This is a genomic window from Mycobacterium sp. NGS49 (assembly GCF_059812565.1).
The window spans coordinates 113994-168698 of the sequence record NZ_JCALCX010000008.1 but is presented as its reverse complement, the minus strand read 5'-3'; the positions used below and the strand labels follow the sequence as shown (position 1 = coordinate 168698).

53 protein-coding genes, 1 tRNA gene and 3 pseudogenes (1 of these 57 cut by a window edge) are annotated in these 54705 nt (G+C 65.1%); 25 read left to right on the top strand and 32 right to left on the bottom strand.

All coding sequences use genetic code 11. The annotated features are described in order from the left end of the window. Positions 1–38: 38 nt before the first annotated feature. Positions 39–2588, bottom strand: coding sequence for a DEAD/DEAH box helicase (locus AC5Y7D_RS10725; protein WP_499923753.1), 2550 nt, complete (start codon positions 2586–2588; stop codon positions 39–41). Positions 2589–2701: 113 nt separating this feature from the next. Between AC5Y7D_RS10725 and AC5Y7D_RS10720 the strand changes: the two genes are divergently transcribed. Both AC5Y7D_RS10720 and AC5Y7D_RS10715 read left to right on the top strand, forming a co-directional pair. Continuing rightward, positions 2702–3706 (top strand): glycosyltransferase family 4 protein, encoded by a 1005-nt coding sequence (locus AC5Y7D_RS10720; RefSeq protein ID WP_499923751.1) that lies wholly within the window; start codon positions 2702–2704, stop codon positions 3704–3706. Continuing rightward, a complete protein-coding gene (locus AC5Y7D_RS10715) occupies positions 3703–5445 on the top strand; it encodes a glycoside hydrolase family 13 protein (protein WP_499923749.1) in 1743 nt (580 codons plus the stop codon). Before AC5Y7D_RS10720 ends, AC5Y7D_RS10715 begins: the two co-directional genes overlap by 4 nt. Positions 5446–5521: 76 nt before the next feature. On the opposite strand, the gene AC5Y7D_RS10710 is transcribed toward AC5Y7D_RS10715, so the two are convergent. Next, the gene (locus AC5Y7D_RS10710; RefSeq protein ID WP_499923746.1) at positions 5522–6007 is read right to left on the bottom strand and encodes a phenylacetate--CoA ligase family protein; all 486 of its coding nucleotides are present in this window, start codon (positions 6005–6007) and stop codon (positions 5522–5524) included. A 92-nt stretch (positions 6008–6099) separates the two neighbouring features. Between AC5Y7D_RS10710 and AC5Y7D_RS10705 the strand changes: the two genes are divergently transcribed. Further along, positions 6100–6327 carry a hypothetical protein gene (locus tag AC5Y7D_RS10705; protein WP_499923744.1) on the top strand — a complete coding sequence of 76 codons (228 nt, stop codon included), beginning with the start codon at positions 6100–6102 and terminating at the stop codon, positions 6325–6327. A gap of 155 nt (positions 6328–6482) precedes the next feature. Here AC5Y7D_RS10705 and AC5Y7D_RS10700 read toward each other — a convergent pair whose 3' ends face one another. Next, complete coding sequence (locus AC5Y7D_RS10700; RefSeq protein ID WP_499923741.1) at positions 6483–7097, bottom strand: TetR/AcrR family transcriptional regulator; 615 nt, start codon at positions 7095–7097, stop codon at positions 6483–6485. A 166-nt stretch (positions 7098–7263) separates the two neighbouring features. Here AC5Y7D_RS10700 and AC5Y7D_RS10695 point away from each other — a divergent pair, with 166 nt between their 5' ends. Further along, the gene (locus tag AC5Y7D_RS10695; protein WP_499923893.1) at positions 7264–8205 is read left to right on the top strand and encodes a tocopherol cyclase family protein; all 942 of its coding nucleotides are present in this window, start codon (positions 7264–7266) and stop codon (positions 8203–8205) included. Positions 8206–8269: 64 nt separating this feature from the next. Then, positions 8270–9193: a DUF808 domain-containing protein gene (locus AC5Y7D_RS10690; RefSeq protein ID WP_499923740.1), complete on the top strand. Its 924-nt coding sequence runs from the start codon at positions 8270–8272 to the stop codon at positions 9191–9193. On the opposite strand, the gene AC5Y7D_RS10685 is transcribed toward AC5Y7D_RS10690, so the two are convergent. Further along, positions 9190–9639 carry a GAF domain-containing protein gene (locus tag AC5Y7D_RS10685; protein WP_499923737.1) on the bottom strand — a complete coding sequence of 150 codons (450 nt, stop codon included), beginning with the start codon at positions 9637–9639 and terminating at the stop codon, positions 9190–9192. The genes AC5Y7D_RS10690 and AC5Y7D_RS10685 overlap by 4 nt on opposite strands. Before the next feature lie 54 nt (positions 9640–9693). On the opposite strand from AC5Y7D_RS10685, the gene AC5Y7D_RS10680 reads away from it, so the two are divergent. Beyond that, a complete protein-coding gene (locus AC5Y7D_RS10680; RefSeq protein ID WP_499923736.1) occupies positions 9694–9921 on the top strand; it encodes a hypothetical protein in 228 nt (75 codons plus the stop codon). Here AC5Y7D_RS10680 and AC5Y7D_RS10675 read toward each other — a convergent pair. The 4 genes from AC5Y7D_RS10675 to AC5Y7D_RS10660 form a co-directional block, all read right to left on the bottom strand. Beyond that, the gene (locus AC5Y7D_RS10675) at positions 9897–11351 is read right to left on the bottom strand and encodes a protein adenylyltransferase SelO (RefSeq protein ID WP_499923734.1); all 1455 of its coding nucleotides are present in this window, start codon (positions 11349–11351) and stop codon (positions 9897–9899) included. The genes AC5Y7D_RS10680 and AC5Y7D_RS10675 overlap by 25 nt on opposite strands. Positions 11352–11371: 20 nt before the next feature. Further along, complete coding sequence (locus AC5Y7D_RS10670; RefSeq protein ID WP_499923733.1) at positions 11372–11518, bottom strand: hypothetical protein; 147 nt, start codon at positions 11516–11518, stop codon at positions 11372–11374. A gap of 8 nt (positions 11519–11526) precedes the next feature. Then, positions 11527–12093: a hemerythrin domain-containing protein gene (locus tag AC5Y7D_RS10665; RefSeq protein ID WP_499923730.1), complete on the bottom strand. Its 567-nt coding sequence runs from the start codon at positions 12091–12093 to the stop codon at positions 11527–11529. Between the two features lie 85 nt (positions 12094–12178). After that, positions 12179–12943 (bottom strand): LLM class F420-dependent oxidoreductase, encoded by a 765-nt coding sequence (locus AC5Y7D_RS10660; RefSeq protein WP_499923728.1) that lies wholly within the window; start codon positions 12941–12943, stop codon positions 12179–12181. Positions 12944–13000: 57 nt separating this feature from the next. Between AC5Y7D_RS10660 and AC5Y7D_RS10655 the strand changes: the two genes are divergently transcribed. Further along, positions 13001–13936 carry a TIGR03619 family F420-dependent LLM class oxidoreductase gene (locus AC5Y7D_RS10655; RefSeq protein ID WP_499923725.1) on the top strand — a complete coding sequence of 312 codons (936 nt, stop codon included), beginning with the start codon at positions 13001–13003 and terminating at the stop codon, positions 13934–13936. On the opposite strand, the gene AC5Y7D_RS10650 is transcribed toward AC5Y7D_RS10655, so the two are convergent. Genes AC5Y7D_RS10650 through AC5Y7D_RS10640 form a run of 3 tightly spaced genes read right to left on the bottom strand, consistent with a single transcriptional unit; the run spans position 13937 to position 17219 of the window. Continuing rightward, entirely contained in the window at positions 13937–14533 is a 597-nt protein-coding gene (locus AC5Y7D_RS10650) for a DUF732 domain-containing protein (protein ID WP_499923723.1), read from the bottom strand. A 28-nt stretch (positions 14534–14561) separates the two neighbouring features. Beyond that, positions 14562–16295, bottom strand: coding sequence for a patatin-like phospholipase family protein (locus AC5Y7D_RS10645; RefSeq protein ID WP_499923719.1), 1734 nt, complete (start codon positions 16293–16295; stop codon positions 14562–14564). Between the two features lie 36 nt (positions 16296–16331). After that, the gene (locus tag AC5Y7D_RS10640) at positions 16332–17219 is read right to left on the bottom strand and encodes an Rv3090 family protease (RefSeq protein ID WP_499923717.1); all 888 of its coding nucleotides are present in this window, start codon (positions 17217–17219) and stop codon (positions 16332–16334) included. 47 nt (positions 17220–17266) lie between these two features. On the opposite strand from AC5Y7D_RS10640, the gene AC5Y7D_RS10635 reads away from it, so the two are divergent. Further along, on the top strand, positions 17267–17665 hold the full coding sequence (locus AC5Y7D_RS10635) for a DUF4267 domain-containing protein (protein ID WP_499923714.1): 399 nt from the start codon (positions 17267–17269) through the stop codon (positions 17663–17665). On the opposite strand, the gene AC5Y7D_RS10630 is transcribed toward AC5Y7D_RS10635, so the two are convergent. Continuing rightward, positions 17662–18081 carry a PPOX class F420-dependent oxidoreductase gene (locus tag AC5Y7D_RS10630; RefSeq protein ID WP_499923711.1) on the bottom strand — a complete coding sequence of 140 codons (420 nt, stop codon included), beginning with the start codon at positions 18079–18081 and terminating at the stop codon, positions 17662–17664. The two genes, AC5Y7D_RS10635 and AC5Y7D_RS10630, sit on opposite strands and share 4 nt — an antisense overlap. An 88-nt stretch (positions 18082–18169) precedes the next feature. Here AC5Y7D_RS10630 and AC5Y7D_RS10625 point away from each other — a divergent pair, with 88 nt between their 5' ends. Then, entirely contained in the window at positions 18170–18994 is an 825-nt protein-coding gene (locus AC5Y7D_RS10625) for an LLM class F420-dependent oxidoreductase (RefSeq protein WP_499923708.1), read from the top strand. A gap of 4 nt (positions 18995–18998) precedes the next feature. Here AC5Y7D_RS10625 and AC5Y7D_RS10620 read toward each other — a convergent pair whose 3' ends face one another. Beyond that, positions 18999–20240 carry a cytochrome P450 gene (locus AC5Y7D_RS10620; RefSeq protein WP_499923707.1) on the bottom strand — a complete coding sequence of 414 codons (1242 nt, stop codon included), beginning with the start codon at positions 20238–20240 and terminating at the stop codon, positions 18999–19001. Between the two features lie 89 nt (positions 20241–20329). On the opposite strand from AC5Y7D_RS10620, the gene AC5Y7D_RS10615 reads away from it, so the two are divergent. Further along, positions 20330–20887: a TetR/AcrR family transcriptional regulator gene (locus AC5Y7D_RS10615; RefSeq protein WP_499923892.1), complete on the top strand. Its 558-nt coding sequence runs from the start codon at positions 20330–20332 to the stop codon at positions 20885–20887. On the opposite strand, the gene AC5Y7D_RS10610 is transcribed toward AC5Y7D_RS10615, so the two are convergent. Continuing rightward, positions 20862–21362, bottom strand: coding sequence for a nitroreductase family deazaflavin-dependent oxidoreductase (locus AC5Y7D_RS10610; RefSeq protein WP_499923705.1), 501 nt, complete (start codon positions 21360–21362; stop codon positions 20862–20864). The two genes, AC5Y7D_RS10615 and AC5Y7D_RS10610, sit on opposite strands and share 26 nt — an antisense overlap. A gap of 23 nt (positions 21363–21385) precedes the next feature. After that, entirely contained in the window at positions 21386–21619 is a 234-nt protein-coding gene (locus AC5Y7D_RS10605; protein ID WP_499923704.1) for a hypothetical protein, read from the bottom strand. Between the two features lie 302 nt (positions 21620–21921). On the opposite strand from AC5Y7D_RS10605, the gene AC5Y7D_RS10600 reads away from it, so the two are divergent. Further along, complete coding sequence (locus AC5Y7D_RS10600) at positions 21922–22350, top strand: DUF5994 family protein (RefSeq protein ID WP_499923890.1); 429 nt, start codon at positions 21922–21924, stop codon at positions 22348–22350. Here the strand turns inward: AC5Y7D_RS10600 and AC5Y7D_RS10595 are convergent, their stop codons facing one another. Beyond that, positions 22351–23820 (bottom strand): flavin-containing monooxygenase, encoded by a 1470-nt coding sequence (locus AC5Y7D_RS10595; RefSeq protein WP_499923702.1) that lies wholly within the window; start codon positions 23818–23820, stop codon positions 22351–22353. It lies immediately after the preceding gene. Positions 23821–24070: 250 nt separating this feature from the next. Between AC5Y7D_RS10595 and AC5Y7D_RS10590 the strand changes: the two genes are divergently transcribed. Further along, complete coding sequence (locus AC5Y7D_RS10590; protein ID WP_499923888.1) at positions 24071–24850, top strand: class I SAM-dependent methyltransferase; 780 nt, start codon at positions 24071–24073, stop codon at positions 24848–24850. A 45-nt stretch (positions 24851–24895) separates the two neighbouring features. Next, positions 24896–25012, top strand: a pseudogene (locus tag AC5Y7D_RS10585) (transposase); the annotation flags it as partial. Between the two features lie 111 nt (positions 25013–25123). Here the strand turns inward: AC5Y7D_RS10585 and AC5Y7D_RS10580 are convergent. Continuing rightward, positions 25124–26926: a sulfatase-like hydrolase/transferase gene (locus AC5Y7D_RS10580; RefSeq protein ID WP_499923699.1), complete on the bottom strand. Its 1803-nt coding sequence runs from the start codon at positions 26924–26926 to the stop codon at positions 25124–25126. Beyond that, positions 26919–27386: an SRPBCC family protein gene (locus AC5Y7D_RS10575; RefSeq protein WP_499923696.1), complete on the bottom strand. Its 468-nt coding sequence runs from the start codon at positions 27384–27386 to the stop codon at positions 26919–26921. Before AC5Y7D_RS10575 ends, AC5Y7D_RS10580 begins: the two co-directional genes overlap by 8 nt. A gap of 115 nt (positions 27387–27501) precedes the next feature. On the opposite strand from AC5Y7D_RS10575, the gene AC5Y7D_RS10570 reads away from it, so the two are divergent. From AC5Y7D_RS10570 to AC5Y7D_RS10550, 5 genes are all read left to right on the top strand, one after another. Next, the gene (locus tag AC5Y7D_RS10570; protein WP_499923695.1) at positions 27502–27888 is read left to right on the top strand and encodes a DUF2750 domain-containing protein; all 387 of its coding nucleotides are present in this window, start codon (positions 27502–27504) and stop codon (positions 27886–27888) included. An 85-nt stretch (positions 27889–27973) separates the two neighbouring features. Continuing rightward, the gene (locus AC5Y7D_RS10565; protein ID WP_499923693.1) at positions 27974–28891 is read left to right on the top strand and encodes an HpcH/HpaI aldolase/citrate lyase family protein; all 918 of its coding nucleotides are present in this window, start codon (positions 27974–27976) and stop codon (positions 28889–28891) included. A gap of 25 nt (positions 28892–28916) precedes the next feature. Next, positions 28917–29270 carry a DUF488 domain-containing protein gene (locus AC5Y7D_RS10560; RefSeq protein ID WP_499923692.1) on the top strand — a complete coding sequence of 118 codons (354 nt, stop codon included), beginning with the start codon at positions 28917–28919 and terminating at the stop codon, positions 29268–29270. Positions 29271–29282: 12 nt separating this feature from the next. Beyond that, positions 29283–30152: a TIGR03619 family F420-dependent LLM class oxidoreductase gene (locus AC5Y7D_RS10555; protein WP_499923691.1), complete on the top strand. Its 870-nt coding sequence runs from the start codon at positions 29283–29285 to the stop codon at positions 30150–30152. Continuing rightward, the gene (locus tag AC5Y7D_RS10550) at positions 30149–30769 is read left to right on the top strand and encodes a GNAT family N-acetyltransferase (RefSeq protein ID WP_499923690.1); all 621 of its coding nucleotides are present in this window, start codon (positions 30149–30151) and stop codon (positions 30767–30769) included. Before AC5Y7D_RS10555 ends, AC5Y7D_RS10550 begins: the two co-directional genes overlap by 4 nt. Here the strand turns inward: AC5Y7D_RS10550 and AC5Y7D_RS10545 are convergent. Genes AC5Y7D_RS10545 through crcB (AC5Y7D_RS10535) form a run of 3 tightly spaced genes read right to left on the bottom strand, consistent with a single transcriptional unit; the run spans position 30766 to position 32620 of the window. Continuing rightward, on the bottom strand, positions 30766–31863 hold the full coding sequence (locus AC5Y7D_RS10545; RefSeq protein WP_499923689.1) for a DUF190 domain-containing protein: 1098 nt from the start codon (positions 31861–31863) through the stop codon (positions 30766–30768). The two genes, AC5Y7D_RS10550 and AC5Y7D_RS10545, sit on opposite strands and share 4 nt — an antisense overlap. Continuing rightward, on the bottom strand, positions 31860–32228 hold the full coding sequence (gene crcB, locus AC5Y7D_RS10540; protein ID WP_499923688.1) for a fluoride efflux transporter CrcB: 369 nt from the start codon (positions 32226–32228) through the stop codon (positions 31860–31862). The genes AC5Y7D_RS10545 and crcB (AC5Y7D_RS10540) overlap by 4 nt, the downstream gene beginning before the upstream one ends. Further along, the gene (gene crcB / locus AC5Y7D_RS10535; RefSeq protein WP_499923687.1) at positions 32225–32620 is read right to left on the bottom strand and encodes a fluoride efflux transporter CrcB; all 396 of its coding nucleotides are present in this window, start codon (positions 32618–32620) and stop codon (positions 32225–32227) included. The genes crcB (AC5Y7D_RS10540) and crcB (AC5Y7D_RS10535) overlap by 4 nt, the downstream gene beginning before the upstream one ends. 82 nt (positions 32621–32702) lie before the next feature. Between crcB (AC5Y7D_RS10535) and pgm the strand changes: the two genes are divergently transcribed. The 4 genes from pgm to AC5Y7D_RS10515 all read left to right on the top strand — a co-directional run bounded on the left by pgm (position 32703) and on the right by AC5Y7D_RS10515 (position 36057). Then, complete coding sequence (gene pgm / locus AC5Y7D_RS10530) at positions 32703–34331, top strand: phosphoglucomutase (alpha-D-glucose-1,6-bisphosphate-dependent) (protein ID WP_499923686.1); 1629 nt, start codon at positions 32703–32705, stop codon at positions 34329–34331. Positions 34332–34374: 43 nt separating this feature from the next. After that, positions 34375–34447 (top strand) — tRNA-Ala (locus AC5Y7D_RS10525). A gap of 77 nt (positions 34448–34524) precedes the next feature. Next, complete coding sequence (locus AC5Y7D_RS10520; RefSeq protein ID WP_033719368.1) at positions 34525–35616, top strand: tyrosine-type recombinase/integrase; 1092 nt, start codon at positions 34525–34527, stop codon at positions 35614–35616. 174 nt (positions 35617–35790) lie between these two features. Next, complete coding sequence (locus tag AC5Y7D_RS10515; RefSeq protein WP_033719434.1) at positions 35791–36057, top strand: helix-turn-helix domain-containing protein; 267 nt, start codon at positions 35791–35793, stop codon at positions 36055–36057. A gap of 181 nt (positions 36058–36238) precedes the next feature. Here AC5Y7D_RS10515 and AC5Y7D_RS10510 read toward each other — a convergent pair whose 3' ends face one another. Continuing rightward, positions 36239–38953: an nSTAND1 domain-containing NTPase gene (locus AC5Y7D_RS10510; RefSeq protein WP_131808357.1), complete on the bottom strand. Its 2715-nt coding sequence runs from the start codon at positions 38951–38953 to the stop codon at positions 36239–36241. A 253-nt stretch (positions 38954–39206) separates the two neighbouring features. Further along, complete coding sequence (gene mobF / locus AC5Y7D_RS10505; RefSeq protein WP_033718006.1) at positions 39207–45059, bottom strand: MobF family relaxase; 5853 nt, start codon at positions 45057–45059, stop codon at positions 39207–39209. A gap of 245 nt (positions 45060–45304) precedes the next feature. Between mobF and AC5Y7D_RS10500 the strand changes: the two genes are divergently transcribed. Then, entirely contained in the window at positions 45305–45811 is a 507-nt protein-coding gene (locus tag AC5Y7D_RS10500) for a hypothetical protein (RefSeq protein WP_050594517.1), read from the top strand. Here the strand turns inward: AC5Y7D_RS10500 and AC5Y7D_RS10495 are convergent. Continuing rightward, positions 45808–46119, bottom strand: a complete 312-nt coding sequence (locus tag AC5Y7D_RS10495; protein WP_336242252.1) for a hypothetical protein — start codon at positions 46117–46119, stop codon at positions 45808–45810. The two genes, AC5Y7D_RS10500 and AC5Y7D_RS10495, sit on opposite strands and share 4 nt — an antisense overlap. A 126-nt stretch (positions 46120–46245) precedes the next feature. Here AC5Y7D_RS10495 and AC5Y7D_RS10490 point away from each other — a divergent pair. Beyond that, positions 46246–47452, top strand: a pseudogene (locus tag AC5Y7D_RS10490) (IS30 family transposase). Between the two features lie 29 nt (positions 47453–47481). On the opposite strand, the gene AC5Y7D_RS10485 reads toward AC5Y7D_RS10490, so the two are convergent. Then, the gene (locus tag AC5Y7D_RS10485) at positions 47482–48303 is read right to left on the bottom strand and encodes an SRPBCC family protein (protein ID WP_071321481.1); all 822 of its coding nucleotides are present in this window, start codon (positions 48301–48303) and stop codon (positions 47482–47484) included. After that, entirely contained in the window at positions 48300–48677 is a 378-nt protein-coding gene (locus tag AC5Y7D_RS10480; protein WP_306255285.1) for an ArsR/SmtB family transcription factor, read from the bottom strand. Before AC5Y7D_RS10480 ends, AC5Y7D_RS10485 begins: the two co-directional genes overlap by 4 nt. Positions 48678–49000: 323 nt before the next feature. On the opposite strand from AC5Y7D_RS10480, the pseudogene AC5Y7D_RS10475 reads away from it, so the two are divergent. Beyond that, positions 49001–49759 (top strand): annotated as a pseudogene (locus AC5Y7D_RS10475) (dienelactone hydrolase family protein). Positions 49760–50727: 968 nt separating this feature from the next. Here AC5Y7D_RS10475 and AC5Y7D_RS10470 read toward each other — a convergent pair. The 6 genes from AC5Y7D_RS10470 to AC5Y7D_RS10445 form a co-directional block, all read right to left on the bottom strand. Further along, positions 50728–51153, bottom strand: coding sequence for a PIN domain nuclease (locus AC5Y7D_RS10470; protein ID WP_033718005.1), 426 nt, complete (start codon positions 51151–51153; stop codon positions 50728–50730). Continuing rightward, positions 51150–51371: a type II toxin-antitoxin system VapB family antitoxin gene (vapB, locus tag AC5Y7D_RS10465; protein WP_033718008.1), complete on the bottom strand. Its 222-nt coding sequence runs from the start codon at positions 51369–51371 to the stop codon at positions 51150–51152. The genes AC5Y7D_RS10470 and vapB overlap by 4 nt, the downstream gene beginning before the upstream one ends. Positions 51372–52108: 737 nt before the next feature. Beyond that, a complete protein-coding gene (locus AC5Y7D_RS10460) occupies positions 52109–52552 on the bottom strand; it encodes a nitroreductase/quinone reductase family protein (protein WP_071321479.1) in 444 nt (147 codons plus the stop codon). A 103-nt stretch (positions 52553–52655) separates the two neighbouring features. Further along, positions 52656–53405: an isochorismatase family protein gene (locus AC5Y7D_RS10455; protein WP_217809554.1), complete on the bottom strand. Its 750-nt coding sequence runs from the start codon at positions 53403–53405 to the stop codon at positions 52656–52658. 13 nt (positions 53406–53418) lie between these two features. Next, positions 53419–54195 carry an SDR family NAD(P)-dependent oxidoreductase gene (locus tag AC5Y7D_RS10450; protein ID WP_033718003.1) on the bottom strand — a complete coding sequence of 259 codons (777 nt, stop codon included), beginning with the start codon at positions 54193–54195 and terminating at the stop codon, positions 53419–53421. Between the two features lie 296 nt (positions 54196–54491). Next, positions 54492–54705 carry the final stretch of a MarR family winged helix-turn-helix transcriptional regulator gene (locus tag AC5Y7D_RS10445; protein WP_071321478.1) on the bottom strand. Its footprint extends 305 nt past the window's final position, so the window shows 214 of its 519 coding nt (coding positions 306–519); the start codon falls outside the window, past its right edge; it ends in the stop codon at positions 54492–54494.

Here is a 54705-nt window from a genome sequence, read left to right as displayed (position 1 = left end):
TTTGTTCGAGGCCGGCGGGATCGCCATAGCCTCTTGGGTCAATCCTGGCGGCCGGCGTCGACCAGGCGGATGACCGCGACACCCTCCTCGTCGGAGGCTTCGAGGTCCACCTCTACGTCAAAGCCCCAGTCGTGGTCGCCGGCCGGGTCGTCGAGGATCTGTCGCACCCGCCACACGTCGGGTTGCCGGTCGACGATCAACAACGCCGGGCCGCGCGCGTCGGCGCCGGTGCCGACATCGTCGTGTTCGTCGAAGTACGCGTCGATGACCTCGGTCCAGCGCTCGGCCGTCCACCCGGAGCCGGCGTCGAGTGCTGCGAGGTCAGCTGAGCGGCGCCGGGCGAACAGCTCCACCCGCCGGAACAGCGCGTTGCGAACCATCGCGGTGAATGCCCGTTCGTTGCCGGTCAGCGGTCGCGGCCGAGCCGATACCGGTACGTGTGCATCCAGCGGCTGGTCCGGGCTGGTGAGCTGCTCCCACTCGTCGAGCAGGCTCGAATCAACCTGGCGCACCAGCTCGCCGAGCCATTCGACGATGTCGGTCACCTCCTCGGTGCGCGCGGCAGCGGGGACTCCGGACCGCAGCGCTTTGAAGGCGTCGGAGAGGTAGCGCAGCACCGCCCCCTCGGAACGGTTCAGCCCGTAGACGCTGACGAACTCGCGGAAGGTGAACGCCCGCTCCCACATCTCGCGCACCACGGACTTCGGCGACAGTCGGGCATCGGCGGCCCAGGGGTTGCTCTGTAGGTAGACCTCGAAGGTGACGCCGAGCAGCTCTTCGAGCGGCCTGGGATAGCTGACGTCGTCGAGCAGCTCGATGCGCTGGTCGTACTCGATGCCCTCGGCTTTCATCGCAGCGACAGCTTCGCCTCTGGCCTTGTTCAGTTGCGCGGCAAGGATCTGACGAGGGTCCTCCAAAGTTGCCTCGATGACCGAAACAACTTCCAGTGCATAGGTTTCGGATGCTGGGTCGAGTACATCGACTGCGGCGAGCGCGAATGTCGACAGCGGCTGGTAAAGGGCGAAGTCGGGTGGCAGATCCAACGTCAGCCGGTAGCGGCGGCCGTCGGCTTGGTCGCGACCCGTGCCCACCCTTTCCAAGACACCGGCCTGCAGCAGCGAGCGGGCGATGCCGACCGCCTCGCGGATGTGTTGGAGTTGGCGCTTGCGTGGCTCATGGGTCTCGGTGAGCAGGCGGCGCATCGCGACGAACGGGTCGCCGGGACGGTCGACGACGTCGAGGATCATCGCCGTCGACACCCGCATGTTGGCCGTCAACGGCTCCGGGGTGGCCTCGACCAGACGAGTCATGGTGGATTCGCTCCACGGCACCATGCCCTCGGGTACCTTGCGGCGCACCAGCTTCCGGCGTTTCTTCTTGTCATCGGCGACTTTGGCGAATTGCTTGAGGTTCTCCACCTCATGGTCGGGTGCCTGTACGACGACGGTGCCTGCGGTGTCGTAGCCGGCGCGGCCGGCCCGCCCGGCGATCTGGTGAAATTCACGGGCGTTGAGCAGTCGGGTGCCAGTGCCGTCGTACTTCGACAGGGCGGTGAAGACGACGGTGCGGATTGGCACATTGATGCCGACGCCGAGCGTGTCGGTTCCGCAGATCACCTTCAGCAGGCCGGCCTGGGCCAACTGTTCCACCAGGCGGCGGTACTTGGGCAGCATTCCGGCGTGGTGCACACCGATGCCATGCCGGACGAGTCGCGACAGTGTTGCTCCGAACGCCGACGAAAAGCGAAACTGGCCAATGGTTTCGGCGATTGCTACCTTTCGCTTCTTGGTGCTGACGTTGACGCTCATCAGCGCCTGTGCCCGCTCCAGCGCTGAAGCCTGGGTGAAGTGGACGACGTAGATCGGCGCCTGCTTCGTGTCGAGCAACTCGCCGATCGTCTCGTGCATCGGCGTTGTCGAGTAGTAGTAATGCAGCGGGACAGGACGCTCGGCGTTGGCGACCAGCGCCGTCGGCCGCCCGGTGCGAAGAGCGAGGTCCTCGCGAATAGTCGTGACGTCGCCGAGCGTTGCCGACATCAGCAGGAACTGGGCGTTCGACAGCTCCAGCAGCGGCACCTGCCAGGCCCAGCCGCGGTCCGGGTCGCCGTAGAAGTGGAATTCGTCCATGACGACCAAGCCGATATCTGCCTGGGCGCCCTCACGCAGCGCAATGTTGGCCAAAACCTCGGCGGTGCAGGCGATGATCGGTGCCCCGGCATTGACCGAGGCGTCACCGGTGAGCATGCCGACGTTGGCTGCGCCGAATACCCCGCAGAGGGCGAAGAACTTCTCGCTCACCAGTGCCTTGATCGGCGCGGTGTAGTAGCTGCGTCGGCCCGCTGCCAGCGCGGCGTATAGCGCGCCGGTGGCGACCAGCGACTTGCCCGACCCGGTCGGCGTCGCGAGGATGACGTTCGCGCCGCTGACCAGTTCGATCAGCGACTCCTCCTGCGCTGGGTACAGCTCGGTCCCGCTCGCCGCCGCCCAGGCGGCGAAGGAGGCGAACAGCTTGTCGGGGTTGGCACCCGTCGCGCGCAGAATGGACAGGTCGTCCGGATCGGGCAGCAGGGCAGGAATAGCGGCGGTCATCTCAAGGACCAGCCTGACAGGCATTCGCCAACTCGCGTAGTTCGCGGCCCGAGTAGCGTGAACACATCGAAATCCCCACGCCCGGCAAGTTCGCCGGTCCGATCCGAATCGCCGTGCTGGCGCCCATTGCGTGGCGGACACCACCTCGCCACTACGGGCCCTGGGAGCAGTTCGCCTCGTTGCTCACCGAGGGGCTGGTGGCGGCCGGCCATCAGGTCACGCTGTTCGCAACGGCCGACTCGATCACCACGGCCAGCTTGCACGCAACTGCGCCGTGCGGCTGGTCTGAGGATGCGACCATCGACCCGAAGGTCGCCGAGTGCCTGCACATCGCGTCGGTGTTCGAGCGCGCCGGCGAGTTCGACATCATCCACAACGGGTTCGACTTCCTGCCGCTCACCTACAGCGACCTGGTTAGGACGCCGGTGGTCACCACGATCCACGGTTTCTCATCGACAAGGATCATTCCCGTCTACGAGCGCTACGACAGCGCAGGCGCATATGTGTCGATAAGCGACACCGATCGCCACCCGAATCTGCACTACGCCGCCACCATCCACCACGGCATCGATTTCGACGGGTTCGCGATCCATCCGAGTCCTGGCGAGCACCTGCTGTTCTTCGGACGGATCCACCCCGACAAGGGCACCGCCCACGCGATCGAGGTGGCCCGCCGATGCGGTCGCCGTCTCGACATCGCCGGGATCATCCAGGATGAGGAGTACTTCCGCGACGAGGTCGCGCCGCACGTCGACGGCGAGCGGGTGCGGTACCTCGGCGCGGTCGACGCCGCTGGGCGCGCCGAGGTACTCGGAGGTGCACATGCCCTGCTTCACCTGATCGACTTCGACGAGCCGTTCGGGTACAGCGTCGTCGAGGCGATGGCGTGTGGCACGCCGGTCATCGCCAACTCGAGAGGATCGATGGGCGAATTGATCGAGCACGGGGTCACCGGCTATCTGGTCAACGGCACCGATTCGGCGGTGGCCTCGGTCGCTGCGGCCGGCCTGTTGGACCGGCGCAAGATCGCCGAGCGCGCCGCCGAACGGTTCACGGTCGCAACCATGATCGACAAATACGTCCAGGTGTACCGCGCCGTCATCGGTGATCAGACGTGAATACCGGCGGCCAACGCGACACTGCCTGGTGGAAGTCTGCGGTCGTCTACCAGATCTATCCGCGCAGCTTCGCCGACTCGAACGGCGACGGATTCGGCGATCTGGGTGGCATCATCGGGCGCCTCGACTATCTGCGAGAGCTCGGGGTCGACGCGATCTGGTTGTCACCGATCTACCGTTCGCCACAGGCCGACAACGGCTACGACATCAGTGACTATCGCGACATCGATCCGTTGTTCGGCAGCCTGGCTGAGTTCGACACGCTCCTGGCGAAGGTGCACGAACTCGGGATGAAGCTGGTGATGGACCTGGTGGTCAACCACACTTCGGATGAGCACCCGTGGTTCGTCGAGTCACGTTCGTCGCGCGACAACCCGAAGCGAGATTGGTACATCTGGCGCGACGCCTGTGAGGGCGCCGAGCCGAACAATTGGGGCTCGTTCTTCTCCGGCTCGGCGTGGGAGTGGGAACAGGCCACCCGCCAGTACTACCTGCACCTGTTCGACCGCAAGCAACCCGACCTGAACTGGGACAATACGCAGGTACGAAAAGCTGTGCAGGACATCATGATTTGGTGGCTCGCGCGCGGTGTCGACGGATTCCGGATGGATGTCGTCAATTTCATCTCCAAGGCCGAGGGGCTGCCCGACGCAGTCGCGGCCCCCGGCCAGCCGTTTGTCATCGCCTTCGAAGGCTTCGCCGACGGGCCGCACGTGCATGACTACCTCGCCGAGCTGACCCGCGAAGTCTTCGCCGGCCGTGACGGCGAGTTCATGACGGTCGGCGAGATGCCGGCGGTGACACCCGAACAGGCCCGCCTCTACACCGATCCGGCCCGGGGTGAAGTGAACATGGTCTTCCAGTTCGAGCACATGTCCGTCGATCAGAGCCCGACGAACAAGTTCGACCACCTCGGTCTCGACCTGCTGGCACTGAAGAAATCGCTCCATCGGTGGCAGGCCGCGTTGGCCGAAACTGGTTGGAACAGCCTGTACTGGAACAACCACGACCAGCCGCGCGTCGTATCCCGGTTCGGCGACGACGACCCCGAATACTGGGCCGCGTCGGCGAAGGCGCTCGCAACGATCCTGCACGGCATGCGCGGCACCCCTTACGTTTATCAGGGCGAAGAACTCGGAATGACGAACTACCCATTCCGGATTCCGCAGGACCACAAGGACATTGAGGCCGTCAACTACTACCACAACGTCCTCGCACTCGGCACCGACGAAGGCGCGGCGCTGGACGGTCTGGCCAAGATCAGCCGCGACAACGCCCGCACACCAATGCAATGGGACGCGGGACCGAACGCGGGATTCACCACCGGTGAACCATGGCTGCCGGTCAACCCCAACCACACCTGGCTGAACGCCGCAGCCCAGACCAAGGCAGAAGATAGTGTCTTCGCGCATTACCAAGCTCTCATCCGCCTCCGCCACGAATTGCCCGTCCTAGTGGACGGCGACTTCACGCCGCTGATGGCCGACGACCCGCAGATCTGGGCATACACCAGAACCACCCCGGACACGAAACTCCTCGTCATCGCCAACTGCGGACGTGAGCCCCGGACCTTAAAGATAGGGAAAGCGGTTGGTCCCGAATGGATTTCGGCCGGTCTTCTACTCGGCAACCTGCCCGATGCCCTGGGCACGTCCACGCGCTCCGCACCAGGGTTCCTCGATCTGGCCGGCTGGGATGCGCGCATCTACTCTGCCGGTCCACGCGAACCGACGCCGTGATCACCAGGTGACGGACTGGCCGATCCGCCCAGACGCGAGGTCGAGTGTGAACGGATTGCGGACTGATGCCCCGACTTTATGCGGTCGGGACGGGAATGAAGCGGCGCTGCTTGCTGCTGACCGGATGCCGCTCGAGGCGATCGACAGAGCGGATCGTGACGACGGGCCGGCTCAGGCCCGCATCGCTCGGTGCGCGGTGCAGCCTGCCGGACAGTGCGCCGAGGTCGAGATCATCGGTGCTAACCACGAAAACATCGATGCCGCACGCAGTTTGATATACCTGGTAGTCGATCAGCTCCGGTGTCCCCACCATGACCGAGCGGATCGAGATCGGGTGAATAGTCGCCTCCGGGTAGTGCAGCGAGTCGTCACTGCGACCCCGCACGCGAGCTCGCAGATACCCGTGTTCGACGGCATCTGGCTGGCGAACGAACGAGTCGGTGAGCTCATAGCGGATCAGGGGCTGGACGACGTTGTACAGATTGGTCACGAGCACCTTGTCGGACGGGACACCGGGTAGGACCGGTCTGTTGTCGGCGTCCACGAGTTCGACGATGCACATGTCGGTGTTGAACGCGAAAACGTCGTCGTCGGGACCCGTCTTCCCGAATAGCCCCTCGGTGGAGCCGAAGCCGTCAAAGACGCTAACTCCGAATGCTTTTCGCACGGCAGAACGCATTTCTGGCAGCAGGGTCTCATGGGCCGGTCGCGGGTCGCAGCTATCGCCGACTCGACGTCGCGGCGATGCAGGCGGTGGTCGGTGTACACGTCGTCGAGCGATTCCATCATCTCGGCTTTGGTCATCACGGGCAGCCGGGAGAGGTCGCGCGGGTCGAGATCCGTGAGGTCAATGTGGGCGAGGCGGCTGCGGTGGAACGGTGACTGCTCGATCGCAAGGGACAACAAGGCATGCAGACCCAGACGCTGGGTCTGGTGTATCCGCTGCGCGTTCTGGGTCCGTCGGCCGAACTGTTCGAACATGCCCGCATTCAGCCCGTCGACGACATCGTCGCGGAAGTGGCGCCATGCCGAGGTCGTCATGACTGCCGGCGGTCCTGCTCGGGCAATCCCAGGGCTCGGACCAGCAGCGCCGCGATGTCCTCCTCTGGCAGCGCATCGGGGTTGGCGGCGCGTTCCAGAGCGACGCCGGCGGCTCCCGCCTGGAAGAACTCCGCGAGCGAACGGAACGGCACGGTCGGCTGCAGACCGGCTGGTTCGTAGAGACGCTCGAGTGCTGCGGCGATGCCGTCGATGGTGCGGGCATGCGACTCGGCGTATCGCCGATTGAGTTCGGCGTCGCGCATGGCGAGGGCACGGAATTCCACCAGTACATGAGCCCATCCCGGCTCCGCAGCGGCGTCCTCTTGGGCGGCGCGCATCAACCGCCGGAATCCGTCGGAGCCGGTGAACTCTTTCGCGATTCGTTCGTTCTCGGCTGCGCGCTCGGTGATCCGGCGCTCGAGCAGCGCGAAGAACATATCCGCCTTGCTGCCGAACTGCGAGTAAACGACACCACGCGAAAAGCCGGCTTCGTCGGCAATCGCCTCCAGGGTGGCGCCGGCATAGCCGCGGGCAACGAACACCCGGTGCGCCGCGGACAACACCGCCGCGCGGTTGCGGTCAACCTGCTCTGCGCGGCTCAAACGGGGCACACCGCAATTAGATGACGGTAGTATCTAAATGTCGATGTTATTTGAATGCCCGAATCGGTTCGGTGCGCCGATCGAAGGATGTTTCACAGGTCCGGGCGCGCGTTCATACCGCACGCCAGTGGGGTACCAAGGGTGTGTGAATGGTCTGGTTTCAAGGCTCGTGTCGATCTATCGACGGACGGGCGCAGACGTGCCGTTCGGGGATCCGGTCCCGTCGCACGGCACCGAAATGGAAGGCTGGTTCTGGCGCCTCTCCGATCGCGACGAGGGACGGGTGGTGGTCGCCCTGTGCAGCGCCAACCGGCAGTCCGATGGCGACTGGTCGACAGCGGCGATCGCGCTGCACCCCGGCGCGGTCGTGCGCTCGGCGGCGGTCGACGGTGTCTCGGCGAGTCAGGCGCGGTTCAGTGTGCAAGCGGATTCGGGCGGGAATCTGATCGATGCCAGCTCCGAACGGCTCAAGATGATTCTCGGCGACACCGCAATCGACCTGAAGTTTCACGATGCATACCAGTGGCCCAAGCCATTTGGTGGCGGTGGAGTGTTCTCCTCGGTGCCGTTCCTCAACCAGTACTGGCATCCGTACCGCTTGGGGGGCAAAGCGTCCGGCAGTGTGACCCACCAGGACCAGCGTTGGGAATTCACCGGCGCGAGGTTGTACTGCGAACGCAATTGGGGAGCCGGTTTTCCGCTGCGGTGGTGGTGGGGTCAGGCTCATGACTTCGGCGAAGCCGACGTGTCGGTGGCGTTCTCCGGGGGGCTGCTGGAGCTGGGGCCGGTCAAACGCGATGTCACCGGAGTCGTTGTGCGACTGGGCGATCGGGTATTGCGCATCACTCCGCCGGCACTGGTGTCGTCCAGCTGCGACGTGCAGCGGTGGCACATCGATGCCCGCACCCTGCGTTACCGCGTCGAACTCGACGGGCGTGGCACGCCGGAGGGGCCGCACGTGCTCCCCGTGCCGCTGCCGGCCGAGCGCCGCAATATCGACACCGACTACGAATACCTGGCCGGCACACTGCACTGCCGGGTGCGTGAATGGGGCCGCGTGATCTTCGAGGGCACTTCGACATTGGCCGGCCTCGAGGTGGGGAGCCGGCCTTCCTGATGAGCGCAGTGATGAGCCGATCGACGCCCACCCGGGTACGCTGCAACGCCATGGGGCAGACGCAATGAGCGCGGGTCTGTTCGGACTTCTGGACGACGTGGCGCTGTTTGCGCGACTGACCGCCGCTTCACTCGATGACGTCGGCGGCGCCGCCGGACGTGCGACCGCGAAGGCCGCCGGCGTGGTCATCGACGACACGGCAGTAACGCCTCAGTACGTCGATGAAATCTCCGCCGAGCGTGAATTGCCGATCATCAAGCGCATAGCGCTGGGATCGTTGCGCAACAAGCTCCTGTTCATCCTGCCCGGTGCGATGCTGCTCAGCCAGTTCGCGCCGTGGCTGCTCAGCCCGGTCCTGATGCTCGGGGCCACATATCTGTGTTACGAAGGCGCCGACAAGGTATGGAGCAGTCTGCGCGGTCACGACCACGGTAACGAGCAGCTGGAAAGCGAAAGTCACATGGTGGCTGCTGCGATCCGGACCGACTTCATCCTGTCCGCCGAGATCATGGTGATCGCGCTCAACGAGGTGGCCGCCGAGGCATTCGTGCCGAGGCTGGTGATCCTCGCCATCGTCGCTGTGATCATCACCGTCGCCGTGTACGGCGTGGTCGGCGGCATCGTCAAGATGGACGACATCGGCCTGCATCTGGCCAAGACCTCCTCCCGGGTGGGCAGGAAGGTGGGGCGGGCGCTGGTCGCGGGGATGCCGAAACTCCTGTCGGTGCTGTCCGTCGTCGGGACGGTGGCGATGCTCTGGGTGGGCGGCCACATCCTGCTGATGGGCGCCGATCACCTGGGCTGGCACACGCCATACGGTTTGGTGCATCACGCCGAGCAGTGGGTTCACCACGCGCCGCTGGGCGGCGTGCTTGGCTGGTTGGTCAACACTGCGATATCCGCTGTGATCGGAACGCTGGTCGGCGCCGTCGTGTTGATTTTCGTGCTGGCGCTCCAGCGGGTTCGGCGTCGCCGTTCCAACACCTAACGCTCGGGTCGTCGCGCATTCCAGATCTGTTGTGTCTCTTGGCGCACCGACGCGTGATGGATCTGCTGGAAGTTGCGTCCGCCGCGCCGGAACGTCGCGACCACCGCGGCGGGCACCTCGGGCTCCAGCAGCGGCTCAGTCAGCCAGCTGCAGCGCCGCACATGCACCAGGTCGACTGCCGGCGCGTCAGGGGAATCGTCCCGGAAGTAGGGCCCGTCGATCCGGCCGAGCCAGAACAATCCGTCCTGGTCGCGGGTCCACACCAATGAGCCGTCGGCCGCGGCGGCGAAGCGGTCCACCCGCCGCGCCAGACGTTCCTGTTCGGCCAGGTTGCCTACCACCTGTCCGAAGCCGCACAGAGCCAACCGACGGGCGCGGTCGAAGGTGGCTCGCGAGTCGATGGCGTTGCCGCGGGATCGCATCGGGGCGCGGTAGACGTCGGCCATGCCGCTCATTCTGCGCGATATGCTGTGAAAGCCGTAACGACGGGAGGATGACGGGTGTCCACCTTCAAGCGCTATCTGGCAATCCAGGCGATGGTGTTCGTCTGCGGCATCGTCGGTCCGATCTTCTTGGTCATATTCTTTTCCGCGCCAACACAACCGCACATGAAGTGGGCGTACTGGTGGGGATTGTTCATCACCTACATCGACATCATGATCGCGATCGGGATCACCGCATCCACCCGGGAGATCCAGCGGGCTCAGGTGCCGCAGAAGGTCCGGTAGACGCCGAAATCCGTAGGTGCGGGAGACGCGTACCGCTGCAGGCCGGGCCGCTCGGTGTAGGGAGCGGTGATCGCCTCGAGCAGTCGACTGAGCGGGTCGAGATCGCCGTCCGTGGCCGCGGTCAACGCCTCCTCGACGAGATGGTTACGCGGAATGTAGATCGGATTGACCCGGTCCATCGCCTCGGCGTCCGGTCCCAGCGCCCGCCAGCGCTGCGCCCAGTCGTCGAACCGGGCGGGATCGACGAACTGACCTCGGGCCGGTTCGCCATCGCCCCGCGCGGCAGCGGCCAGATGACGGAAGAACGAGGTGAAGTCGACGTGGCTCTCCTGCAGCATGGGAAGCAGTTCATCGAGCAACGGCATCACTGCGTCCACATCGGTCGCCAGCCCCAGCTTGGCCTGCATCCCCGAAAGCCACGCCGAGTGGTATGCGTGGAATCCGTCGAATGCGTTCTCCACCAATGCTATTGACTCGTCGACGTCGTCGCCGATCAACGGCAGCAGGGTCTCGGCGAACCGGGCGAGGTTCCAGGCGGCGATGGTCGGTTGATTGCCGTAGGCGTAGCGGCCCCAGGCGTCGATCGAACTGAACACGGTGTCGGGGTCGTAGGCCTCCATGAACGCGCACGGCCCGTAATCGATGCTTTCACCCGAGATGGTCATGTTGTCGGTGTTCATCACGCCATGGATGAACCCGACCGTCATCCAGCGCGCCACCAGCGACGCCTGCGCCGCGACCACCGCTTCGAACAGCGCGAGGTAGGGGTTCTCGGCCTGTGCCGCATCGGGATGGTGGCGGGCGATGGCATGGTCGGCCAGCCTGCGCAACAGGTCGAGATTGCCTGTGGCAGAGGCATATTGGAAGCTGCCGACGCGCAGGTGGCTGCTCGCGACGCGCACCAGCAGCGCTCCGGGCAGCATCGTCTCGCGTGCCACCGGGCGCCCGGTGGCCACCACCGCCAGCGATCGTGTGGTCGGGATCCCCAGCGCATACATGGCTTCGCTGATGATGTACTCGCGCAGCATCGGACCCACCACCGCCAGACCGTCGCCGCCGCGGGCAAACGGTGTGCGCCCCGAACCCTTCAGGTGGATGTCACGCAGCCGCCCGTCGGCGTCGATGAGTTCGCCGAGCAGCAGGGCCCGGCCGTCGCCCAACCGCGGCACATAGCCGCCGAACTGATGCCCGGCGTAGGCCTGGGCCACCGGTGCAGCGCCGCTGGGCACCAGGTTGCCCACCAGGAAACGCACTCCGTCGGGACTGTTGAGCCAGCCGGTGTCCAGACCGAGCTCGGCGGCCAGCGGCTCGTTGAGCACCAGCAGCCGCGCCTCGGGCGGAACTTCTGCCTGCCACCGCACCGCCATCTCCGGCAACTCGGTCGCGAAGCGGTCCTGCAGGGTGATGGTGATGTCCGGGGTAACGCTCACTTCACACACAGTACGGAGAATCAACCGTCTTCGTTGCCCGCCAGACCTTCCGGCGGAGGGGTCGAATACGCCGGGTACGCCGGCGGCGAGACCACGCTGTCGTCGCCGTTCTCCTGTTCCGGTGCAGCGGCTTGGTCCTGCTCATCCGGTGATTGGGGGTTGCCCATCGCGTCCCCTAGCTGACGGCTTGCCTGATCAGGTCGCGGGCGCGGTCCAGCATCGAGGCGAACGGCCCGACGGCGAAATTCAATTTGGCCGACTCCACACCGGCGTGCGGCCGAGTCGGCGCGATGGCCTCGGCCATCTTCACCGCGGTGCCCATCCGCTTGAGGTCGTTGTCGTCGACTTGCCTCTGCAACTTGGGGAACTCTTCGAGTTCCTCGTGCTCGGCGTGTGCGAGCACCGCGTCGCGCAACTTCGTCAGCTCGTCGATGAACTCCTGCGACGTGATGTCGAGGCTTTCGATGTTCGACAGCAGCTCCTTCGCGTCGTGCTCTTCCTGCAGAAGGGAATCGACGATCGCATCTCCTTCGTCGGATTCGCGACGCAGGCGCGGATGCACGATCATCTCCTCGGCCGTTTCGTGCACGGCCAGCAGCTGGCGCAACTCGATGAACGGCTGCTCGCGCGCTTGCGGGTCCGAAGCCAGCAGGACCTGGTCGAACATGTCCTCGATCAGGTCGTGCTGGGCTTTGAGGAACGCGATGACTTCGTCGGGTGTTTCGACGATCATTTCGGACATAACGAATAACCTCCAATGAGGGGGCTCGGAAGTGCGGGCAGTGGGCTGTGCGCCGCTCTTCGGCGCATACCCGGGCAACTGGCTGCTAAAACGCCGACCGCGTCGCGACCAGGCGCTTCACTTGTTCCAGGGGATAGGGCGCGCGCAGGCCGAGGATCAGGTGCTCGGCCCCGGCGTCGACCAGCGATTTCATCAGCCCGGGCTCCGCGCGTTCGATCCACACGGTGCGTTCGATCTCGCCGGGGTCGCGCCCGACTTCGGCGCACCACCGGTCGATAACCCGGTTCTTGGCCCGGATGGTGTCGGCGTCGCCGTAGCCGTTCCACATGTCGGCGTGCTTGGCCACCAGGCGAAGCGTGCGCCGCTCCCCGTTGCCGCCGATCAGGATCGGCAACGGGCCGATCGGCCCCGGCTGCAACAAGGCCAGCCGCCGGCGGATGCGGGGGAGCGCCTCAGCGAGCAGGTCGAGTCGTTGCGCGGGGGTGCGCACCGGGTAGCCGTACTCGATCTCGTCTTTGTCCATCCACCCCGAGCCGATACCCAGCACCGCGCGACCGCCCGAAAGGTGATCGACGGTGCGCGCCATGTCGGCCAACAGATCGGGGTTGCGGTAGCCACAGCCGGTGACCAGCATTCCGATCTGGGACACCTTCGAGGTGGTGACCGCCATCGCGCCCAGAATCTGCCAGCCCTCGAAATGAGCTTCGTCGGCGGATCCATACAGCGGCGGGAAGAAGTGGTCCCAGGTCCACAGGCTGTCCACGCCGAGTTCGTCGACGGCCTGCCACGCCGCGCGCAGATCGGCCATCGTCGTGTTCTGCGGATGAATCTGAACGCCGATTTTCACCATCGACGTCAAGCATGCCCCCAGAGCACGCGATACTCGGTACGTGACGAAAACTGGCCTATGACGGATCGTCCGACGCTGTCGCTGTATCTGCGCAGCTACAGCGACGATCCCGACACCGATTGGTCGGCAACCCTGGGTGTCGCCCGCGCCATGGATGCCGCCGGCGTCGACCGTGTGGTGGTGTCCGACCATGTCGTGTTCGGTGAGAACCTCGACGCCTACGCCGACCCTGCGCTGGGCGGAACCGCGGGAGGCAGGCAACCAACCGGTCCGGACGGCCTGTGGTTGGAACCGCTCGTGATGCTGACCGCGGTGGCTGCCACGACGACCAACATCCGGCTCGGAACGTCGGTTCTGCTGGCGGCACTGCGCCGGCCGGCCGTGCTGGCCAAGCAATTGGCCTCGATGGACGTGCTGTCCGGCGGGCGGGTGGACCTCGGCGTGGGGATCGGCTGGCAACGCGAGGAGTATGAAGTCGTAGGTCTACCCTTCGAGCAGCGCGGCCGCCTGCTCGATCACACGCTGGAGGTGTGCCAGACCCTCTGGACACAGCAGCGGGCCGCCTACAGCTCGCCCGAACTGTCCTTCGGCCGTATCCATCAGATGCCGAAGCCGTTGCAGTCCAACGGCATTCCCATTTGGGTCAGCGGGACAGTGAACCGGGCCGTCGCGCGGCGGCTGAGCCGGTTCGGCCTGCGCTGGATCCCCTGGGGCCCGGCGATCACCGATTTGGGCGCAGCGATCCCGGCGATGAAAAGAGCGATCGCCGACGCCGGTGCGGATCCGGCTGGTCTGCAGGTACAAGGTTCGGCGGGTCTGTTGAGGGGCTCTGATCGCACGATCGATGTGCGGGCTTCCGTTGCGGTGGTTCCCGGCATCGTGGCCGACGGCGCCACCGACATCCGGTTCTCGGGGTCGCTGCCCTCAGACCCCGGGCAGGCACATGAGGTGTTGGCCGAGTTGGTCAGCGCCTTCCGGAAGGTCACCGACTGATCAGATCGCGGCGACCAGCTTGCTGTACTGCGGGCAGTAGGCACGGACTGAGATTGCCACGAAGTCCTCGGCGTGCACAGCGAAGTCCGGACTGCTGGACCGGAACTGCGCGATCACCTCTTGCACCGTCATGCCCTGCCCGATGTTCTGGCACACCGTCTTCCCGTTGAAAACGGCGGCTTCCGGGTTGGCGAACTGGATGCCTTTGTCGTTTAGTGCGGCGATGTACCGGCTGTCCTGGTCCGCCGTCGAGGAGACCGTGGTGGTGGCCGGCGCCGTGGTGGTCACCGGCGCGTTCGTGGTCCGCGCCGGCTCTGCGGCTTTCCCGGATGTGTTGTTTTCGTGCATCAGCCAACCCGCGACCACGATCACCACGGCGAGGGCCAGGCAGATCAGCAGGACGGTGGCGGCTCGGGTCCACGCGGTGGTCCAGGACTGGTCCACATCGACATCGTCGGGCGTAGGGTTCTCCCGGCTGCCCGGTGCGGCCGGGCTGTCCTGAATTTCCGCGAGTTCGTTACTGCTCGACCAGGCCAGGTTTCCCGAGCTTGCCGTATCGCCAGTGTTGTAGTCGGCGCCTCCGACCCGGTCGACCATGGGGTCATGGTAGTCCGCGTGAACCGCCTCAGGTGAGGTGGCGGTTGCGCCAGCGGGAGAGGCGACCGCTGGGCGCCTGGATGGCCCCCATCACCGAACTCATCGACGATGCCACCGACTTCGCGTGCTCCCGCGGCCTCGCGGCGGGAGCCGGGGGCGCGTCGCCTACCCACCAGGTCGGCTCCAGCAGCGCCGACGTCACCGGCATCGCCTTTTCCACACTGTCCCATCCCCAGCGGTACGCGCGGTCTATCGCGGTGGTCGAGGGGGCCAGGTTGATTGGCGAGAGGGTGGGCTCGAAGCGCACCAGGCGGTCGGCATAGGGCAGATTGCGCAACATCTGCAGCTGAATCGCCTGCAGGATGGGAGCCAACCAGAGATGCCGCGAATCCCATTGCGGGTGAAAGCAATCGAAGGCGAGATAGCAGGCGTTGCGAGTGCCGATCTTGCCGTCGCGGACCCGCTTCCACGCCAGTTCGACGGGCACGTTGCTGGCCGCGCCGCCGTCGACCAGTGCTGCGATCTCCCGCTCGGCGAACAGGTCCTCGAGCAGTGGCAGCATCCGGGCATCGCTGGTTTCGTGGTGCAGCACACCGGGAATCGCCGAGGAGAACGACGCGGCGTCCAGGACGTCGAAGTCGAGTGCCGGATCGTCTCCGCAGACCACGATCGGCTTGACCACCCGCAGGTCGATGAACGCCGACACCTGCCACATTCGCGCTGCCACCAGTGGTCCAATCCCGATGGGCCGGAACGGAAGTGAGCGGAACTGCAGCGCCGCCAGCTCGGGACGGCGGAACCGGGACGGCAGCGCCGCGTACGGTTGCCGGCGGACCCCGGCGACCACGACGTCGAACGGAATCGACAGGTCCGACATGCGCATCCGCTCACCGTCTTCGCGGCTGAGCAGGGCGTGCGCGAACTGGTCGAAGCGCAGCGCGAACAATCCGGCCATGCCGTGGCGGCGACGCATCCGCTCGGGACCGAGAATGGCCCGATACGAGACCGTCTTGGCCCAGGCGACGTACTCGTCGATCGGCACCGGCAACTCGCGGGCCACCAAGCTGCCGATGATCGACCCGAACGACGAGCCGATTATGTAGTCGGGCACGTGGCCGGCTTCCAGCAGTCGTGCCATACCGCCGATGTAGACGAACCCCGCGCCCCCGCCGCCGCCCAGCACGGTGACGAGTTTCTTGTAGCCCACCTCGGCGTCGAGTTCGGTGGCGGAGAAATCATTGCGGTGGCGATCGATGAGTACTTGGCGCTGGTCGTCCTGGTCCTCGCCCAAGCCGGCCAGCAGCTCGCGTGCCGCCGTCAAAGCCTTGATCGGGTCCGGTTCCTCGCGTAACGGCCCGTACAGCGCGTCGACCACCCGCGATCGCCACGGGCCGATCTCCGCCCCTACCGAGATGTCACCGCGGCCGCGGCTGCCCCCCGGACCTGCGACGCCCGGTTCGAAGTCGGCCAGTCGGGCGAAGTTCAAGATGTAACGCAGCTTGCGCAGCTCCTCGGTGCTCAGCACGTCCGGGTTGGCCAGGTGATTGCGCACCAGCCGGTTCTCCATTTTCTGCAGCACCAGGGCCGGATCCGTGGCCGGCAGGTCGACCGTGTCGAGCGCCGCATCGGTGGCCTTGGTCTCGTCGTCCTCGAGATCCGCCAGGTCCTGCATCAGGTCGAACGCGGGCACGTCCTGACCGAGACCCTGTCTGCTGCGGGAACCGAAACGACCGCGAAGTACATCGGCGAACGGGATCTCCATGAGCAATCACCCTCTCATGGAGCCCACCGGCCGTGACTACCGTCCGCCCACGGGCACCGTCGGCATCGCCGTGCTGCCCGGCCAGCAACCCAGCGGGCTGATGCCTTTGTTGATCGCGGCCGTGATGCAGTTCTGCACCACCACATTGGGGTCGTTGCTGATCGAGCGGGACAGGATCTCGTTTGCTTTGGCCTGGGCCTCGGCCGTGCGCTGGGACTCCACCGCAATCGAGGTTTGGGCGCGTTGCTGGTTGAGTTGGTTGATCTTGTCCTCGGTGCCCTGGTCGTACTGGATGGTCGGCACGTTGACGTCGAAGATGTCGACCTGGCTGCCCACGTCATGGCGCATCAGGTCGGCGGCGCGCTTGGCGAGATTGGGTAGCGGGGAGACGTCGAGATTCTGCGGATCCAGCGGATTGAACGCAGCGAACACCTCGTTGAGCGCGACCGAGAGATTCCGCTCGATCAGATTGACCCGCACGTTGTCGAAGGTCTTGTACTGCTGAAAAAGTTCGGGGGCGGCGTGCTGTTGGAGCTGCCAGCGGATACTTACGTCCGCCCAGGCGGTGGACTGGTTGCCCAGCCGGACCATGATGCGCTCGTCGTTGTTGCCCTGCTTGACGTACTTGTCGATCTGCACCGCGCCATCCATCTGGTGGGTCATCTGCCAGGGCCACTTACCGTGGAATCCGTTGTTCAGACTTACCCCGGTGGGCCGGCCGAAGGTGGTGACGATCGCGATCTGCCGGGTCCCGACGATCGTGAAGCAGCCCAACAGGAAGATCGCGGCGGCGGCGGCCACGGCGCCGATCGCAACCGTTCGGCGGCGCCGCTTGGCCTTGTCGTCGCGGGTGAAGACCCAACCCAGGGCCGCCACGCCCGCGACGGCCAGGCAAAGAACGAACATCACGATCTGCCACGTCATCCCCGACTCCTTCTCACTAGGTGTAGGGGAAGACTAGGCTGCCGCCCATGTCGATCGATCGTGCCGCACTCGTCGCAGGCAGCATCCGGCTCGCTTCGGGCATCGCTTTCCTCGTCGACCCCGTCAAAGCGAACAAACTCTGGGGTGACCCGGACGATCAATCCGCTACCGTGCAACTCCTGCTGCGGTCGATGGGCTACCGCGACGCACTGATCGGCGGGTTGCTCGCGTCATCGGCCTTGCGGGGCAGAAACACTCGCGGCTGGTTCCTGGCGTCCGGCGGCGCGGACGCGGCCGATCTGCTGGGCGGGATGTCCGTACACGGCGAACTCAAGCGCTCACAGCAGATCATCGGCCTCGGCGGCGCGATTGCCGGTGTGGCCGTAGGGCTTTGGGGCGCGGCGCGCCCGGCGAAGCGGGCCCCTGAGCCACCCGCCGTGGACTAAGTCCAAGGCCCGATGCCGCCGACCTTATCGATGCGGATCCGGGTTAGGAATCCCGGCGGCGCATCGGAGGGCGGGAACACATTCGGGTCGGACAGCGTCTGCGCGAGTTCCCTCAACAGCTCCGGCGCGCCGCCTTCGACGATGCGCGCCGTGCCGTTGATGGCGAGGTAGGGCCGCATCGCCCCGCCCGGGTCGTCGGTCGAGACGACGGTGACGGCGACGCGGGGATCGTTGCGGACGTTGCGAACCTTCTTGTGTTCGGCCAAGTGTGCGGTGACGAGTTCGTCGCCGTCCGCAGTCGAGTGCAGCGCGACCCAGACCAGGCTCACCTGCGGGCTGCCGTCGGGATTGAGGGTGACCAGCGTGGCGTCGGCGCCCCGGCCAATCAGTTCGCGTGCTGCGTCATTGAGCTTCATGCGTTGTTCTACTGCCGCGTGCGGCGATTAATTCCCTGCGGCGGGTTTTCTTGGCAGAGTCGTGGCTGCAGCGACGATGGGAGCAGACATGCGTTTCGGAATCTTGACCTTTCTCACCGACGAGGGGATCGGTGCGACCGAAGTCGGACCGGCCCTCGAGCAACGTGGTTTCGACTCGCTCTTCGTTGCCGAGCACACACATATCCCGGTCAACCACAACAGCCCCTATCCCGGTGGTGGTCCGATTCCGCGCAAGTACCACCGCGCGCTCGACCCGTTCGTTGCGTTGACGGCCGTGGCCGCCACCACCCGGACCCTGCTGCTGGGCACCGGAATCGCGCTGCTCCCGGAACGGGACCCGATCATCACTGCCAAGGAAGTCGCCTCCCTGGATCTGGTCTCCCAGGGCCGGTTCGTCCTTGGCGTCGGCGTGGGCTGGCTGCGCGAGGAGGTTGCCAACCACGGAGTCGAGCCCGCGGTACGGGGCCGGGTGTCCGACGAACGGCTTCACGCGATGATCGAGATCTGGACGCAGGACCAACCCGAGTTCCACGGGAGATACGTCGATTTCGACCCGATATATTGCTGGCCCAAGCCGGTGACCAAGCCGCATCCGCCGCTGTACGTCGGCGGGGGACCGGCCATCTTCAAGCGCATCGCCGAGTTCGGTGCCGGGTGGATCGCGCTCAGTCCTTCGCCGGAACTGCTGGCGGGCCCCCTTGAGGAGTTGCGTGCGGTTGCCGGTTCCGACGTTGCGGTGACGGTCTGTCAGTGGGGGGATGCCACGGCCGAAACCCTTCAGGGTTACGCTCCGCTCGGTGTGGAGCGGGTCTTGCTCCAGCTGGAGACCATGCCACCCGACCAGACGCTACACAGTCTCGACGAACTTGCAGAACTGGCCCAAATGGACTGAGAGATCAGGGAATAACGATCCGTAGCCGCTCCCAGCCGCGCACCGTCGATGTCGGTGCGAGCTTGAGGCTGTCGTAGTCGATCTCCCACTCGGGCCAGCGGTTCAGCAATTCGTCGAGCGCGACCCTGCCTTCCAGGCGCGCCAGATTCGCGCCCAGGCAGTAGTGCACGCCCTTGCCGAAGGTGAGGTGGGAGATATTGTCGCGGTGCAGGTTGAAAGTGTCGGGATCCTGGTAGCGCAACGGATCCCGGTTCGCCGAACCGAAGAGCAGTAGGACGGCACTGCCGGCCGGCACCCTGGTGCCGTAGCTCTCGAAGTCGCGGATGGTGTAGCGCGCCACGTGCGGGCCCGTCGGCTCGAAGCGCAACGTCTCGTCCACCGCGCGCGTGAGCAGGGAGCAGTCCTGAGCGACTTCCCGGCGCTGGTCGGGATGCTCGGCGAGCACCTTGGCCAGCCAACCGATCAACCGGCCCGTCGTCTCGTTACCGGCGCCCGCAACGACCTGCGTGTAGTGCAGCACTTCCGTGCGGGTCAGCTTTCTCCGGACGCCGGTTTCGTCCTCGAACTCGACGTTGAGTAGCGCGGTCATCAGGTCGTCGGAGGGGTTCTTGGCGCGCCACTCCACGTAGTCGGCATAGATACGGCCGTCGGCGATCGAATCCGGGTCGGCCACCTTCATCGGTGTGCCGGGTTTGGTGCGCAGGTTGGCGTCGTTGGCATCGCGCACGCCGATCTGTTCGTCCTCGGGGATGCCCAGCAGCATGCCGATGACGCGCATCGGCATCATGGACGCGAGTTCGGCGATGATGTCGAAACCGTCGGAGCCCACCAGAGGGTCGAGACAGCGGACGCAGTAGGCCCGAATCTGGTCCTCGATAGCGGCCATCCGGCGCGGAGTGAACACCCGTGACATGACGCCACGCAGCATGGTGTGCATGGGCGGGTCCTCGAACATCATCACGCCCGGAGGCATAGGGAACTTGGACTGAATCAGTTCCAGGATGTCGCTTCGGCTGTTGGAGAACGTTTTCCAGTCCGACAGCGCCTTCTCGACGTCGGCGTGGCGGGAGATCGCCCAGAAGTTGTAGCGCTCGTTGTAGTACAGCGGCGCTTCGGCGCGCAGTCGGGCGAAGGTGGGGTAGGGGTCGGCGGTGATGTTGACGTCGTATGGGTCGTAGTAGACATCGGTTCCCGAAGTGATGGTCACGGCTGATTCTTTCGCTACTTGGCCCGGGACGGTCCGCATTGAGTAACCTGGTTACACCGTGTACAGTAACCACGTTACTGGGGCGGGGCAAGACTCTGGACAAGGTGAATGTGGTCAGCGCGGAAGTCATGGCCGGCGAATCCGATCCCATCCTCGATGTGGTGGTCGAGATTCTGGAGACCGACGGCTATGACGCCGTCCAGCTGCGCGAGGTTGCCAAGCGCGCACGCACGTCGTTGAGCACCATCTATAAACGGTTCCCCACCAGGGATGCACTGATTCTGGCCGCGCTGGAACGCTGGATGGACGACAACCGCTATGCCGATCTCGCCGCGCAGACACCCGAGCCCGGCGAATCCGTGTACGACGGCCTGATCCGGATCTTCCGCACCATTTTCCAGCCCTGGGAGCATCACCCGGATATGTTGCGCGCGTACTTCCGGGTGCGGTCGGCTCCGGGAGGCCGGCAGCTGGTCAGCCGCGGCCTGGACGCCGTCATCCCCGCCACGATGGCCGTGCTCGCAGACGCCGATCCCGTCCTGGTGGACGAAGTGCCGCCGATCGTGTCCAACCTGGCCTACGGCCTGGTCGCGAGATTCGCCGCCGGGGAGATTCCCGTCACCGACATCCTGGCGACGCTGGACCGCGCCCTGTTCCGGCTTACCGCCGGCGCGGGGAAAGAATGATCACCGGGATCTCCCGCTCCGTCCAACGCTGATACTTCTCGAAGTCCGCGTAGAGATCGACCAACCGGGGCCACAATGCGGCGCGCTCCTGCGTCGATGCGACACGGGCCGAAACATCAAGGTTGCGTTGGCCTTTCACATGTATCCGGGTGTCCGGGCAGGCGACCAGGTTGAAGTACCACTGCGGATTCTTGGGGTGGCCGCCCTGCGAGGCGACGATCAAGAAGTCATCACCGTCGCGCAGATAGAGCAGCGGAGTGGTGAAGAGCTTGCCGGACTTGCGGCCGCGATGTTCGAGAAGCAGTGTTGGCACCGGCTTGTCGAAGCCGGCGCCGATGCGCCACTTGTTGCCGATGCGTCCGTTGGTCAGCTTGAAGATCGCGACGTGCGCCTTGGCCGAGTACTTGATGATCCTGCCGGTCGTGGGGGAGGTCAGGCCTTGTGGTTTCTCGTCGGGTAGCGAGAACTTCGGCATCTACTCGCCAGCCGGCCGGTTCACTAGGCCTTGGTGTACCTGCGAACCAGCTGGCCTTCCCGGAACGTCTCCGAGTGCTGCTGGCCGTTCTTGTCGCGGCCGAAGAAGGTCCACCGGCTCGACGAGCCTGCCTGCGGGGTGCTGATCATCTTGACCAGATAGGGGAGATGATCGGGAGCCACCGTGCCAATGGTGTCACCTACCCGGATCTCCGACGGGTGTATCTCGGGTGCGTCGCACCAGTTCTGTGTGGCCATGCCTCCATCCTCCACTATGTCGCGGGTGATCGCCGGTGATCAGTATTACGGCCCTGCGGTTTGGCGGCTCTGCCGGTGGCGTAGCGTCACTGACGAGCCTTTTCGTTGTCAGCGATGGTCGTCGTTCCAGGCCGTGTCCATGGGCAATGTGATTCCTCCGTCGTCCCGCACCCGCGGGGCCACGATGCCGAGCACGAAGGAATAGCCCGGATGAACCTTTTAGTCCTGTCTCGTACGACCCAAGAGGCCGGCGCTGAACTGGGGATGCGCCCGCCCGCCGCCCCGGGCCGGTGAGCTATACGCTGGGGTCGCGCCGCCACTCGACCCCGATTCGTCTCACGTTGGCGAGTGAGTTGGGGCATGAGATCGACGGGGCATGGTGGCCGCGCACCGACCGCATCGGGGTGGAGTTGCCCGAGCTGACCGTGGCGCTGCGCGCCCGACTCGGTGAGATCACCAACATCGCGGTCAACTGGCCGCCGCTGCAGCGGCCACCGGATCTGAACTGGCAGGGCTGGCAGTACAAGCACCAGCACGTGATGACGGTGACGGGCGCCGACGCACTGGCGAACGTGCTGATAATCCCGTACTCCACCAACGGCACGCTGGCACTGATGATGCTGCGTCGGGCCGCCGACCTGCCCGTCGCCGCTGCCCACCGCGACACGGTGCCGTTTCAGACCGCAGGGTCGATTCTTTTCGCCGCGCGGCAGCAACGCGCGACGACGTGACTAACCGGCAGCGGCCGGTGCCAGGAGCGATAAGAGGTCGCGTTCGCGTTTGGTCAGCTCGCTGGATGTAATGGCGCCGAACGCGGCGGCATCGCGAGCGAATTGCTGCGGCGCGTCGGGGCGCGCATCGGGGCCCTCGAGCCGGAAGCCACTCGGCGCCAGCGGGCCGAACAACAGCGCACGGCGCAGCTGCGGCCAATGCTCCAGCCGCGGCTCCACGCCGGCTGCACGGGCAAAAGTCAGGGCAACACTATCCATCCGCGTCTTGTTGCCGCGTCCGGCGTCGAGCGACTTGGGCTGGTCGGGCTCAGCGGTGACCGCGCCACTCCAGGCGTAGGCAATCCATCGGGCCTGAAGTTCAAGCGGCACAAAGTATCCCCCCGACTGGTCCCACAGGCCCATGAAGGCCAGCCCGGGTAGGTCGGGATGGAAGGTGTAGCGGTCGGCATCGAGGTGCGTCGCGCCGACGTTGAGCAGCGCCCGGATTTCTGGCTCGAGGAACGGCAGGCTCAACTGGTATCCGGTGCCGAATATGATTGCGTCGAACTCTTCGGCTCGCCCGTCGGCGAACGCCACGCACGAGCCCGTGACAGATTTCATCCACGGCCGCAACCGGATTCGGCCGGCGCCGACCAACCGCAGATATCCGTCGTTCAAGGTCAAGCCCGCCGCGGCCACCGACGGGTAAGGTGCCGGTGCCCCATAATCCGCCGGATTGCCGCCGGCCTCGACCACCAATTCCCTTATTTGGCAGTCAAATTCTGCTGCCGGTAGCGATTCTGCGGCCAAGGCGTGGTACCGGGTGAACATCGGGTGGTCCGACGGCACGTCGCCGACGAACTTCGGCAGCACGTAGCGTTGCCGTCGCTGCGTGACAGTCACTCCCGCGGCACCGCTCTCGGCGAGTTCGGTGGCGACCTCGAGGGCGCTGATCGCGCCGCCCGCCACCAGCACACGCCTACCCTGGTACGGCTCGGGCCCGCGATAGTGATAGCTGGAAGTCGCGCCGAGCGCACCGGAAAATGACCGCAGGCCAGTGACATTCGGGGTGGCCGGCACATGGAACCTGCCGGGGGCGACGACGACGCGATCGAAAGCTTCGGCGGTGCCCGAGTGATTGAGGAGCCATCCCTTATCGGCTCGCCGGAGCAGGTCGACGCGGGTGCCGAACCGGATGCGTGACGTGATGTCGAATGCATCGGCATAGCGGTGCAGGTACGCCCGAATGTCGCGGTTCGACGGGTAGGGCGAATCGGTTTCGTGAGTGAGATCGCTGAACGCCGTCAGGACGCGACTGCTGTTGGTGTGCATGGTCGGCCACACGCCGCTATGGCCTTCCAGACCGGCCCATTGCCCGCCGAGCACCGGCGCCTGTTCGAAGAGGGTCGGCTCGAAGCCCTGCGCCAGCAGCCAGCGCGCCGCGACAAGCCCGCCCGGCCCGGCTCCAATCACAGCGACAGTTCCCGTCACACCGGGAACTGTGGCACACCGTCAGGGGCGCAGGGCACTTCGGCCATGGCTCGCTGCGCAAATCGGGAGGAGCTAACGGCGTTCGTGACGTATCACCACCGCGCTCTGGACGGCTGCCGGGTTCTCGGAGTGACGACAGTGTCACCCGGATTCGCTGAGCTCATGGAATGCTGTCCGCGTGGATGACCTTTGGCAAGGGCCGGTGAGCGCCGATTGGCGCAATCTGAATTTGGCGAATTGGGAGTCGCGCGTGCCGCTGCACACCGGGCCCAACGGATACGACCTCGGCAGCTTCGACGATCGCTGCTTCTTGTCTGCAGAAGTGCGATACGACCTGCCGAGACTCGGCCGGCTCGACGGGCTTGATGTCGCTCATCTGCAATGTCACATCGGCACCGACACGATCTCTTTGTCTCGGCTGGGGCCACGTTCTACTGTGGGTCTGGATTTCTCCCCGGCCGCGCTGCGAGAAGCCCGGGATTTGGCCAGGCGCGTCAAAGCCGATGTCGGATTCGTCGAGGCCGACGTCTATGACGCAGCACAAGTACTCGGCGTTGGTCGTTACGATCTGGTCTACACCGGCATTGGCGCGCTGTGCTGGATTCCCAGTATCCGCCGCTGGGCCGATGTTGTCGCAAGCCTGCTCCGGCCGGGCGGGCGGCTGTTCATGAGGGAAGGCCATCCGGTCCTGTGGTCGCTGTGCGATCCACGGCCCGACGGGCTATTGGTCGTTGAATACCCGTACTTTGAAACTGAGGGCATACTGTTCATCGAGCACGACTCTTATGCTGGGACCGGAACTGTCGCCGCACCCCAGATGATCCATTTCAACCATGGGCTCGGTGAAATCTTCACGGCTCTCACCGACGCCGGACTGGCGGTCACTGCCCTTGAAGAGCATCGCGAAGTCCCATGGAATCCGTTGGGGGATGCGATGATCCCTAGTCCGGACTTCGACGGCGAATTCATCCTCGCCGAAGGTGCCGACCGGATTCCGCTGACCTACACCGTTGAAGCAGTCAAACGTTAGACCACGTCGACGGCAGGTGCTTTTGTGCGCGTCCAGAGCATGCGCAAGAAACGCCTCGACAAAGAAATCTGCCGCCGCACCGGTATTGCCGGAATCTTCCCCGAACGCGACGCCCTGTCCCGCCTCGTCGGCGCTGTGCTGGCCGGACAACACGACGAATGGGCCCATTGTTCTTCCGACCAGGTGCTGGCGCAGGGTTCCGAGCTTGCCCGGTGTTGCCACGAGTTCCTGGGAAAGCTGCAGCCCGTCGGGTAGATGCAAACTGCTTGCGCTCTAACGGAACCGCCCCAACACCCGGCGCACCAGACCTTCGGACTCACCCGTCGGAGGCTGCCGGTTGACGTACGGCCACGGCTTATTGCGCTCCGGCACCGACGACGCCCGGGCCTGTTTGAGTTGCATGCGTAGATGCTGCCGCAACTCATGCAGATCCGGATCGGTCCAACGGTTTTCGGCCTCAACGGGGTCGGCGGTCAGGTCATAGAGTTCCCACTGGTCGTCGATGGGATCGGTGCGGTACGCCTCGCCGCCGATCCCGTTGGCCGCCAGGTGGCGCACTCCGGGCTCGGTCCAGGTGGCCGGGTCGTCGAAGGTACGCACCAATTTCCACAGATGCCCCGAGCCACCGTCTTCCTCCGCTACCCGCACGACCAGGCCCTCGAAATTGGAGGCCACATGCGCGGGAAGCTTGATGCGAAGGGGTGCAGGGGGATTGACGTCGCGGCCCAGTTGGCGTGCCAGCGCGGAGGCGCCGGTGTCGCCTTCGAGCACATTGTCGCGGGTCATCAGATAGACGGCTCGGCCTTCATCGGCCGGTTCACCGCCCACGACGGGCATCAGGTCGCGGCCGGGCAGCGGGTGCACCTCGGAGAACGACTTGGACAGTTCCGCCGCTGTCGCGTCGACGTCGATGCCCGCCGCGCTCAGCAGGGTCGGCACCAGGTCGACGTGCGACGTCGGTGCCGCGACAGTGCGGGCCTGTGTCGCGTTGGCGCCGATGCGGGCGATCACGAACGGAACCCGGGTGGCCTCGTCGTACAGGTTGAACCACTTCTGGTGCAGGCCGCCGTGGGCACCCAGCAGGTCACCGTGGTCGGACGTGCGCACCAGCACGGCATTGTCGGAGCCGCCCTCGGTGACAGCTCGACGTACTCGGTCGATCGGTGTGTCCACCTCGGCGTGTAGCCGGTAGTAGAGGTCCCGGTACCGCTGCCCGTTGCGCCTGTAGGAGCGACTCACCGCCGGCGTCGGACCGTATCCCGAGTAGTAGGCCTCGCGGAAGGCGATCTGCGCGGCGGGCTTGGTGGACAGGTCCTCGTCGGCGGTGGGGGCCGGCGGCACCTGCGGCGGGTCCAGCGGCGACGGCTGCAGCGGGCTGCGCCGCACCCAGGCCGGGAACAGCACGATGTCGTGCGGGTTCACGAAGCTGGCCACCAGCAAGAACGGACGCATCGCGGCCGCGTCACCGGCACGGCGCCGGGCATAGCGGTCACCCAGCCACGCGACGACCCGCTCGGCGATCAGTGGGTCACGGCGGTATCCGCTGTTGGCGTTCCCCGCGCCGTGCGGCTCGGGCCCCACCCAGCCGGAGAAGCCGTATGCGTCGAGCCGGTCGGCGTCGAGGTAACGCTGGACGGCCGCCGGATCGACATTGCCGTCGTCGTCGTTGGTGGCCAGGGATCCGCCGGTCGCGGGGTCTTCCAGGTCGGCGTGCGATATGTGCCACTTGCCGTCGTAATGCGTGTCGTAGCCGGCCGCGCGAAACCAGTTGCCCAGGGTGGGCACCTCGCCGGCGCGCAGCCAGCGCAACCGCGAATCGTCGAAGCGCTTGCCGATGCCGTCGGTCTGGGTGACGCCGTGCAGGTCGGGGTACTGGCCGGTGAAGATCGTCGGACGGCTCGGCACGCAGGCCAGCGAACCGGTGTAGTGGCGGGTGAAGTTCACCCCGTGCTCGTCGAACCAGCGGCGACCGGTCAGCGTTTGCCGGCGCCAGGCGAGCAGCTCGTCGGGCTCGTAGGGCGGCACCGCCCGCTCCTCGTCGGTCATCACGATGACGATGTCGGGGCGGTCAGACATGCGTGTTCTCCATTCGTTGTGCCAAGCCGGCGAGCAGCGCATCGGACTGCTTGGCCAGGACCCGTAGTGCCACCCATTCGGCCATCCGGGCGGGCCGGCCGGTGCCCACCTCGATCGTGCTGATCAGCGCCACCACCGTTTGGGCACCGACCGGTCGCAACGTCCAGCGGTTGGCGACCCTGCGCAACCTGGAGGGCAGGCCTTCGATGTCGTAGGCCAGTGTCGAGGGTGGGTCGAACTCGGTGATGCGCTCGACCAGTGTGTTGGGACCCACCTGTACTCGCCGCGTCATGCCCAAGGGCCCGCCGTCGGGACCGTCGTTGAGCACGCACGAGTGGTCGATGCCTTCAGCCCAGGAACGCAGGGCGCCGAAATCGGCGAGGACATCCCAAATCGCCTGCGGCTGCGCCGCTATGGTCCGGCTGCGGCTGATCTCTCCCACCCCGCCATCCAACACCATGACGTGACTTCTGTCGGGAGTCTGGCCGGCTTGCACCCCCGGACTACGCGGACATCCCGGGCGAACCTCCGCGTATTATTTGCGTAAGCGACTATTTCTGTAGGTATGGTACGACATGCCTTTGCACCTGAAAGCCGAACTGGACGCTCGGTATCAGCGCTTCGTGAACCGCGTCCGCGCCGAAGGGGAAGTCTGGGTGCTCGTCGACCCCGACATGCAGGGTGCGTGGGTGGAGTCCAACCAATACCAGGGCGCCGACGGCGGAGCCGTCGTCGTGCACCTCGTCTTCTCGTCCGCGGCCTATGCGCGTCAGCATGCCACCGGGCCTTGGGCGCAGCTGGCACCCATAGCGCTGGACCTGGACGTTTTCCTCGACGGCCCGCTGCGGCGGATGCATGAGGAGGACGAGCTGATCGGGCCCGACTTCAACTCCGACCTTGCCGGGGTCGAGGTGGAGCCGCTCGATTTGGCGCGGGCGCTGCTCGGCGAACCGGCGTTGTAGGTCACGCCGCTGCGGGTGTCGTGCTGTCGCTACGGTAATGGGCGACTAGTTCGGCACCGACCGGGAAAAGGTGGCAGACCACGCAATGTATGACCAAGCCAATTACGACGCGACGGATCCCGCCGATGTCGGCTCGCGCATCGATCCGGTGCTGGCCCGGAGTTGGCTCCTGGTCAACGGCACGCACGCCGACCGGTTCCAGGCCGCTGCACACTCCCGCGCCGACATCGTGGTGTTCGACATCGAGGACGCGGTAGCGCCCAAGGACAAGGTCACTGCCCGCGACAACGTGGTGCGCTGGCTCAACGGGGGCACCAACGACTGGGTCCGGGTCAACGGCTTCGGCACCCCGTGGTGGGCCGATGACCTCGCGCAGCTGGCCGACACCGCGGTGGGCGGGGTGATGCTGGCGATGGTCGAATCGGTGGACCATGTCACCGAAACTGTCAAGCGCCTGCCCAATGTGCCGATCGTGGCGCTGGTGGAGACCGCCCGCGGTCTGGAGCGCATCACCGAGATCGCCGCGGCCAAGGGCACCTTCCGGCTCGCATTCGGCATCGGCGACTTCCGGCGTGACACCGGCTTCGGCGAAGAACCGGCGACCCTGGCCTACGCGCGGTCGCGGTTCACCATCGCGGCGAAGGCGGCCGGCTTGCCCAGCGCGATCGACGGGCCCACCATCGGTTCCAACCCGCTGAAGCTGATCGAGGCCACGGCGGTGTCCGTGGAGTTCGGGATGACCGGCAAGATCTGCCTCTCACCGGACCAGTGCGCTGTGGTGAACGAGGGACTGTCTCCTTCGCAGGATGAAATAGGCTGGGCCAAAGAGTTTTTCGCCGAATTCGAGCGCGACGGCGGCGAGATCCGTAACGGGTCGGACCTGCCGCGCATTGCCCGGGCCACCAAGATCCTCGATCTGGCCCGGTCCTACGGCATCGTGGCGTCGGAGTTCGAGGACGAGCAGGTGCACTCGCCGGCTCCGTCGGACACCTACCACTACTGAGTCGAAAAGCTCAGTGGCGCAGCCTATGAGCGTTCGCACCCGAAGGATCTACGACGACGTCAGTGCCGAGGACGGTCAACGCGTGCTGGTCGATCGGATCTGGCCGCGCGGAGTCCGCAAGGATGACCCGCGGGTCGGCATCTGGTGCAAGGACGTCGCGCCGTCAAAGGAACTGCGGGAGTGCTACCACCGCCAGCCGGACCGGTTCGAGGAGTTCGCGGCGCGATACGAGGCCGAACTGGCCGGCAGCCCGGCGCTGGCCGAGCTTCGCGAGCGGGCCCGGCGGGGTGTGGTGACCGTGGTCACCGCGAGTCGTCACCCGGAGAATAGTCATGCGATTGTGTTGGCAAAGCTGCTCGGGAGTCGCAGACCCACGTGAGAACATCGTGGGATGCAGCTGGGATTGCACGCGCTGGGCGTCGGGTCCGGTGCTGACCGGACGGTGATCGACGCCGTCGCCGCGGCGGCCGACCGCCACGGTTTCGCAACCTTGTGGGCGGGCGAACACGTCGTGATGGTGGACCGATCCGAGTCCCGGTACCCCTACTCCGATGACGGTGTGATCGCTGTTCCCGCGCAAGCGGATTGGCTGGACCCGTTCATCGCGCTGAGCTTCGCCGCGGCGGCGTCCGCGCGGATCAGACTGGCGACCGGTGTGTTGCTGTTGCCCGAGCACAACCCAGTGATCGTGGCCAAACAGGCGGCCAGTTTGGACAGGCTCAGCGGCGGTCGGCTGACGCTGGGGGTCGGCGTCGGCTGGTCCCGGGAGGAGTTCGAGGCACTCGGCGTGCCCTTTGAACGGCGCGCGGCGCGGACGGCTGAATATGTTGCCGCGATACGCACGCTGTGGCGCGCGGACGTCGCATCCTTCGACGGACAGTTCGTCGGATTCGACTCGATTCGGGTCAATCCCAAACCTTTTGCCGGCCAGGGGATCCCGATTGTGGTCGGCGGCAACAGCGACGCGGCGCTGCGTCGGGTGGCCGCCTGGGGCGACGGTTGGTACGGCTTCAACCTGGACGGCGTCGCCGCGGTGCGCGAGCGGGTCGGCCGGCTCGAGAAGTTGTGTGCCGAAGCCGACCGCGACCGAGCCGGTTTGCGACTGGCGGTAGCCTTGGCCGAGCCCAGGATCGATGATGTGGGTGCGTTGGCCGAACTCGGCATCGACGAACTGGTGCTGGTGCACGCGCCGCCGGACAACGCCGAGGTGGTGCCCGGCTGGATTTCGGCATTGGCAGACGAATGGAAGTCCGCGCTATGAACCAAACACTGCTACCGCGGGAACTGACCGACCTCCCCGAGGAGATCCGGCGGGTGCCGGCACCTCCGACACCGGAGGTGCCGACGCCCTATGCCGTTCGTCTGGCCGATCCCGATTCCGACGCCGAACTGGTCGCCGAGTGGATGAGCCGGCCGCACCTGCAACGCACGTGGGGGCAGGCATGGCCGGCATCACGATGGCGGCAGTACCTGCTGGCCCAACTCGACGGCAGTTATTGCAGGCCCTTCATCGGCAGCATCGACGGGCACAACCATGGCTACGTTGAGCTCTACCGTGCCGCCAAGGATTTGATCTCCACCCAGTACGAGTGTGGTCCCTGTGATCTGGGCGTGCGGCCGGCGCTGGCCGACCTGGAAGTGCTGAACAAAGGTATGGTGCTGTTGCTGCTGCCGCATTTCGTGGCCAGCGTGTTCAATGCCGAACCGCAATGCCGCCGGATCATGTTCGATCCCGATCATCGCAACACGGCGTTGCGCGAGTTCTGCGAGAGCGGCGGCTGCGTCTTCCTGGGCGAACACGACAGTGTGAACCGGCGGCGAGCGCTCTACGTGTTGCCCCGCACCCTGGATGACTTGCCCCGGCTGCGGGATGTCTAGTAGTCGTAATCAGCCAACGGTGTCTCGGGGGTGCGTGGCGTGCCGTCCAGCGACATGGCCGCCGGGACCATCTCGCTGGTGACCAGTCCGTGGTGGGCGGTCAGCTCGTCGACGATGGCGAAGCTGCGGGCGATGGCTTGGGGAGTGTCGACCACGATGGTCATCAGCGGAACCTTGCGTGCGAGCTGAAAAAGCTTGTCCCCGTGGGGTTTATGATCGCCGTGAAATCCCCAGATGCCGCGCAGCACGGTCGCGCCCCTGGCCGCCTGGGACCGCATCAGTCGCTGCACGATCGCCCGGTGAATCGGCTGCGCCTCGTCGTGGTCGATGTCGGCGGTGTGCACCATGAGCTTCTGCCACAGCGTGCGTCCCTGGGTGTCGGTGGACGGTAGCTCCTGCGGGCGGGCGAACAACTCGCCGTCGCGCTTGCACAGCCGTACCCGCTCGACGGTCATCAGCGGGTTGGGCAACAAGTTTGCCAGTTCCGTGGCCGCGGCCGACACCTGCGGGGGCAGGCCGACGCCGATGATCATCTGCGGCACGTTGACATTGCGGCCGAAGAACCTGGCTCGCTGACGCTGGCCGTAAGCGGTGCCGTCGACGCCGAGAAGCACTGTTGCGCCGGCGAATCCGTGGCGATACAGCAGTTCGCAGACGGCGTAGTGGGCCGCCTTGCCCGCGACGCGCACCTGGCGGCCCACGTAGATGGTCAGCTTGGCGGCGTCTCCGGTGCGGCTGTCGATCTCGCTGAGCGAATCGGTACCGCTGTCCCGGGTGATCAGGCGCGCGCGTTCCAGCGTTACCAGCCCGTTGCCGGTCATCGCGGTGACGTCGTCGACCAGGGTGCGGATCTTCGACTCGACGTCGACGGCAGCTATCGTCACCGGCGGGTCTTCGGACAGGCTCAGCGAGACATCGCTGTGCAGGCCGCCGGTGGGCCCGAAACTTGCGACGCCTCGCATCATCACGCTGGTGGCCACGCCGTGGGCGCCGAAGAGGTCCAGCATCTCGTCGGCCAGGAATCGTCGCGGTTTGCCGACGACGCGCTGCCGCTCGCCGAAGTACGCTGTCAGCTTCAGGCTCTTTTCGCTCATATCAGCCCCGCGATCCGTTGACCCAGCACAACCGCGGCCAACCCGAGTAGCACGCTGACGGCGAGATTGGCGAACGCAGCCAGCAGCTGGCGTTCTTCGCCGAGGCGCTGGGTTTCCAGCATCCAGGTGGAGAAGGTGGTGTACGCACCGACGAACGCTGTCCCGATCAACAGCGACACGTCCTTGGGTAGCGCCAGGCTGGTGAGGAACCCGAGCAGCGCGGCGCCGGTGACATTGACGGTCAGGGTGCCGTAGGGGAATGGCCGGCCCACCCGCCGGCCAACCGTGCGATCGACCAGAAACCGGACCACCGAACCGGTGCCGCCGATGACCATGACGCCCAACCAGACCAGAACCGTCGTCATCGGATGCGGGCCCGACGTACCAGGGCCGTGGCCAGGTATACCGCGACGAGTCCGAGCGCGATGCTCACGACCGTGTAGGTAAGGGCCAGCAGCCAGTGACCGTGTTCGATCATCTTGACGGTCTCGACCTGCATGGTGGAGAAAGTGGTCAGGCCGCCGCACAATCCGGTGCCCAGGAGCGGGCGGCGATAACTCGAGAGCGGCAGCCTTTCCAGCAGTCGGGTGGTGAAATAGCCCACCAGAAATGCGCCGAGGATGTTGACCACGAATGTCGGCCACGGCCATCGTGCCGGATCGGGGACCGCCAGAGTGGCCAGCGCCGCCCGGGCCAGCGAGCCGAGCGCACCGCCGGCGAAGATGGCCGCCAACTCTCGATAGTCAGGCCGTGCCACGGGGCTGTTTCCTTCCGGTCTGCCAACTGTGCGCCTAAGCAGCCTAGGGTGCGGCTGGCCGCTACGGGCAGAATTAGGAGCCATGGCCCACCCGCGAGCCGGTCAGCCGGCCCAGCCCGAAGACCTCGTCGATCTGCCTCACCTGGTGACGGCTTATTACACGATCGAGCCCGATCCCGACAACGTTGCTCAGCAGGTGGTGTTCGGGACCTCGGGTCATCGGGGTTCGGCGTTGAACGGTGCGTTCAACGAGTCCCACATTCTGGCGACCACCCAGGCGATCGTCGAGTACCGTGCGGCGCAGGGGACCACCGGACCGTTGTTCATCGGCCGCGATACCCACGGCCTTTCCGAACCGGCCTGGGTGTCGGCCCTGGAGGTGCTGGCCGCGAACGACGTGCCCGTGATGGTGGACAGTCGGGACCGTTACACACCGACGCCTGCGATCAGCCATGCAATCCTGACCTACAACCGCGGGCGTACCGAGGGGCTGGCCGACGGGATCGTCGTGACTCCGTCGCACAATCCGCCGCCGGACGGCGGCTTCAAGTACAACCCGCCCAACGGTGGTCCGGCCGACAGTGCCGCAACCGGCGTGATTGCCAAGCGCGCCAACGAGATCCTGCGCGACGTGTCCGCTGTTCGGCGGGTGCCGCTGTCGCGTGCGCTGGGCGCGGTGCAGCGCCACGACTTTCTCGGCGCCTATGTCGACGACCTGGTCAATGTGATCGACCTCGACGCCATCCGCAGCGCCGGGGTGCGCATCGGCGCCGACCCGCTGGGCGGGGCCAGCGTCGACTATTGGGGCGAGATCGCTGCGCGGCATGGCCTGGATCTGACCGTGGTCAATCCGTTGGTGGACGCGACTTGGCGGTTCATGACATTGGATCACGACGGCAAGATCCGGATGGACTGCAGCTCACCCGATGCGATGGCGTCGCTGATTGCGAATAGGGATCGCTACCAGATCGCCACCGGCAACGACGCCGACTCCGACCGGCACGGCATCGTCACACCCGATGGGGGACTGCTGAATCCGAATCACTATCTGGCCGTGGCGATCGACTATCTCTACACCCACCGGCCGTCGTGGCCGGCCGGAATGGGCGTCGGCAAGACGGCGGTGAGTTCCTCGATCATCGACCGCGTGGTCGCGGGTATCGGCCGGGAACTGGTGGAGGTGCCCGTCGGATTCAAGTGGTTCGTCGACGGATTGATCGGCGGGACAATCGGTTTCGGGGGTGAGGAGTCGGCCGGGGCGTCGTTCTTGCGGCGCGACGGCTCGGTGTGGACCACCGATAAGGACGGGATCATTCTGGCATTGCTGGCCTCGGAGATGCTGGCGGTGACCGGTCTGACGCCGTCACAACGGTATGCGCAGCTGACCTCGTCGTATGGCGAGCCGTTCTACGCGCGGGTGGATGCGCCGGCCGACCGCGAGCAGAAGGCCCGGTTGGCGCGGTTGTCGGCCTCGGAGGTGACCGCCACGGAGCTGGCGGGGGAGCCGATCGTGGCGAAGCTGACCGCCGCCCCCGGCAACGGTGCGCCGCTGGGCGGGCTGAAGGTGACCACGGCCAACGCGTGGTTCGCCGCGCGTCCGTCGGGCACCGAGGACGTCTACAAGATCTACGCCGAGTCATTCCTGGGGGCTGCCCACCTGGCGGAGGTGCAGGCGACGGCGCGGGAGGTGGTCAACGGCGCGATCGGGTGACTTTGAACGCGTGTGGCCGGTGGTGTAGCTTCGATGAGCACGCGGGGCTATGGCGCAGCTGGTAGCGCACCACACTGGCAGTGTGGGGGTCAGGGGTTCGAGTCCCCTTAGCTCCACCGAGAAATAGCAGGTCAGAGAGTTTCGCTGATTTTCCCGTCAACATAGCGGTCAACATCAGGCGTATTCTGCCTGCATGGCGACACTTCGACTGCGCACCCGCAAGGACGGTAGCTCCTATACGTCGGTGCTGTTCCGAGCCAATGGCAAGCAGTCGTCGCTGTCGTTCGACGACCACGTCAGGGCAGTCCGGTTTCAGGAATTGGTCAATCAGGTGGGCCCGGCCAAGGCCCTCGAGGTCATGGCTGTCACCGAACGTCAGGGCTTGTCGCTGACGGTCGAAGAATGGATCGACCATCACATTGACCACCTGACCGGCGTCGAGCCTGGGACCTTGCGCCGCTATCGGTCGTATCTAGCCAACGACATCGCGCCCGTGTTGGGTGTCATTCCGCTGGCGGCGTTGTCCCGTGACGACATCGCGCTGTGGGTGAATGCGATGTCGGAGGAAGGCGCGTCCGGCAAGACAATTGCTAACAAGCAGCGGTTCTTATCCGGGGCGATGAATGCTGCCGTTGCGGGCGGGCACATCGCTATGAATCCATGTCGTGGACTGCGGCTGCCTCGATGGGAGCGGCGGGAGATGGTGTTCCTGACCGAATCCGAGTTCGCCGTCCTTCGGAATGCTGTGACCGAGTATTGGCGGCCTCTGGTCACTTTCCTCGTTGCGTCCGGGGTTCGGTGGAGCGAGGCAACGGCATTGCGACCTGACGACGTTGACCGGGTGCAAGGCACTGTGCGGATATCCCGGGCCTGGAAGGCCGACGACGAGGGCGTCAGACTTGGACCTCCGAAGTCGGCTAAATCCGTGCGCACAATCAACGTCGCCGACAATGCCCTCGCGACGCTGGACTACTCCGGCTCGTGGCTCTTCACTAATCGGGTCGGGGACTATGTGCGCGCACAGGGCTTCACGCGGCGGGTGTGGGCCCCGGCTGTCAAGCGTGCGGCGCTTGGCAAGACACCTCGGATTCACGACCTGCGGCACACCTGTGCCTCGTGGATGATCGCTGACAACGTGCCGCTGGCTGTCGTACAGCAACATCTGGGACACGAGTCGATCGAGACGACCGTAGGGACGTACGGACATTTGGACCGGCGGAGCGCGCAGGCAGCCGCCAGTGCCATAAGCGCTCGGTTGGAGATTGGGCGTGCGTCGACCACGTGACGTCGCCTGTGCGGAAAATTGGTTCGCGAGCGATGTCGCGTTAAGCGAATCCAGGGCTTAGCGTAGATGCATGGAACTGTCGGCATCGATTGCGCTCTTGGGCAATCGATGTCATTCGGTTCGTGCAAGGACAGCTTGTCTCGCAACAGGTTTCATAAAGACACGGGATCCATCTTGACTGGGCCGCTGACATATGATCTTGCCGAGGCCGCCGAGCGAATCGGCGGCGTGTCGGAGAAATGGTTGGCCGCTCAACTGCGGGCGGGCAAGCTACAGGGGCGAAAAGTCGGTAGGAAGTGGCGGATGACCCTCGGCGACATCGAATCGGCGGTGGAAATGTTTCGTGTTGTGCCGCAAGATGTTTCGGCAGAGCAGTATCAGCCAGGCGAGGTGAAGTCGTCAGGCCTGACCCAAACCAGTCGTCGTCGCTTCGCGTCGTAGAAGCCAGTCGACGCACCGGGGGCTGCGCATGTTTTGATTTCGACATCAGAAACCCCGCCTTGCGGGCTTTGAGGGGACTGTGTGACTCAGCCCGCGTCGGCGTTCTGACTAAGTCGTTAGTCGGACGAGATTCGCACACTGAAGCGACATTCCCGTGCAGCTGCGCCCTCTGGCACCATTATCATTGATTCCTAGCAGGAGTTTGCACGTCCAACCCCGCGTACTTTGCCCACGATCGAAAATGACCGCCAACACTTCGCGTCGTTCCGTCGGTCCACTTTGAATGAGCGGCGCTCGCAATTGCCTGTCCCACATCCCGCGGCGAGCAACGCGGATTAGCCTCGATCGCGGCGAGGCCCTCCCGGCCGCCGGGCACACCGGCTAGCAGCTGTTGTAGATGGCCGGGGTTTACTTGCCCATCTTGCACGACTTCGGCGACGGCAAGCCGACATTTGCGATCCACCGATACACTGACCGCCCCGAGGGCTACCAAGGTGCCAAGGGCTTCCCGGTCTTTCGCGTGGCTGGGCATCTCAATCTCAACTTCTACCGAGAGCCGTTTCAACAATTCAATCGCGCGCCGGGGAGCGATATAGGGAACTCCTGCCCTCACACGCAATGGCGTCCGTTGGCCGAGTAAGCGGAGAGTCGGAGTAGATAAGCCCTCATTGGTCGGGGAATACTCGGTTCCCTGACGAATTACAAGACCCGCATACTCAAACCAGAATAGAAATGCTCGTGCGTACGCTATCCAAGAACTAGAAGCAACATCGACGGCGGGGAACGCGTTTGGTAGCTCTCTCGCAAAGCTATCGAGAGTTACTACATCGTCATTACGCTCAGCTAACGTCCGCAGAGTTGAATATGCGCGGTGCCTTCTGAGTGAGTCGGCAACGAGTCTCCGCATTGCAGACTCTCGGTCGCTTGAAGCTAGTACTTGCTCGACGAGTTTGACTCGATTCGGTTCCTGCGCAGTCACGCCGAGCAGCCGAAGTTCGCGGGACAGGTTAAAGATTGCACGGTCGCTGGTGCCGAGCTCAGTCTCAAGTCGTTGAACACTGATGTCCCCGCCCGCCGCGACCACTAAGGGAAGCAGCCTAGCAACACTACGGGGTGTCTGCCGAAGAATGTACGAGTCCTGAACAGGTATCCGTCCGGTATTGAGAAAGTCGCGAAAGGTGTCCCAATAGGTGTCGAGGCGGTCACCAACTTGGACCAATAGCCGCCGATCGACCAATGACTGAACTGGATCCGGGCCGAATCGTTCAGTAACTTCGCGGGCCGAAATTGGAGCATATCTCGCCACGTGGCGAACAACCTCGTGTTCTGTCGGGTTGAGTTCCGCCAGGTCAGCCGAAAATAGACCAACAACGTTCAGCGATTCGGCCAGCAATTGTTCCTGTGTAGCACCCTCTCTTAGTTCTTTGAGTACATGGTCTGCAAGTTTTTTCAGTAGCCACGGTAGTCCCTGGCTGTACACGCGTAAGCGTGACCTCAAATCAGGCAATAGGCGCGTGAGCGCTTGATCAGCTAGACGCTTGAGCAGCACCGTCACTTCGCTGGGTCCAAATGTATCGATTACGACGACCGAACCTGCCGACCGGATATCATCACGTAATTTATAGGGGTGGTTTTCCGTCCAGCCCACCAAGTCGGTTTTCCAAGCAAACCCCACAATGAGAGGACCATCAATTTCCCGACAGCTAAGTGCCAGGTCCCTGAACGTACGGGTCAGTTCAGCATTGCTGAAAACGTTTTCGAATTGGTCGAAAAATATCAATAGTGGGCGATCGGTTTCTAGCCACTTAGCTTCGATCAGTGTAGCGACAGCACTGTCGAGACTGGCCCAGCTAGCGTTACTCGGCAATTCAAGTATCCCCGCAGCGTGCGCTTCGGTACCAGTCTTCCGCAGGACCTCTACCACGTACCTAGGTTGATCAGCCGTTCTTGTATCGAGAACGATCCCTACCCCGCTAACTCGCCTGACAAGGTCTTGCATTTTAAGGGCTAGACTTGACTTGCCCCAACCTGATTGCGCATTTAGGACGACGATGCTCCCAGTCTCGGCGGTCAAAAACCCGCGCAGACGATCCACCGCAATGCGCCGACCAACAAAATACTTCGGCGACGCTGGCAACTGATACTCAAAATCAGAGGTCGATCCTGCAACTTGCGCTAGAAGCACATTCTCTGTCTGAGGAGTGAGCGAACTCACCGGAGGTGGGCCGCCACCTCCCACATCAAGAACCGAAAGCCCGGTTGAATATTCGGACGCGCGCATCAACTCGATTACCGAATTGGGGACTTCGCCTTCACTGCTCCACATCCCAACATTTAACGGAGTGCGTTCGACGGGATCCAAGACTATCGCAGCTGCAAAAACACCAGACTCCGTAATTACTACAGTGAAATCGCTAGTATCCGCAGTCGATGGAGGCTGCTGGACTATTAACCCAGCTTGCTTCAAGGCAGCAGCGATTGCATTACCGCTTAAGTATTGAAAATTGTTGTCGTTGCGGGTGATTTCTTGCGCCTTCTCTTCACCCTCCGGCGTCAGCCGTGGTAAAGCGCACATCAATCCGAATGCCTGCGGATCTTCGAAACGTTCAATTATCAGCTTGCCGTAGAAGTTTGTCAGCTCGGCAGCCCTGACATTTCGACTGAATGCCTTACATTCAGCGATCGCGGTACCGCGAGTGAGCTTGTGTTTTGCCTTGACGTCAAGCTCGATTCCGTCGGAGGTGACGTTGAGGTTCTGGGTTTGAGGTTCCTCAAAGCCGAACTGATTGGCCAGCAGATTCGCAATGAAGCGCTCGAACAACTCGCCTTTAGCCTTGTTTGTAGAGGAGGGCGGCAAGACGAGCACCTGTGCATCCTGGACTGCCAGTGACTTCATGCGGCTACCGTACGTGCTTCGTTTCAGCGGGACCACCAACGATCGACTACCTCAGCTCAGCTACATGCCTCTCCGACGCTTACACTCACGGGTTGGTTCCACATCTGATCGGCAGCATTGCTTCAGGGCTTTGAACGGACAGAACGCCGGGCAGAGTGTTTCCACGCGAGACTTTAGACATGCATCGATGTCCGCCCCCGCACGGATTTGCAGACGCTCGACCAGGCTGTGCTCCAGCGTTCGAGTCCATCTTCTACAACTCCAGTCCGCGATCGCTACGGTCGATGTGGCGGCCTGGGGTGGTGAGGTTGTCGATGTGAGCGGCGGCTTGGGCGATGGCACGCAGGCGGCCGAGGATCTGGGTGCGCTGGCGTAGTAGTTCGATGGCCTGGTCGCGCAGGGTGCTGGTTGCGTTGGTGGTGGCGAGGTGGTGTTCGGCGCGTTCGAGTGCGGTGCGTTGTTGCGGGTTTGGGTCGGGTTCGGGTGTGCCGAGTTGGTGGGCGGTGGTGGAGTTGTGGTGGAGCGCGGCGAGCAGGGTGTGGGCGGGTTGGTAGTGGTGGTCGGCGGCGGTGGTGATGAGGATGAGTTTGGTGTTGGTCGTCGCGGCGGCGTTGGTGAGCCAGTGCAGGTTTTCGGTGCTGAGGTGGTCGGCGTCGTCGATGACGATCAGGCTGCCCAGAGGAAGTTTCAGGGGCGTCTTGCCCAGTGTGGTGCGGGCGCTGTCGATGTGGCCGCTGGCGTCGGCGTAGGGGTGTTGGGCGGCGTAGTCGCGGGCTGCCGGGCTGGCGGTCAGGGCGAGCACGCCTTGGTCGTGGTGGTGTGCGGTAGCCACCAGCGCGGCCAAGGCACCGTGCTTGTCGGCGCCGGGGTGCAGGTGCAGTGCTTGCACGGTGTGGATGTTGGCGGTAATCGCGGTAACGACGCGGCGGTGGGTGTCGTCAAGATCGGCCACTGCGGTCTCGGGTGGGTAGTAGAGGGCTCCGGGGCTGACGGTGCTGGCGGCCTGCAGGAAGGCGACCTCGGCGCGTAATGCGTTGATGTCGGTGGCGAGATCGTAGGTGTGGGTGGGGCTTTGGGCTAGGGCGCGGGCCGCAGCAGCTTCGGCGCGGCAGAGTTGGTCGTCGAGGGTGCGAGCGTGTCGGCGGGCGTCGTTGAGCGTGGCGGTGTCGGCGGTGATGGCCTCGCTGCGGCGGGTGTGGATGTGGTGTTCGGTGACGATTCCTGCGGGGCCGCCGGCGGCGTCGAGCAGGGCAGTGCGGGCGTCGTCGAGGCGGGTGCGTGCGGTGGCCAGGGCAGCGTTGATGCGCTCGGTGTTGTGGGTGACCTGGTCGTGGTGGGCGCGGTAGCGCGCGACGGCGCCGTCATCGCCGCGGTGAGTCGCCGCGGTGATCACCGCGTCGAGCTGGTCGAGCAGCTGGGCGTGCAGCGCGGCGGCATCTTCGGCCTGCACCCACCGAGTGTGGGCGTGGGTCAGCGCCTCGTGCAGGGGCCGCTGGTGGTGGTAACGGCGGCCCAAGTCGGCGAGGTGGGCGGCGGCGGCGTGTTCGGCGGGTCCACCGCCCCCGCCGAGGATGGCTTTTTCCAGTTCGCGGACACGGCGATAGGCGGCGTCGCGCCGCGCGCGCAATGCCGGGATGTCGGTGGTCTGGGCCTGCTGAGCAGCCAGAGGCCGGTGGTGGGGGAGGTCGTCGAAGTCCAGACCGGCGAGGTCCTCCTCGGCAAAGCTGTAGGGGTAGTCATACGGGTCGGGTGGCGGCTCTGCGAGGTCCTCGTTGTGGCTGTAGTCGCCGGTGGCGTTGTCGAGGTCGAGATGGTCTCCCACCGCGGGATTGTGGGGGGCCTGGGCGGGGTGCGGAATATCGCGGTCGAGGGTGGCGGCGTGGTGGGTGAGCAGTTCGACGCGGTAGGTCAGCAGGCGCGCGTATTGGTCGGGGCGCAGCGGGTGCTCGGCGTTGATGTCGTGCAGGTGTTCGGAAGCGGCGGCGAGCAGATCAGCCGGGGGCCAGTCCGAGGCTGCCACCGCGGCGACTAGCGATGGCCAGGCGTGGTCGGTGATGATCGCTTCGGCGACGACGGTGCCGAACAGGGCGTGCAGCGCCGCGGTCCAGGCCGGTCGCAGGGTGGTGTCGGCGCGATCTAGCGATGGTGGTGCCAGGGTGCCGGCCAGGCGCCACCACAGGGCTGCGGCGGGCATTTCGGCGGGCAGGGGGCCGTGTCTGGTGATGGCCTCGCGCAGGAGGGTGTCGATGTCGGCGCCGGCGTGGGCGGCGTCGCCCAGGTGGGTGGCTAGGCGCGGCCAGAAGGGGTCCGCAGTGATGTTTCGGTCATGGTTTTCGGCGAGCTGGCGCCAGCGTGCGGCGTCGGTGTTGGCCCGAGTGAGGGCGGCGTCGAAGCGGGCGTTGATGAGGTGTTGGAAGACCTTGGAGCGGTTGGGGTGTTGTTCGGGGCCGGTGATGCGGGTGTCGGCGGGATCGACGCCGTGGGCGGCGCGAAAGACGGCGATTTCGGCCATCAGCGCGGTGCGTTGACCGAGCAGTGGGCGTGCCCAGGCCGGTGCGGTGGCAGGCTCCCACGCGCGGGCGGTGGCGCGTACGGCGTCGGCGAGTTCGGTGACCAGTTCGGCTCGCGCGGCGAGGTAGGGACCCCATTGGGGGTGGGTGTGTAGGGCTAGGGGTGTGGGGTGCAGCCAGCGCAGCGGGGCGGGTTGCGCCGCAGACGATTCGCCGCAGATAGGCAGGCGCCAGTCCAACACGGCGGCGGGGTCGATCACGTCACCGAGTCCGGTGGCCGCGGCTTCGTGCAGGGCGGCGACGGGGTCGGCTCCGCTCAGGGCGAGCAGGGCCAGGTTGCGGCGCAGCACCGGCCACCCGGGGGCCTCGGTGACACGGGTCCCCAGCCTGGCGGCGGCGGCGTCGATGGCGGCCATGGCGGTGGTGCCGGCGTGGTGTTCGGCGCCCGCTGAGAGCGCATCGGCGTACATGGCGGCGGCGTGGTGCAGGCGGGTGAACGGGTCGGTGTCGAGGGCGTGGGCGGTGTAGGCGGAGGTTTGGGCGCCGTCGCGGCCCAGGATGGCGGTGAGGATGTCGACGGCGGTCGGCGGGTGGGTGGCTTTGGGGGCCAGGATGCGGTGCGGGTCGGATTCTGCGGTGGAGCCGTAGAAGTGGTTTTCGGTGCGTCCGCGGGTGGCGGCGACGTAGAACTGTTGGCGGGTCAGCCGGTCGGAAATGACGGTGTGGCAGGTGCCTTCGATGGCGCGCCCGCCCGCGGTCATGCCTTGAGCGGCGTCGATGGTGCAGGCGTATCCGAGGGTGGTGTGGGTGGTGACGTAGTGGGCGGGTAGCCGTACCGGGGTGGCGGTGCCGCGCAGCGGGACGACGGTCAGCGAGCCGTCGTTGTGCACGGCGCGAATGGTCCAGCGGTGGCCGTTTTTGACCCAGCCGCCGCGGCTGGTGGTGGGTATCCAGCGGGCGTTTTTGCGGGTGGCGATGGTGTCGCCGGCTGAGGCGGTCAGGCCGTCGGCCAACGTGACGGTCGCCGAGGCTGATGGCGGGCTGGCGGCGGCGCTGGTAGCGGTGAGTCGGTCCAGGCGGGCACGTTCGTTGAGTTGGGCGACCAGCTCGTTGGTGGGAGCCAGCAGGATAGAGTCGCGGCCGGCGGCTCGGTCGGCGGCCCACGCGTGGTAGGCCATGTCCGCGGCGTGTTGGTCGGCGCCGACGTGGACACGCCCGTGGTCGATGTAGAAGCCGATGCCGGCGGGGTCGCCGGCGCGGATTGCGAGGCTGGCGGCGGCTTCGGCTTGCCCTGTTTGGGCGTGGGTGAAGCGTACGACGGTGCTCAAGGTGACCGCGTTGTGCCGGCCGGCCAGATCGCGCAGCACACCGCCGGCCGAAATCGATGCCAGTTGTTGGTCGTCGCCGATCAGGCGCACGCTGGCCCCTCGGGCCAGTGCATGAGTAATGACGGTGTCCAGGTCGGCAGTCGAGGCCATGCCGGCCTCATCGACGATCAGCAGCGTCTGCGCATTGATGGTGTCGAACCACCGGAGGGCGGGGTCGTCGTGGGGGGCTTGGGGTTGGTTTGCGCGGGTGCCGGTGAGCTGCACCAGTTTAGCGATGGTGTCGGTGCATGAGCCGAGGTCTTCGGCCAGAATTTCGGCCGCTCCGGCGGTGGGGGCCAGTCCGATGACGGTGCCGCCACTGCCCCGCCAGGCCGCGGCCAGGGCGGCCATCGCGGTGGTTTTCCCGGTGCCCGCCGGTGCCAGCGCGAGCTGCACACGTGCCCCGGAGGTGGCCATTTCGCGCACGAGTGCGGCCTGCCCATCGTTAAGGGGAAGGCCGGTGTTGGCGTGGGCTTCTAGCAGGGCCAGACCGATGCTGTCGGCGTCGACGACGCGGCCGTCGGTGCGAGCTGCAGCGGCCAGGATGCGCCGCTCGGCGGCCATGATGGCCTCGCTGCTGTAGAGGGTCGAGTCGTGACGGGTGTAGACGCTGGCGCCGTCAGCGCGGCGCAGGGCAGCAGGTTCGTTTTTGTCGGTGTCGGCGCGGCTGGTCAGAATCAGACTGTGCTCGCCGAGGGCGTCAGCGACGATGCGGTCGACGAGCTCGGGTCCGCCGGGGTGATCGGCGTAGCGCAGCTGGCGTTGGGCTTCGGCGCGCACATGGTTGATGGTCCAGGTGGCCCGATGCCCAGAGACGGTGTCGATGACGCGAGCGGCCTGCTGGTGCACCCAGGTGTCGGTGACGTTGATCTGTGGTGGCGGTGAGTGATTGGTGATCGCGGCGACCATGTTGCTCAGCGCGCGCTGGCTGCCCAGGACCTCAACGGCTTGCACGCGCCAGGTGTGGCGCTGCTCGGCCAGCGAGCGGGGTTCATGTTTGGCTTGGCGGGTTTGCAGGGTTGCTTGCTGGGTCAGGGCGAGCATCTCTACGGTGGTGGGTTCGCGGCCGTGTTCGGTCTGGAATTGTTTGGCCAGCTCGCCCACACGGTGGTCGATGGCGGCGCTGCGTGAGGAGTACTTCTCGAGTAATTCGGCCGGGATGCCGTCGATTTCACGGATCGGTCGTTTACCACGTTTGGCCCCGCGGGCGGTGAACCGCACCCGTAGTTTTTCGACCAGCAACGCTTCGATGCGGGTGTTGTAGAACTCCGAGGCCGCGACCGCGGCGCGGTGCAGGGTGGCGCCGTCCAGGGCCCGCCAGCGGCCTATTCCGTCGGGGCCAATGACGTGGACTTTGTTACTGAGGGCGGCGTGGGTGTGCAGGTTGGGATCCCCGGCGCGGGAGTCGCGGTGATCGAAGGCGGCCACGATCAGTCCGGCGGTGTCGACCTGGGCGATGCCACCGGCTCCCATGCGGGAAAAGGCGGCGTGCTTTTCGAGGAATCCGACGGTTTCAGCGACCGCCTGGTGGTGGCAGTCTTCGACCGCGGTGGAGATTGGCGGTGCGCCGATGGCCCACAGCGCGGAGACCGATTTGACCGGGGTAAAGGTGAGGTCGTAGCCGGCGATCGCGGTCGATGCGGCGCGGGAGTTGGCGGCGATGAACCCGGAGAGTTCCCGGGCGTCTGCCGGTGGGCGAGCGTAGGTTTCGGCGAACAATTCCTGTCCTACGGCGGTGCGCAGCCGGGCCCGGATATTGGGTTCGATGCTGGCCGAGGCGTCGGCGCCGATGGTGTGGTTGTAGTCGCGGTAGGTCTGGCGCAACCGGGTCAGGAAGCGGTTTTCGGTGCCGTGAACACCGAAGGGCCGGCCCAGCCGCGCGGCCATCCTGGCTCCGGCCGCACCGGCGCCCAGGGTGGTCAGAAGGCGGGTGATCTGTGCGGCGTTGGGGTGCAGGCCCTCCCCGAACAGCGCCTTCATCTGCGCTTCGCTGACCTGCGAACCAGCCGGCACGCCCCAGTATTTGGCGACCAGCGGATCGCAGGCGTAGCGGGCCAGCGGAGTGCCCAGTGCTGCCAGTCCGCGCCCCATCCACCGGCCCGGGGATTCGCCTTTTTCGCTGTAGTACTGCGCCAGGGTGGGGCGGCCACGCTCGGTGGCGTCAGAGGCGGCGACTTGGCGGATCAAATAGAGATAGCCGTCGCCGGCGGTCAATTTGTGTAAGCCCATCACTGCGTCATCACCTGAACCTGAAATTAGGGGCGGCAAACTCCCCAGATAACGGCCGTGACCGAACCGTGACCCTGAGTGCAAGAGGTGTGATGTTCGGCGGGAGAGAGAAGTTAGGGCACCCTAAGTGCCGTTCGGGTGGGCGGTGACGGGTCGGGTGCGAAGCCCGGTGATGGGTGCGGTGCGGAAAGATTCTTGGCTTGCGTTGCGGCGCTGGGGGGTTGGTGGGGCTTAGCGTGTGATCCATGGCGAACACAGTGATCAGCAAGCAGGCCCGCCGCGCAGCGCGGCAGGCCGCCAGCGCCGCCCAGGACGACGTGGTGCGCCGCACTCGGGCCAACGTCGAGGATTTGGGAAGGTACTTCTCCGCCCGCGAGCGCCTCGAGGCCGTCGACGGGTGGCTTGCAGCGCGCCAGCAGGTGTTGCGCGAGGACGCCGAGCGCCGCCGCGACGCGCAGCGTGTGGTGTGCGGGCAGGCGCTGGCCGCGATGCGCGATCGGAGGGAAAGTCTGCGTGAGATCGCGCGGATGGCCAAGCTCTCCGAAAAGCAAGCCCGCGAACTGATTCGGGAAGCCGAGGCCGCCGCATCGAATGCCACGCTGCCGGCCGCGGACGACGCGGCGGTACCGACGGTCGCCGACCGGGTGGTCGGTGCTGACGAGGCCAGCGAGGGGCTGGCGGTGACGACCGGAGACGCGATCCAAAGCGGTGCCGCTGTAAAGCCGCTGGCGCCGTCATCGGCGTTGGCCTAAGGCGGCGGGGTCGGTGGGCGCGGCGATGTTTTGACGGCTCGCGTTCTGCTGTGAGGCAAGTTGACTCGCCGCTCATCGAGCAGGGCTAGAGAGTCGGCGGCGGTCTCCGGATAAACCTGACGGGTGTCTCCGTGTAGTGTGGCCGCACTCGCAGCGGCAGCCGCATCGATGCGGTCATCCTTGCGACGACCCCCCCGGGAGAGCCTCCCCACCCGGGCGGTGGCGGCCGTCAGAATGTCCATAACAACCTCACCGCGAGCCAGCAGCCACAACGCCAAATGGTGCTCGAGTCCGTCGGCGTGCTCGATTGCCCAGGTTCGCTCCGGCCACGCCCTCGCTCAGCCGATCAGTCTCTGGTATTCGGCCACCGATGCCTCAATACACACGATGGATTCCAGTGAACGTCGCGACACCGAGATTGTCCGGAGGTAGTGATGGGTAGAGGTCGGCGTCGCAGTTTCGTGGTGACGGAGAAGCAGCAGAAGTTCGCCCGGCTGATCGCGCAGGGCGTGGGAAATGCCGAGGCGTGCCGCCGAGTCCGAGTCGCGCGGAGTACGGGGATTTATCGGCGGCACGGGCGTACGGTCCGCAATACCGCTGGTGAGCGGGTGCATCATCCACCTGTGCATCAGCTCGCGCCGCCACGCGCCGCGCCATCCCCGGTACCTGTCTTTGGCGGAGAGAACGACGATCGCTGATCTGTGACGCGAGAAGAAGACGGTCAGCCAGATCGCTCGCGAGATCGGCCGTTCACAGTCGACGGTGAGCCGACAATTGCGTCGCAACGCCGATAGTTCCGGGCGATATCGGCCTGGTACTGCCGATCAACTCGCCGTCAGACGCCTGGGACGGCCACGTGCACGTCGCCTGGCTACCGACCTCGCATTACGCCAAGTGGTGGAGGAATTGCTTGGTAAGCGTTGGAGCCCAGAACAGGTCGCCCACGAGCTGTACGTGAGGTTTCCCGAGGCGCCGCGGCGACGATTGTGTTGCGAGTCGATCTATCAAGCGATCTACGATCCTGACCTGCCCTTGACGCGGCCGGCCAAGCGTCGGCGACGCTACCCGGCGGCGAAGGGTGCAGGGGCTGCTGCGGGTCGCCCGGTTGTCGGGGATGACGATGATTGCTGACCGCCCATCAGAGGTGGAAGACCGTGTCCAGGAGGGGCATTGGGAGGGTGACTGCATCATGGGTGCGGGGAATCCGGTCGGCGATCGCCACGCTGGTTGAGCGCCGCACCCGCTACCTGATCCTGATCGGCGCTTTTGACGGGCGGCCCACTGCCGTGGCGATGCTCGACCACATCGCATCCGCGTTGTTGTTCTTGCCCCCGCCGTTGCGCCGCACGCTGACCTGGGACCGGGGCAAGGAACTCGCGCATCACCCGGAGATCACCGAACGCACCGGCACACGAGTGTTCTTCTGCGACGCGCACTCTCCGTGGCAGCGCGGCAGTAACGAGAACATGAACGGCCTGCTCCGCGACTACTTCCCCGAAGGCGTTGACCTCAGTCATATTTCGGCGCGAGAGCTGCGCCAGCTAGCCGACGAGGTCAACGACCGCCCCCCGCAAGACTCTGGACTGGGCCAGACCAAAGGATCTGCTCACCCACATCGCGATGACCGATTTGCCCATCTGAGTACCGTCGTTCGCTCGGACGCCGACCGGTCACGTTAGCGCTGAGCCGGGGAAGCCGCGACACGGGTGGATCTCATAGGTGAACACCCCGGCGACCACGCCCGGGTCGGCGTCCATGATCCGTCGGGTCTTGTCCGGGTCGGTGGCGAACAGGGCGAACCCGGCGGGTCCTTCGGGTGAGGTGACCGGGACGATCACCGGGGCGATGCCGGCGTCCATCAGACCCATGTTGCGTCTGCCGTGCGCCCAGATGATGGGGTCGACTTGCGGCTGCACCAACCGATCGGTGGCGAGCAGGATGACCATGGTGTACGCCTTCGATTGGTTGAGTCTGCCGAGCATGGCGTCGTCGTCCACCCACGGCAGTGCCGGCGCGCCGCGCAGAGCGGCGGCAAGACCGTTCAGATTCCACCCCGACGACACGGCGTCGCGCATTCCTTCCCAGCCGTCGCCGTGGCGGTCGAGGTGGCGATGGGTGAGGACCACTCTGGTGCGCTCTGGGGTGACGCTGTCGAAGGTGATCTCGACCTCGCTGGCCTTGGCGGGATCCGTTTCGAGTTCCCACGAGGTGCTGATGTCCCACGAGAACACCACGCGACTCGGCGGGTCGTAGGCGAGGATGCGTGCCCACGCACACGTGGACCCGTCGGTGCCGTGGTCGACGATCTGTCCACCGACCCACGGCTGGAACTCCATCCGCGCCAACGGAGCCCGCAGGATGTGCTTGTCGGCGTCCCACCAGGTGCCGATTCCGATCGTGAAAACCTCGAACGCACGCGTCAGCGGGGCGTCTACCGTCGCCTCGACGCTAGTGGACGTTCGCGCGGTGTCGGTTGCGGGATTCGAAGTCATTCGTCCTCCTCGGGTGGTTTGGGGGCCGACCGGCGGTCACCGTCGGCGGGCTGGTCGGACGTGGATTCGGCGGCGAGGCGGAAGGCAATGAGCGACTGCTGCCAGAAGTCGTTGAACCAGTCCCGGACCGCAGCCAGGGCGTCGGGCTGCACGGCGTAGATCCGCCGCGTGCCCACGGAGCGGACGGCGACAAGACCGACGTCCTTCAACACCTTCAGGTGCTGTGAGACCGCCGGTCGGCTCACCGGAAGGGCGTCGGCGATCGCGCCCACCGCGGCCGGCCGCTCACACAAGAAGGCGACGATTGATCGCCGAGTCGGGTCGGCCATCGCCTCCACCATCGCGGCTCGGTTCAACATTCCGTTCGTCGTCACTTACGTAAGTGTGAACGAACGGAGTGTTGGTGTCAATCGAAGTCCGGCCTCCGCGGAGCGACGTGGGGTGGGCCAGGAGCCGACTCGCCGAGCAGGTCCCCGAACCCGAACGCTCCCGGACACGACGTTGGCGTCGTCCCCACGACAGGACATCCGAGTCAACTGGTACCGGCCTCCGTTGCCACGCTGGGCTGGTCCGTGCGACGACTCGAGGAGGTGGTACCCGTGAACGGTGTGACATGGGTGCTCCCTCGAGGGGTCGCGGTCGGGCGATAGGTCGTCCGGGAGCGCCGATCACAAAGGACTCCCCGAAAGGTACGACCATGCACGTCACTTCTACTGTGCGCCACGACGACAGTCTCCTCGTCCTCCTCGTCGAGCGTTCCTTCGTTCTCGGCGAGATTCCCGGGATTTCTCTGGACGCCGGAATCGGCTGGCTCGACGCCTGTTCCATTGATCCTGCTGGGCCAGCAAGGTGGGTTGGAGCAGATGTATCCGCGGCTTCTGCCGCGGGTACAAGCGTCTGCCCGCGACGGATTCGCCACCGCTGCTGTCGAGCTGCCCGGCAGCGGAACACGGCCCCCGATCGCGGGATTCGAACAGGCCCGCGCGGACCTCCGTGCGGTGGTGACGGGCGGTGCAACGCCGGACGCCGAGCTGATCGATCGGCTGATCCTGCCGCTGGTGGACCGAGCAGTTCCGGAATGGCGGTCGGCGCTCGACACGCTGCTTGAGCTTCCCGAGCTGCGTGAACCGGTGGGCATCTCGGGTGGCTTCATTTCGATCGCGGTGCGGATGGCGCGCGTGATCAGCGGATCGCCGCGGCCAACTTGTTCGCCGGCAGCTTCGTCCCGCAATCCATCATCGCGGAGGCCCGCGAGATCACGATCCCGCTGCATGTCCTGCTTCAGTGGGACGACGCGGCCAATCACCGGCAGGTGTCGCTCGACCTGTTCGACGCATTCGGATCGGCGGAAAAGACGCTGGTCGCCAACATGGGCGGACACACCGGTGTTCCGCCCTGGGCAGCCAAGGAAGCCGGACGATTCTTCATTAGACACCTCCGCCCGTACGTTGGATAAGCGGGGAGTACTTCAGCGCCGATAGCGTTCCATTGAGTGGTGGCCTTCGCGCCGTCCCACCGAGCGATCGGAAAACCCAGTCCCGCGCGGAAAAATCTGACCGCGAGTTACTCGCGGTAGCGGCCGGCGCTCCACGATCACTACCTCCAGCTCAACCCGAACCTGCACCGGCGACACGGTCGTCGAGCACGAGCAACAAAAGTCTCCGGCAGCCCCCCAACCCGACTAACGTCCCACCCATACCTTTGCGACGTTCACTGGATTCCGCCCACCGACCCGACATCGCAGTTGGTGGCTGGGTCCAAGGCAGTAGCGGTGTGACTGGACTTGTGCGGATCGATGCCAATGACGATCATGGTTGCGGGTTCCCTTCATTGATGTGATGTGGGGAATCCGCGGCGGACAATCCGACTTCAAGTACCTTTCACAACAGCTCATGGTCATGCCTCTCTTCAGTCACGCCGCGAACGCAGACCGAAGGGGTGACACCCCCACCAGGGTCAACCCGCACTTGCGGGTGAGAGGAATTTCGCGAGTCATTCCTCCGGCCTGCTACGACACGCTGTGGGCTGGCAATCTCATTCGCCGTCCCGTGACACCCATGCAAGTCGGAATTACGTGGCGGCGGGTGAGGAATTACGTAACGTACAACCCCTCAAATCTGGGGAAAACGTGACCGCTGACAATTAAATGGTGGCGGTTCTTTTTTTATCACCCACTTTCATGCTCGCTGGTTGACCGGCGGTGATCAGACGCGCGATGGCCGCTAGGTCTTGCCGGTACGCCTTCATGGTGTGCGCGGAGGGCTTGCGAATCTGGCGATCAAGCAGAAAGCCGTTGAACCAATCGGGGTTTCGCTCAGATTCCGCCGGTCCCACGGCGGATCGCGTTTCGTCGCTGAGGGGAACCCGCGTGGTATCACGACCTTCCTATTTTGGCCGTGATTCGGCGAAGCCGGTGGTCGCTACTTACGTACTGCTACTGGTGAAGGCAAGCCGCGTTACGGGTTGTCCGGTTATCGCGGCGATGGTGTCGAAGTCTTTGTCGACGTGCAGGACGGTCAATCGTGCCAGCTCGGCGGTGGCCGCGATGACGAGATCGGGGATCGACGGCCCCCGGTGTTGGCCGCGATCGGCCAGCAGCAGCTGGACTTGCAATGCACGGTCTTCAATTTTCGGCGTCAGGTACTCGACTGGCATTGCAGCCAAGGGGGATTCGCGGAACTCTCGTCGAGCGACGTCACCGGACTGAGCCGAATACCCGATTTCTAGACGGGTCAGATTGCTGATGTGGACTAGTCCGCGCTCGATTCGATTGCTCCAGATTTCCGGCTCGTGGCTGTGCGCGAGGCGCGCCAGGGCCGATTTGTCGATCAGCCATGACGCTTCCGTCATTGCCAGGCCTGGTTCATCAGGTCGTCCTCGGCCAGGCCCGCAAGGTTGCGCCCCATCCGATGGAGGTCTTCGTGGGTGACCGACACACGTGGCGCGCGAGCGTCTTGAGCAAGGCGACGGCGAATGTACTCAACGCGCGATAAGCCCAACTCGGCAGCTCGCGCATCGAGCCCAGCGAGCACATCGTCAGGAACATCGCGGATCAGCACGTCGCTCACCACACCATGATATCACCCGATATCGGCGAGCAGGGGCGCTGACACGCAACTCGAGCATTTGACGGTCAGAAGCGCTGCAGCCAATACCGAGTTTGCGGACATTCGTTTGATCGAACGATTCTTTAAGCATGTCGATGAATGGCTAGCCGGGGCCGGTGAAGGCGCACAAGTCATCATCGTAAATAACACCCCGCCGGAAAACGTGATCGACCATGTCGTCGTGCGGTACACGCGGGACCCGGAGACGCCTCCGCTCGGCGTCATCGATAGCGAAACTGGAGGGGGTCGTGGTGAAGAAGACTCGCTGTCGGACCCAGACGATGATGGGCAACAGGACGGGGACCCAGGACAAGTCGAATGGAATAGGGCGATCCGCCCAGCCCGACCTAGCCCGAAGCGGCGGGGACAGATCACATGGACCAGTGCACGTGGTCCGGTCACGGGAAGCATTTCGATGAGGCCTATCACGAGCCACGAATCTGCAACGGGGTCGGGCAGGCTCACATCAAGCCAACGACACAAGAAAAGGGCGCGCTGTCGCCTGCGAAAGACGAAAGCTCCCAGGAAAGACGATGTCACGTATGGCCAGACATGTGCGAGTCGCACCTAACCAGGACGGCGACACTTATCTTTGTCAAAGCGCCGAGGCAACCATTTAAGGCTTTCGACACTTTCAGTATGGCGGTCGTCGCGGATAGTGGCAGTCGGTCAACGGTGGGTGGGGATGCAAAGCGCGATCAATCGAGATTCACTTCGAAAACCGGGATGATCCGGTCCGTTGATGCTTCGTAGTGGGCGAAACCATGCGCGCGCTGTTTGATGATCCCGAATATGAGTTCGCGTTCGGCGCGGGCCAGCTCTGCTGTGGTTGCGGCGGCGGCTGGATTGCCGCCTATTTCCACCGTCACATGTGGGTCGGCGCGAATATTGGCGACCCAGGCCGGGTTTGCATCTCTGCCTGCTGCCGAGCCAACAATGTACATCTTGCCGTCGATGTCGAAGTATCCGACCGGGTTGACACGCTCGGCGCCGGTTTTGGCACCGGTGCTGGTGAGTAGTAGCAGCGCGAAACCTTCGAACTGGCCGCCGACCTTCCCTTTGTTGGCCCGGAATTCGGCGATGTTTTTCTCGTTGAACGATCTCTCCGATTCCATAGCGTCGTTGCTGTCGTTGTTGCTCATTGGCCCTCCTTGGATGGTCTCGTTGCGCCTCTAATCATGTGATTGGTAGTGGGTCACCAATGGGCGTCCCAGGCGTCCGGAGAGACCAGGCAATGGCCGGTAGTCATTGCTCATCGGTCCCTGCGACCTGCGTCTTGGTGAAGTTCTGGTTGCTGGCCAGCCATTCGTAGAACGGCAGGTGACCGCCAAAGACGTTTTTGAGTGTGCCTTCGGCCACTGGGCGTCGCCAATCCCATTGCAGCATCGCCGCGATGACGGCCCAGTTGACGACGATCGCACCTGCTTGCGCTAAGCGCATGCAAGACGTTAGTTCGCTCATCATGTCCCAGCAGCCCGAGGCGTCGTAGACCGCGTACACGTCGTAGCCGGCGGCGAGTGCGGAGACGACTGGGAAGTACAGGCATACGTCGGTGGTGACGCCTGCCATGATCAGCTTTTTGCGTCCGGTATTTTCTACCGCGGCTTTAAACTCGGGGTCTTCCCAGGCGTTGATCCAGCCGGGCCGGGCGATGTAGGGGGCATCAGGGAACAACTCGAACAGTTCGGGCAGCAAGGGTCCGTTGGGCCCTTCGGCGTAGCTGGCCGTCAGCACGGTCGGGAGGTTGTGCACTTTGCCGATGTTGGCTAGCGCCAAGACGTTGGATCGGAACTGGTCGAGGCGGATGTCTTGCACGCCCAGCATGGTGCCGGTCTGATGATCGATCAGCAGCAGGGCGCAGTTGTCGGGGGTGAGGAACTCCAGGTAGCGCGAGTCGGTCATTGTTTCGTTTCTCCGGTGGGTCGGACGCTTGGTGACCGAGATAGCGGCCCCCCCAGCGATCTGCTTGGTGTGCGTATGGCGCGCCGATGTCATTACGGTGAGTTGATCACATCCATCCTCCCGAGGCGTCGATGGTGGCACCGGTGAGGTAAGAGGCGTCCGGGGAGAGCAGGAAGGCGACGACGGCAGCGATTTCGCCGGGTTGAGCCCAGCGGCCCAGTGCCACGGTGGATTCGGTGAAGGTGCGGATGTCGACGTCGGACAGCGCGGGGTGCACGTAGCGTTGGGTGTGTTCTGCTGCCATGTCGGTGGCGGTGCCGCCCGGGGCGATGGCGTTGATCGCGATGCCGCGTTCGGCCAGTTCGGGTGCCAGGTTGAGGGCCATCGCAGAGACCGCGGCCTTACTGGCCGCGTACAGGGTGTGTTGATAGACGGCGACGCGAGCGCTGATCGAGGCGGTCAGCGTGATTCGTCCGCCGGTGCTCATCGCCGCAGCGGCGGCCTGGGTGGCGAATAGCTGTCCGGCGACGTTGATCCGAAAGACGCGGTCGAAATCAGCGGGAGTGATTGAGCCCAGGGCGCCGAAGTGTTCGACGCCGGCGTTACTGGCCAGCAGGTCCAGCCCGCCGAACTCCGCAACCACCTGCGCCACCAGGTTGTGGGTTTGGGCGGCGTCGCTGACGTCGGCTTGAAACGCGGCGACCGGGTGGCCCTCGGCGCGCAGTTCGGTGACGAGCGCGTCTGCCGAGGCGGCGTCGTGGACGTAGTTGACTGCGACCGCAGCTCCCTCTGCGGCCAGTCGCCGCACGATGGCTGCGCCGATGCCGCGTCCTCCGCCGGTCACCAGGGCTCGTTTGCCCTCTAGCCTTCGGGGCTCTGCCATGACTGGACCCTCTCGTCACGCGGATGGGCGTATATCTCCGCGCCCCTAGTCGATCGACGCCGCCACCAAAGCCGTGCACGGCAACGCGCAGCTATCCAAGCCGCAATCGGCTGCCAGGCGGTGAGCTGGGGTCGTCGGTGGGTGTTGATTGCCTCGCAGACCCAGTGTAGTCCGCAAGTAGTTTGTGCGCGAACCAGATCTACGATCAATCTGTTCGACAGTGTCGGGCTGCACGATGAGGTTGGGCACTAACCTGTGACTCGGCTGGCGCGCCGATGAAAGGCGCGGCTCCGCACTCATGGTCGCAGGTGCGACGCAAGCTGCGAGCGCGGACTTACTAGCTTCCCCGGACCTTGGGCGACCGTCCCGAGCTTGCGCCATACACGGCGAAGGTCGGCGAGGTCGTGCTCAGTGAGATGATTAAGAAACAGCTGATTAATCAACGTTGTGATGGTGTCGTTGGCCTTGAGCAACACCTTCCACCCGCTGCCGGTGATACTGGCATATGCG

Excerpts from the sequence above, each read along its gene's own strand:
- AC5Y7D_RS10605 (WP_499923704.1), bottom strand. The coding sequence starts at position 21,619 with ATGGCCACACAGAACTGGTGCGACGCACCCGAGATACACCCGTCGGAG.
- AC5Y7D_RS10510 (WP_131808357.1), bottom strand. The coding sequence starts at position 38,953 with ATGAAGTCACTGGCAGTCCAGGATGCACAGGTGCTCGTCTTGCCGCCC.
- AC5Y7D_RS10625 (WP_499923708.1), top strand. The coding sequence starts at position 18,170 with ATGCGTTTCGGAATCTTGACCTTTCTCACCGACGAGGGGATCGGTGCG.
- AC5Y7D_RS10710 (WP_499923746.1), bottom strand. The coding sequence starts at position 6,007 with ATGTGCATCGTCGAACTCGTGGACGCCGACAACAGACCGGTCCTACCC.
- AC5Y7D_RS10485 (WP_071321481.1), bottom strand. The coding sequence starts at position 48,303 with ATGACTTCGAATCCCGCAACCGACACCGCGCGAACGTCCACTAGCGTC.
- AC5Y7D_RS10630 (WP_499923711.1), bottom strand. The coding sequence starts at position 18,081 with ATGAAGCTCAATGACGCAGCACGCGAACTGATTGGCCGGGGCGCCGAC.
- AC5Y7D_RS10520 (WP_033719368.1), top strand. The coding sequence starts at position 34,525 with ATGGCGACACTTCGACTGCGCACCCGCAAGGACGGTAGCTCCTATACG.
- AC5Y7D_RS10575 (WP_499923696.1), bottom strand. The coding sequence starts at position 27,386 with ATGGTGTTGGATGGCGGGGTGGGAGAGATCAGCCGCAGCCGGACCATA.
- AC5Y7D_RS10545 (WP_499923689.1), bottom strand. The coding sequence starts at position 31,863 with ATGAGCGAAAAGAGCCTGAAGCTGACAGCGTACTTCGGCGAGCGGCAG.
- mobF (WP_033718006.1), bottom strand. The coding sequence starts at position 45,059 with ATGGGCTTACACAAATTGACCGCCGGCGACGGCTATCTCTATTTGATC.
- AC5Y7D_RS10725 (WP_499923753.1), bottom strand. The coding sequence starts at position 2,588 with ATGACCGCCGCTATTCCTGCCCTGCTGCCCGATCCGGACGACCTGTCC.
- AC5Y7D_RS10665 (WP_499923730.1), bottom strand. The coding sequence starts at position 12,093 with ATGTCCGAAATGATCGTCGAAACACCCGACGAAGTCATCGCGTTCCTC.
- AC5Y7D_RS10615 (WP_499923892.1), top strand. The coding sequence starts at position 20,330 with ATGGCCGGCGAATCCGATCCCATCCTCGATGTGGTGGTCGAGATTCTG.
- AC5Y7D_RS10670 (WP_499923733.1), bottom strand. The coding sequence starts at position 11,518 with ATGGGCAACCCCCAATCACCGGATGAGCAGGACCAAGCCGCTGCACCG.
- AC5Y7D_RS10565 (WP_499923693.1), top strand. The coding sequence starts at position 27,974 with ATGTATGACCAAGCCAATTACGACGCGACGGATCCCGCCGATGTCGGC.
- AC5Y7D_RS10635 (WP_499923714.1), top strand. The coding sequence starts at position 17,267 with ATGTCGATCGATCGTGCCGCACTCGTCGCAGGCAGCATCCGGCTCGCT.
- AC5Y7D_RS10660 (WP_499923728.1), bottom strand. The coding sequence starts at position 12,943 with ATGGTGAAAATCGGCGTTCAGATTCATCCGCAGAACACGACGATGGCC.
- AC5Y7D_RS10650 (WP_499923723.1), bottom strand. The coding sequence starts at position 14,533 with ATGGTCGACCGGGTCGGAGGCGCCGACTACAACACTGGCGATACGGCA.
- crcB (WP_499923688.1), bottom strand. The coding sequence starts at position 32,228 with ATGACGACGGTTCTGGTCTGGTTGGGCGTCATGGTCATCGGCGGCACC.
- AC5Y7D_RS10460 (WP_071321479.1), bottom strand. The coding sequence starts at position 52,552 with ATGAGCAACAACGACAGCAACGACGCTATGGAATCGGAGAGATCGTTC.
- AC5Y7D_RS10550 (WP_499923690.1), top strand. The coding sequence starts at position 30,149 with ATGAACCAAACACTGCTACCGCGGGAACTGACCGACCTCCCCGAGGAG.
- AC5Y7D_RS10685 (WP_499923737.1), bottom strand. The coding sequence starts at position 9,639 with ATGGCCGACGTCTACCGCGCCCCGATGCGATCCCGCGGCAACGCCATC.
- AC5Y7D_RS10560 (WP_499923692.1), top strand. The coding sequence starts at position 28,917 with ATGAGCGTTCGCACCCGAAGGATCTACGACGACGTCAGTGCCGAGGAC.
- AC5Y7D_RS10620 (WP_499923707.1), bottom strand. The coding sequence starts at position 20,240 with ATGCGGACCGTCCCGGGCCAAGTAGCGAAAGAATCAGCCGTGACCATC.
- AC5Y7D_RS10580 (WP_499923699.1), bottom strand. The coding sequence starts at position 26,926 with ATGTCTGACCGCCCCGACATCGTCATCGTGATGACCGACGAGGAGCGG.
- AC5Y7D_RS10570 (WP_499923695.1), top strand. The coding sequence starts at position 27,502 with ATGCCTTTGCACCTGAAAGCCGAACTGGACGCTCGGTATCAGCGCTTC.
- AC5Y7D_RS10500 (WP_050594517.1), top strand. The coding sequence starts at position 45,305 with ATGGCGAACACAGTGATCAGCAAGCAGGCCCGCCGCGCAGCGCGGCAG.
- AC5Y7D_RS10455 (WP_217809554.1), bottom strand. The coding sequence starts at position 53,405 with ATGACATCGGCGCGCCATACGCACACCAAGCAGATCGCTGGGGGGGCC.
- AC5Y7D_RS10610 (WP_499923705.1), bottom strand. The coding sequence starts at position 21,362 with ATGCCGAAGTTCTCGCTACCCGACGAGAAACCACAAGGCCTGACCTCC.
- AC5Y7D_RS10450 (WP_033718003.1), bottom strand. The coding sequence starts at position 54,195 with ATGGCAGAGCCCCGAAGGCTAGAGGGCAAACGAGCCCTGGTGACCGGC.
- AC5Y7D_RS10645 (WP_499923719.1), bottom strand. The coding sequence starts at position 16,295 with ATGGAGATCCCGTTCGCCGATGTACTTCGCGGTCGTTTCGGTTCCCGC.
- AC5Y7D_RS10555 (WP_499923691.1), top strand. The coding sequence starts at position 29,283 with ATGCAGCTGGGATTGCACGCGCTGGGCGTCGGGTCCGGTGCTGACCGG.
- AC5Y7D_RS10470 (WP_033718005.1), bottom strand. The coding sequence starts at position 51,153 with ATGACGGAAGCGTCATGGCTGATCGACAAATCGGCCCTGGCGCGCCTC.
- AC5Y7D_RS10640 (WP_499923717.1), bottom strand. The coding sequence starts at position 17,219 with ATGACGTGGCAGATCGTGATGTTCGTTCTTTGCCTGGCCGTCGCGGGC.
- AC5Y7D_RS10690 (WP_499923740.1), top strand. The coding sequence starts at position 8,270 with ATGAGCGCGGGTCTGTTCGGACTTCTGGACGACGTGGCGCTGTTTGCG.
- AC5Y7D_RS10655 (WP_499923725.1), top strand. The coding sequence starts at position 13,001 with ATGACGGATCGTCCGACGCTGTCGCTGTATCTGCGCAGCTACAGCGAC.
- pgm (WP_499923686.1), top strand. The coding sequence starts at position 32,703 with ATGGCCCACCCGCGAGCCGGTCAGCCGGCCCAGCCCGAAGACCTCGTC.
- AC5Y7D_RS10705 (WP_499923744.1), top strand. The coding sequence starts at position 6,100 with ATGCTTTTCGCACGGCAGAACGCATTTCTGGCAGCAGGGTCTCATGGG.